The organism is Ferrimicrobium acidiphilum DSM 19497 (assembly GCF_000949255.1).
In the GTDB taxonomy this organism is placed as follows: domain Bacteria; phylum Actinomycetota; class Acidimicrobiia; order Acidimicrobiales; family Acidimicrobiaceae; genus Ferrimicrobium; species Ferrimicrobium acidiphilum.
Map to the genome: position 1 here is coordinate 1 of NZ_JXUW01000013.1, position 57,671 is coordinate 57,671.

Sequence of the window (57,671 nt, forward strand, 5' to 3'; positions counted from 1 at the left end):
CTATAGGAACCAGCCAGATCAAGGGTTCCCCACTTGATATCATCACGCCACTCCCTGGGCTGACTAGCTATCCACTTCTTTGGCTCCGCTCCTCCTTTACCAGGAACTACATCAAGAAGGGTTGCGCTCATAACGTCCACGATTGAAGTAGACCACTTCTGGGTCCGATAGCGACCCTCGCGATAGAACAGGGTCTCATCTAATCCAAGTGCACGAACCTTGTCAAAGCGATTTGGATCCTCAACGAGGGGAGTCCCATAGGCAATCACAGCATCATTGATTGTGTGCCAGTCACAATCAAGCTCTCTGGCTACCGATGACACCGATCGTCCGTCTCTACCAACCACTCGGGTTGCGAATCTAGCTGCCCTATCGGTGAGTTTTAGCCTTGGGGCTGCGATCCTAGTGTCCACATCACTCCATGACGCAGAAGAACAGTTCTCATCCTTACACTCCCACCTGCGTTTGTGCCAGATGAGCCTTACGGGACGGCCAAAGCTTTGTAGATCAATCAGCTCTACTAGTGAGCCTCCCTTGGAATAACTCATCCCATTACAGACTGGGCATTTTGGCCGCTCACCCAGACACTCGATATGGACCCGAAGGGGTGTCTTTGAATCTTCGTCACCCAGATCCTCGACACCAATCAAATTGACGTCCTTTAGACCGAGCAAGATCTCTGCAATGCGGATAGGATTTTGTTCCACAGGGGTCCTCCAGTGATGAGTTGTTACTAATCCCATTCTGGCAGAGCCCCTGTGACCCTCCCAAACTCACCCCTAGTGCGTGGCTATACCCGACTAATTTCCCCACTTAAATCCGAAGTCCCCTATTGCGTTGGCACACGTCTGTGACTCCATGGTTTTGGGGACGCTGTCATAGCCTTGAAGTACAGTGGCGTTGTTTGGGTTGTTCGAGGTCCGAGGTGGAGCCTTTGCCCGATAGAGGGCGGATGAGATTGTGACCCAGGTACCTCTGCGATCTGAAGGTAACGTTTGGCCCACCCTGGAGACCTATATATGGTCGAGCAGATGCCACCGTCAAGTGTCCTGTCGGATCTAGATAGATTACAGTCCTTGCGAGAGACTAGCTGAATAGAATGCCCTGACTTAGCCGTGGATTTATAATGTCGATCCAACCGGATCGGTCAAACACTGCTCAGCTTGGCAGTACTCCGTCACAACCACATAGACATCCCGGTGGAATATAGGTGAGGATGTTGCGGTCCCTGCTTGTTCTGCGAGGGATATCTTTCGGAATGAGCATCCTTTCAAGTCAGATATTGGCGGCTCCATCCACTGAGCATTGCAGTATGGTTAGACAACAGCCTGCCTGGCGTGGATCCAAGACCGTGAGCCGTTCGACCATGAGGCCGCCGAGACCCTCAGCGAGACCCTCAGCGAGACCGAGGTGTAGCTGGCACACAGTATCAGGATCAGATTCGGCAACATCGGCGAATGGACAGCGCTGAAGCACAAAGTCGATTCGCCGTCCCCTCTGGACCCGCTGTGGGCGAAATCCACGTCGGGTAATCTCCGCTTCGAGCAGTTCGACTCCTTCTGTGCTACCAACCAGTTCCGCTGCACGGCGGTTCCCGTCTTGACGACCTACCTCGCGTGGGCTTTGCCCACTGCGGATGGCGTCGCTCAGCAGGGTAGCTAGCCAGGAGTACGCCCCGGGGAGATTCCATTTCCCTGCAGCCTCTGGGTGAGCCCGATACAGCAAACCGGGGCGGCCCGGGCGGGAACGTTTCTCGATCTCCTCAGCAATCAGTCCGGCCTCCTTTAGAACTGCGAGGTGCTGACGCACTGCATTGTGATTGAGGTGTACGAATTGCGTAAGCTCGGCGACGCCCACTGGGCCAGGTGCATCAACTATGTAACGAAATAAGCGGTGACGTGTTCGGTCACCGAGAGCCCTGGCCTCTTGCTGGAGCTCGTGGTTGACCATAGTGTCTTTTGCTTCATAAGACTTGCTCACGATTACCTGCATGCTTCTGAAGTTCACCTGCTACTAGCTAAAGTCTAGTTTCACTATCGCTTACGTGCGGACAGAAGCCGACTCCTGCATAGCTGTCAAGCTGAGCGAACATCTCTGTTGCACTCCATGGAGAAGCCAGGTCATGGTGAGCTTGGTTCACGACTGGAAGAAAAAGCACCTCGGCAAATCCTCGCAGGCAAGCGCCTCAGAAAGCAAACTCGTGCGCTTTCACGGAGGGCCACAGAGAACGAGGTTCTCTTTGTGTACCATCCACTCGATGGTGGCCAATGCGTTCGCAACACGAGTTGACGCGATGGACACCGAATGCTCAAAGCCTGCGGGCCAGAAAGGTTAACCGCGCTGCGGTGCAGCGCTAGTGTCGCTGCATTCCTTCCTATGCTCTCGGTGGCAAGGAGTACTCGACGGAGTTAATAGGATCCCATCGTTTAGCCTTGGCCGTTAGTGTAGGCTAAAAGACGTTACCCTCAAAGGTGGGGTGACCAGACCTGCTCGGCGATCTCCTCGACCCGAGGGTTGGTAGTCGTCTTCCACGTGATCCCGGACCTTCGCCATCTTCACAACACGTTCAAGGCTGGCTTTTAGGGCCCTTGATGAGTCCCGCGAGTAAACATGGCAATATCCTTTACCTGATGGACAAGGGTCCAAGCGGCACCACTCCGCGACAAATCTAGCCCAGTAGAACAGCGCCGGTAGCGCAGACTAGCTGAGATTGAGGGCAGCGTACTTTACGTCCAGGTACTCCTGAATACCCTCGAAGCCGCCTTCCCTGCCGAATCCGGAGTGCTTGACGCCGCCGAACGGGGCGGCCGCATTGGATACCAGACCCTGATTGACTCCCACCATACCCGACTGAAGTGCGTCGATGGCCAGATGTACCCGTTTGAATGACTCCGTGAATATATAGGACACAAGCCCATAGTTGGTGTCATTGGCTAACGCATACGCCTCATCATCATCGTCAAAGGTATAGATCGGAGCAACGGGACCGAAGATCTCCTCCCGGAATATCCTCGCACCCCTAGGGACTCCCGTTATAACCGTTGGCGCATAAAAATAACCCTTGTCACCAACTCGATCACCACCGGTAAGAAGACGCCCGCCAGCTGCGGTCGCCTCTTCTAACAAACCGGAGACTTTCGTCAGCGCATCTTGATCTATAAGCGGTCCGACCTGCGCCCCAGCAACCGTTCCGCGAGCAACCTTCATCTTCGACAGCTCTTCAGCAAGACGCTCCGAGAACGAGTCTGCGAGGTCTTTGTGCACCAAGATACGGTTCGCGCTCGTGCAAGCCTCTCCACCATTACGCATCTTCGCGAATATCGCCCCTGGAATCGCCTTATCGAGGTCTGCATCAGAAAAGACGATCAATGGCGCATTGCCACCAAGCTCCATGGAGAGTCGAAGGAGATTGGTAGACGCATTACGCATCAACGTCTTGCCAACCTCGGTGGAGCCAGTAAACGAAAGTTTCCTTAGTCGAGTATCGCCAATTAAGCGATCTGTAATGACGTCAGGTTCAGAGGTATTGACAATGTTGAGCACACCAGCTGGTAGTCCAGCCTCAAGCAGGATCGATCCCAGGGCCAGCGAACACAAAGGGGTCTGCTCAGCAGGCTTGAGAATGACCGTGCACCCCGCAGCAAGTGCTGGTCCAATCTTTCTGGTGCCCATGGCAAGCGGGAAGTTCCAAGGAGTAATCAGATAGCACGGCCCGACCGGTGACCGAGTGGTCAGCACCTTAGTTATGCCATCAGGCGAACGGTAGTACTCCCCCTTCATCCGAACGGCTTCCTCAGAGAACCAGCGAAAGAACTCGGCAGCATATGCAACCTCACCCTTGGACTCCGCTACCGGCTTTCCCATCTCCAGAGTCATCAAAAGCGCAAGATCATCCTGTCTAGCCATAATCAACTCGAAGGCAGCACGGAGAATCTCCGCGCGAAAACGTGGCGCAGTCGCAGCCCAACTCGCTTGTGCTCGAGATGCTGCCTCTAGGGCATCGATCGCATCCTCCGGACCTCCGTCAGCGACCATGGCTATGGAGTCGCCAGTCGCGGGATCCTCGACTCTCAACTCGTTACCGGAACGAGCGTGACGCCATTCGCCACCAATCAGAAGACCCATTGGTACGCTAGCAACGACTCTCTCTTCTTCCACACTCATCGCCATCTTCACTCCTTCTCACAACACGTCATCGAACCACAGACCCAAAGCGACGTCCTGCCTGCCACCTTACTCTAAATCGAAACCGTTCTAGCTGCGCAGTTTGCCAACAGCACAAAGCAAGGTCAAGCTCCAAGAGATAACGAGCCCTACCTACTCTCCGCAGCGACATCCAGGGCCTCTACGAACTATACACCGTCGCAATAAGCCGAGCGTGTCGAGGTGCAACTGCTCACACGAGCCTCAGCTATACCACCATACCCCAAAGATCCGACCAAGATCGAATAGAGAATAAAACGTTCAGAAAACCGTGACGAATACCAGACCGAGCTATTAGCGCCATGATCGAACAGGCGCGCCTAGCTCAAATAGACTGGATAGCAGTTTGTCGCTCACGCTGCTGTATTTTTACGCTTAGACCGACCTCTCCGAATCAGACTTACAACAACGCCAACGATGATGCCGACAATGACGATCGTCGAGATCATTGAGATCAGCTTTAGGACAAAGGAGATCAAGGCGAAGGCGATGATCAACCCTAAGATTCCCAACACTACCTTGATGATGTTGCTCATAGCAACCTCCTCTCAAGAAGCCATTCTAGCGCGCCATGGACCGCAGACCAAAGGAAGGCGCTTCGCAAAGTCCCATCTAAGTCAACAGGCAGCTGCTAGCTAGTAATATCGCGTTGCGAGAAGTTAAATACTGCAAGTAGATAGAACACAGCCATCCACCCCAGCTGTTCAAGGAGATCTTTATAGATGGGACCAGCAATAATCGGAGACCGAAAAATGTTGATGAATGACGACCAGTAGTTCGAAAGCAGGATAGGTCGAATCTTCTCGAGCTGTGGAATAGCGTCAAGCACCTCCGACGCAATCGCTACCGTCACCGCTATCGAAGTCGCCGCCAACGAGGAGGAGGTAAAGGTGGAGACGGCGATGCCAACCATGGTGACCGAGAAGATCGAGGCACCCACAACAAGGGCGGCGAGCATCGCCTCGCTGACTCCGTGCAGGAAAGATATCGGTACCCCTGAAAGGGTAATCACCTGATGATGAGGGAACAAAATAGAACCGGCAACCAAACCTATAACAGCTATTGTGAGGCTCAATGCAAGCGTGTACACCAAAGACGCCACGATCTTGGCATGAATAATTCTTGCTCTCGGCACGCGACGTACCAAAAGATAGCGCAAAGAACCATTAGCAGCATCGCCTGCGACCGAATCGCCTGCAATGATGGAGGCGGCGAGTGGGAGAATCAAGGTCTCCATCGACGCAAGCGCAGCGAGCGGGAGAAAGACCGCATTCTGGGTGATCTCAGCAAAGAACGCGGGGCCACCCCCATGGGGTCCACCATGACTGGCAAAACGAACGACTATCCCTAGAAGAATCGGAACTAGCGAAATTAACCCGAGGATGATCAGGTTCCGTGGCCTTCGAAAAACCCGCTTCAGCTCCTCAACGAACATCGAAACCCTCACCAACTTCAGCGATAAAAATCTCTTCCAGACTTGGAGTAAGCCAGGTAAACTCAGCGATCTCAATACCGTCGACAATCATCGCCTGCAATAGACGCGGTCCATCCTTCGGACTCAGATCCGCCATCACCGCCGGCCCATCTAACCTCGCTTGAGGACCAATCAGCTCCATGATGCGACCAACCGGGGTTCCTAGAATCTTCAGTTGTTGGGGGTAATCGCTTCGCAGTTCGTCGAGAGCTCCAGACTTCACCAAACGACCTTGTGACATGAAGGCAACGTGCGAACAGATCTGTTCTGCCTCTGCGAGAAGGTGGGTAGAGATAAACACGGTTTTGCCTCTTGCAGCCAACTCCCCGATCAGACGACGAACCTCACGCATACCACTCGGATCGAGTCCATTAGTTGGTTCGTCAAGAATATAGAGATCTCGCTCGCCCAGAAGTGCCTGTGCGAGTCCGAGCCTCTGACGCATTCCCAATGAGTAGCGACCAACCGGCCTGTCCACCACCATCTCAAGGCCGACCGCCTCTAACGCATCTGCAATCAACTTGGGACGCCCTGATCGCCGGATCCCCTCAGCAGCCAAGAACCGATCCAAGTTCTGGCGTGCGCTTAGATACGGCACGTATCCGGGACCCTCTATAAAGGCACCGACCCTTGGGAGAACCCGATGGAGTCGAGAGCTCTTCTGTTCGCCCAGCAGAGAAAAGCCACCAGCATCGGCGAAAATGAGCCCAAGAACGATGCGTATAGTGGTGGTCTTGCCAGCCCCATTGGGGCCTAGAAACCCAAAGACAGCACCTTCGTTGACCGAGAAGGTCACCTCGTCAACCGCTGTTTGGCCACCGAAACGCTTGGTGAGGCCATCAGCCTCTATGATGGCGACACTCACCTAGCAGACAGACTAGAACCCAAGCGCCCCAGCGTCGCTCTCTAACACGGAGCTGCGCACAGCACCGGCAAGAATCGACCCATTGGGCAAGACCAACATATTTACTAGTTCGGTGTGGATCAAGCTCGCCGTACCACCATTTGCGAGCGTGACAGGAGTTTCGAGATCGCTGAGGGCTGTAGAGCCGAGTGCACTCGACAGCTTGCTCAAACTACCCTTTGGGAGCTCGACAACCGTCTGCCAGCTTGTTCCTAGCGTCACTGGCTTCGTAGTAGAGGTAAACGGCGAGAACATAGACTTAAGTTGACTCGCGGTGACCGTATTTACCGTGGTACCCGCAGGCGGGGTAAAACTGAAGTTGGTCGCGCTTGGGCTAGCGAAACTGATCGACTGGTAGTCCATCTGCAGCACCGGCGTGGAGGAGTGGACCGAATACACCGAGACCCCTAGCACATGATAGTTCTTTGCATCCACGGAGAGCCGAATAGACGAGATCGACGATCCACTCTGGAGCGGTGCCAACGACAGCGTATAGGCAGCATGTCCAGCCACGTAAACATTGGATCCAAGCTTGACTTGTGACGTTGGAGCCAGCCGATTCACGAGGTTATCGGCCGCAACCGTCGGGTTAGTCCCCTGGCTAAGCGCAGTGGACTGCGTCGTAGAGCTAGCTTGAAAGTGGGAGGCCTTAGATCCAGCTGAACTCCAGAGCCATGCCCCACTGCTGTTTACGTATAGATCCCTCTCCGATTGGGCATTGATCTCTTGCACCCTGAGGTTCGGGCCGGCCCCTCGATAGACCATCAGCTGCGAAGTACCTTCAGGCAACGCCACACTCTGCCCTAAGCTCGATAGCAGGGAGGCATCGGAACCGAGCATATTCGATGTTATCTGGAGCTGGCCGGAGTATTGCACTGGGGCTGCACCCATGACGGCAGCTATGAGTTGGGAGGGTGACATCGGCTGCAACAGAGGGTGCTGTGCATTGGTGAGGGCCGGTGTAAGCGAAGCTGCTCCCAGGGCTACTGCCGCACCAATCAATGGGATTCCGAACCTATACTTCCAGCGAGTCATTACCGCCTCCTTACAATTGTCAAGAAATCACCTTCTTCTAAACATCCACCGAACGCTGCGCCAAGCCGACATCGTGACCACTCCGACGAGGATGCCAAACACGGTGAATATCTGCCATTGGAGCTGACTCAGGCTTTATTCTCTGCGTTCAGCCTAACCGGGGTAGCTGAAAATTGTCATAACAAACCCTGAATGCGCAGCAGTACGTCATCAACACAGAATCTAGATCCGCCAAGCCGACCTAGCCCACCCTCCGATGGACTATATCCGGCGAGCCAAAAGTCACGGTGGCTTCGGCAAATGACCCGACTATACTGATCGTCCGAGGATGTCAGTTTCACCGCTCAACTCCCAGCATCGTAGGTGCCGATAAGGCTTTATGCCAATTTTTCATTACGACATTGAACATCTGGCGAAATTTTGATACGATAGTCTTGTGATGTGCGTCTTCATAGGTTTCACACACGAACGCTAATCGTCGGGTGCACACAGGAGTTTATAAGCGCAAATATGAATGAGAAGAGATAGTGATGGCTAACAAGCAAGCTACAACAGCAACCAGTGAGGCACGAGGTCGTCGTCGTTCCGCGCAAGCCGAGGTCGATACGGCTTTGGCCGCGGCTGGCCTCGGTGCCGATTCGATTCGCCTTTTCCTCGATGATCTCGCAAAGCATCCGCTCCCTTCCTCTGCTGAGCAGGTTGAGTTGGCTAAGCGAGTGCGTGACGGCGATGAGGAGGCCAAGGTAGAGATGGTCGCGGCGAACTTGCGGCTGGTCGTCCACTGGGCGCGCCGGTACCAAGATCGTGGAGTGGAACTATCTGACCTGATCCAGGAGGGCACCTTCGGTCTCATTCGCGCGGTTGAGAAATTTGATTGGCGCCGTGGTTTCAAGTTCTCGACCTACGCGACCTGGTGGGTACGCCAATCTTTGCAGAGGGCCGTACACAACCATGGTCAGGCAATTCGGCTCCCAATGGAGGCGGCTGAGCGGTCGCGTCGCGTCGACAATGTGTCACGCGAGCTTGCAGCCGACCTCGGTCGGCCACCTACCGAAGATGAGATCGCCGTTGCATCGAACCTCTCGCATTCACAGTTAGCCGACGTTCGCCATGCAGCACGTGTAGTGGCGAGTCTTGACCAAGCAGTTGGTCCAGAAGGTGAGACGAGTCTCGGAGATCTTGTCGTAGGACCGGATACGTCGTTCGAAGACGACATCGACGACTCGATCTCGCGCGAGATGCTCCGCAAAGCAGTCGAGGAGCTCGACCAACTTGAGCGCGACGTCGTGACCTTGCGCTTCGGCTTGAATGGAGATCGTCCGGCCTCACTTGAGGCGACGGCTCGCATGTTGGGTATTGGTCCTCGACGAGCACGTCGCCTAGAGGCTTCTGCGCTAAGTCGATTGGCGGATCACCCTGCACTTAAGACCTCTGCTGCTTAGCACGCCAAGGTTGTCGCTGCGCCCGGAGCTCATCTAAGCCCCGAGTTCAGCTAAACAAGCCCGGCTCTCAATTAGAGCCGGGCTTGTTTGATATTTTGGAGCCATGATCATATGGCACCAAAGGTAAGTGGGTACTACAGATCGACGTCAACATAGATAAGCTCAGAGATGAATTCGCGAACACTCCATAAACCCAGGAGCACCTCCAACCTTTGCTAAGCATGCTCGAACGATCAGCAGCAGCCACAGCGTCCCGGGGCCATCGAAGTCCCAACGCCGACCCGAGGGGTGAATCTCCAAGACCGTCTATCGAATCTCGCACCGGCTAGAACTCAGAAGCCAAGAGGTGCAGGTATCGCCTCGAGATACGAACCCTTGATCCAGCCACCGAACGCGTCTCTGGTGAGCAGCGACATGAAGTCAGTTGTGTCTAGCTGCAGCCGACCATGCCCCTACTGTATGGAGTCAACCTCGTCTAACACTCCCGGGCATCTAGCCATTAGTAAACTGGCCAAAGATGTAGCTAAATCCTGTATGCGTTGGAGGACGAAGCCCTCCAACGCTTCCTGGCACCTTGCTTACGACTCCGGCGGCAAACTCTCGAGAGCTGATCGATCACGTGATAGTCGCAAGCCATCTAAGATCTCGATCAGCTCGACGGGGAGAGGCGATCGGACCTCGAGAGGGCGCCCATTGATCGGATGGACGAGACTTAGCAGGTAAGAGTGTAAAAAGACTCGTTCTCTCAACAACGCACTAGATCCACCGTAGGTAGGGTCTCCCACCAACGGATGGCCAATCGCACTCATGTGGACCCGAATCTGGTGAGTGCGTCCGGTCTCAAGACTCAGCTCGACATAGGTGTAGGCTCCGAACCGCTCGATGACTTGAAAACGGGTCACCGCGCGTCGACCTTCGGCGATCACCGCTATTCGCGTTCGACTCCTCTGATCGCGACCAAGAGGAGCGTCGATGACCCCCTCCTCCTCTTCGAGGTCACCCTCGACGAGGGCCCGGTATCGTCGTCTCATGAGGTGCGCTCCGACCTGCTCCTTCAGAGCATGAAAGGCGATTTGAGTTCGAGCTACTCCCATAACCCCAGACGTCGACTTATCAAGCCGCTGATAGATACCTGGTCGCAACGCTGGCTCATCGCCAACTAACGCAACCGCCGGGTCCAAAGCCACCACCGCACCTGCAAGAGTAGGGATGGTGTCGGTAAGTGTCGTCGAATGTACGATCAATCCAGCTGGCTTGTCAACCACAAACATGGCTTCGTCAAAGTAGAGGAGTGGCAAAGCAATTGCCGCCTGTGGTCCACGTCCCACACGAGTGAGATCGATCACTAGCTGGTCAGCAAGCAGCAGACGATGCGACTTTGCAGTAAGTACTCGATCATTGACCTTGACTAGCCTCTGATCAATCATCCGGCCAGCGATAGAGCGAGAGACGTCGGCGACCACGGAAACCGCCCGATCCAGGCGCTCCCCTGCTAGCGTATCGCCTACTTCAATGCTGAGAACGTTCATGCCGTCCATCAAGTACTCCAGCGATCAAGAGAAGAACAACTCCCACCGTGATCGCAGAATCAGCGAGGTTGAAGATAGGCCAATGTGGGAAGTGAATAAAATCTATGACCGCTCCGTGGTTATGCCTAAAGACCCTGTCTGCCAAGTTGCCGAGTGCCCCACCCACGACAAGCGAGGCGGCCACACGCTTCAGAAGTGACGGCGTCATAACGGCGTAGGCACCGACACCAACCGCAATCACGATCGCTGCTATGGTTATGATCAACGGATGCCCCTGACCGATGGAGAACGAAAACCCTGAGTTGTAGGTGAGCTCCAACTTCACGGGTCCAACAAGATCAATCGGCCCATTTCGTAGAGCATTCTCGGCCCAAGTCTTAGTTGCCTGGTCTAGCAAGACCACTAGAACCACTACCGAGCAAACGGCTGCAGCGTGTGACCATAACCTCGTCATCGACTGCGCGGCAAACCACCTTCTTTGCAGCGAACGCACAGTCGAGCAAAAGGCAATGCGCGAAGTCGCGCTCGTGGAATGGACTGCTTGCAGCTCTCGCAAAGTCCGTAGACCCCACGGTCCATCTTCCTGAGAGCCAGATCAACCTCCTCGATTGCTGCCAGAGCTGACCCTGCCAAGGCGAGATCACGCTCCCGATCAATGGCAGTCGTGCCTCCCTCGCCAGACTCCTCATCGAACTGAACTTCAGCAGGTTCATTATTCTGCACCATACTGTCAGCCTCTGCGCGTAACTGCGCTGCCTGTTCGGTGTAGTGCACGCGCTCTGTCTCAAGCAGCAGACGCTGTTGTGCGAGAAAATCGCCGTCACTGAGCCCGTCTAAGACATCATCGTCTAGATTCAGATACGCCTCGACCGGATCAACTGGGTTGGTGGGTTCCTGAGTCGCTTTCGCCATCTCTATTCCAATCTACTTTCAAGCACCATCGCGCGACCATTTATACCGCGCATTTGAATCGCTCTACTCTAGCCGACATCGAAGCACAAACTGCAGACAACGGTGGGTCGTATGTCCAGATTCTAGAGAACTCACTCCCCCGCTAGTCGCTAACAGATCACCTGATGACGTCGACTAGCGTAAATGCATGAGCGACCACGAGGAAAAGAACTCTTACCCACATCAGCCTGGTTCCCTTGACCTGCCGAAGCTCGAGCATGAGATTCTCGCCTTCTGGGAGCAGGACGACACCTTCCGGGCCTCGATTGCCCAGCGCCGCAAGGACGGTGGGAAGGCGTTCGTCTTCTACGACGGACCCCCTTTTGCGAATGGATCGCCTCACTACGGCCACCTTCTCACAGGCTTTGTCAAAGATGCGATCCCACGGTATCAGACGATGCAGGGCAAGGTCGTTGAACGCCGTTTTGGCTGGGACTGTCATGGGCTACCGGCAGAGATGGCCGCTGAGAAGGAGCTCGGGGTCAGCGGTCGTGAAGAGGTCGAGCAGCTTGGGATAGATCGATTCAATGACCATTGCAGAGCATTAGTACAGCGCACTACTGACGACTGGTATCGCTACGTTACACGACAAGCACGCTGGGTTGACTTCGTTGACTCCTACAAGACCATGGACACCAGCTTCATGGAGTCGGTGATCTGGGCTTTCAAGCGACTCCATGATAAGGGTCTTGTCTACGAACACTACCGCGTGCTCCCCTACTGTTGGGAGTGCGAGACACCGTTGTCCAATTTCGAGACTCGTCAAGACGACTCCTATCGCCCTCGAATTGACCCAGCCATCACCGTCGCCTTCCAATTACCCGCTCGCCAAGACGGAGCACAGCAAGGGTTTGAAGCGATCGTTGATGGGGAGCTACACCTCTTGGCATGGACGACAACTCCGTGGACGTTACCTTCGAACCTGGCGCTCGCAGTAAACCCGGAGTTCGAATACGTGCTCTTCCGCAACGGCGACGACCCGCGTGTCTTCGTGATGGCATCCGACCGGCTTGGCTCCTATCAGGACCGGTTTGAGGCTCCCCAGATTCTTGGCACGGTGCCCGGGGTGCGCCTATTGGGGCGCGAATTTGTGCCCTTATTTCCATTCTTCTCAGGTACACCAAACGCGTTTAGAGTCATAGAGGGCAGCTTCGTCACTATCGATGAAGGAACCGGCATCGTCCAGATGGCACCGGGCTTTGGCGAAGAGGACCAGCAGGCGTGCGAAGCCGCCTCCATCAAAGTTGTCTGTCCGGTTGACGAAAAGGGTCATTACACCCACGAGGTCAGTTGGTACGAAGGCACCCAGGTCTTCGAGGCCAATGAGGCGATCAAAACCTACCTAGAAGAACACAATCTACTTATCGAAGCCAAGCCGTATGAACACAGCTACCCGCATTGTTGGCGCACAGACACCCCGCTGATCTATAAGGCTGTAAGTTCTTGGTTCGTCAACGTAACCGCCATCAAGGAGCGTCTACTCGAGCTCAATCAAGATATTGCATGGGTTCCAGAACACGTCAAGAACGGCGCCTTCGGCAAATGGTTGGAGGGCGCGCGCGATTGGTCGATCACCCGCAATCGCTACTGGGGTTCGCCGATTCCGGTATGGAAGAGCGATGACCCGAGGTATCCAAGAGTTGACGTATACGGGTCCCTTGACGAGATCGAAGCCGACTTTGGGGTGCGTCCCGACGATCTACATCGGCCGAGGATTGATGAGCTTGTGAGACCAAACCCTGACGACCCAACTGGTAACGCAATGATGCGTCGGGTGCCCGACGTCTTGGACTGTTGGTTCGAATCAGGTTCGATGCCCTTTGCTCAGCAGCACTACCCGTTCGAACACCGCGAGACCTTCGAAGCTAACTTCCCTGCAGACTTCATCGTCGAGTTCATCGGGCAAACTCGCGGATGGTTTTATACCCTGCATGTGCTCTCAGTCGGGCTATTCGACTCTCCTCCCTTCAAGCACTGCATGGCCCACGGCATCCTCCTCGGCAACGACGGGCGCAAGCTGTCTAAACGGCTGAAAAACTTCCCCGACCCTTGGGAGGTGTTTGAGGAGATCGGCGCCGATGCTATGCGATGGTTTCTCCTCTCCTCCTCGGTCCTAAGGGGGCAAGAGATGCTGTTGGAGCGTCAAGCTATGGTGGACACAGTCAAGCGGGTAATCAACCCAATCTGGAACGCATTCTCCTTCTTGACGCTATACGCAGAGGCCGACGGCATAAGAGGTCGCTTTGACGCCAACTCCGAACATCTCCTCGATCGTTATATCCTCGCAAAGAGCCATCAGCTGACTCAAGAGGTCACCGAAGCCCTCGATAACTTCGACTTGTCGCGAGCCACAGGTCGCATCGAGGACTTCCTCGACGCACTCAACAACTGGTATATTCGGCGCAGCCGCGATCGCTTCTGGGCTGCCAAGGGCAGCGCGGAGGACATCGACCTCTCCAAACAGCTCGCCTACGACACCTTGCACACCGTGCTGGAGAACCTCTCAACGCTGACCGCACCCCTTTTGCCAATGTTGAGTGAATATCTCTACCGCACCTTAACTGGAGAACGCAGCGTGCATCTCGCTGACTGGCCCTCCCCTGATCGACTTGGAGCGAAGGACTCCAAGCTCGTCGAGGAGATGGAACTGGTACGCGAGATCTGCTCACAAGTTCATAGCATCAGAAAAGCAACCGGTAATCGTGCACGGCTACCGCTACGCTCAGTTACGGTAGCAAGTTTGACACCACTCGACCTTACGCCATATCTTGACCTAATCGAAGCCGAGACCAACGTTAAAACGGTGCTCATCACCGATGACTTCGATCGCTTTGCCCATCAACGACTCTCGGTCAACCCAGCGACTCTCGGTCCACGCATCGGAGCAGCTACCCAGCAGGTGATTCGTGCGATCAGAGAGGGTGAATACACTATGGAGGATGGCCAGCCGGTCGTGGCTGGAGTTCGCCTGGAGGTCGACGAATACTCGCTCACCCTTGAGGCTGTAGACCCCAGATCCATGCGCGTGCTCAGCGATCGCTCCACCGTAGTGGCACTCGATCTAACGACGGACGAGGCTCTTGAGCTCGAAGGACTTGCTCGTGATCTAATACGCGCGATTCAACAGCATCGCAAAGGCTCAGGCTATGACGTAACCGACCGCATCGATCTAGTACTTGTGCTCACCGATCCTAACCATAGACTCGGCAAGGCCATAGGCGAACATGCCGCTGACATCACAGCCCAAACCTTGGCGACCACACTTGAGCTAGTGCGAGATCCTGACGGTCTTTCTCAACCGACAGAGGTAGACCTCGATGGGATCTCGATCACCATCTCGACTACGTTAGCATCAACATAGGCGACTATTCGGCCAGCGACTAGGATGGGAAGTCTTTGGGGCCAACCTGCGTTGGGTAATAAAGTGCAAGATCCCAACAACCACTGAGAGGAGGACGGATGACGCTTCCATCAGCAGTTTCAGTCCAACCAACAACATCTAATGTCCTGCGAAGAGCACGCTGGGCTGACAAGGTGCAGGTAGTAGAAACCCCAGGAGCGCCGCTCTCATCAGATCGCACCATCATAGCGGTCACCTCTGATGCAGTTACTCCAGGACTGCTCAGCGCTGTACACGATGGCGCAAAGGTTATAGTAATTCTGGCGGCTGAGAGCGGATCCGAGCTACTGAACGCTTTGCCAGGATACAGTGCGATAGATCGGTCGCCCACCGGTGAATGGATGCTCACCACTAATCGCGAGATCCCGGTCCTGGCGCGCACACCCGGTGAGTTTGCAACCCGCACCTCGCTGACGACATTTACGCCGCCCGAAGACGCAGCCACCCTCATGACGGTAAATATAGCCCTCAAGAACTATGTCGTAGCAAGCCAACAACCATTGGGTCATGGACTCCTGACGGTGATCGGACTCGACCTGGTAACCCTCACCACTCCTCGCTCGTGGCCGGAGAGGATCATGGAGCTCCTAATAGCTCAAACCAGAGGTGAATCCACCGAGACGCTAGGCGTGGGAATCGTCGGTTACGGCCCCTATGGAGGCATGGGCCTCTATCACGGTACGGCCGCCGAGCAGACACCTGGCCTCCGCCTAGTAAGCGCGGTGGATGCCAACCCTGCACGCATCTCACAGGCCCAACAAGACTTCCCTGGCCTCGTCGGCTATCGCACTGCAGACGAACTCTTTGGCGACTCGGTAACCGATATCGCGATAATAGCCACCCCACCCAACACCCATTTCCAACTCGCTCTTGCAGCTCTCGAAGCCGGTAAGCATGTGGTCGTCGAAAAACCATTGTGCCTCACCGTCGATGAAGCAGACAAATTGATTGACGTCGCCGAGAGTAACCAGAGGGTCTTAACCGTTCATCACAACCGACGTTGGGATCAGGACTACCGCACATTGGTGTCACTTGTCGAAGCTGGAATGATCGGAGAGGTCTTCAACATAGAGACCTCGGTCGGAGGTTTCGATCATCCTTGCAGGGCTTGGCACTCCGATACCGACGTGTCGGGGGGGCTCGCCTACGACTGGGGTGCACATCACATCGACTGGATTCACCAACTTTACGGCACTGCACCAGAGCGTGTTTTTGCCTTTGGCCATAAACGTCGCTGGCACGAAATGACAAATCTTGACCAGTTGCGCATCCATCTTCAGTTCAGTGGTGGACGCGAAGCGACCTTCTTCCAAAGCGAACTCGATGGCTTTCGCCGCCCCAAATTCTATGTACAGGGCACCGAGGGGACCATCGTCGGTAACTATGCACCCTTTGAACAGCCACGGGTTGAACCGGTAACCGGCTATCGGGTAGACCGCTACCACTATGCCGAGGCACCCGTAAACCTTCAGGTGGCGCTCTACGAGGGACCTGGTCGGCTCGGACTATATCAGCCCGAGTTGGTGTCACTAGACACTTTCGGATTCCACCGTGACCTAGCCGATAACCTACTCGTTGGTACACCACTCGCCGTGCAAGCGACGCAGATACGCGAGGTGGTAGGTGTGCTTGAGCTCGCACATCGCTCGAGCGATCTAGGTACACTTCAGACGCTGACACCACGGTGAGGGTTGCAGTCTGTGGCTTAGGTAGCCACGTTGCCCAAGTCGGCGTCATCCCTGCCCTCAGGAGATCGTCATGGACTCAGTTCTTAGGCGGCACTACAAGGTCGGTCGAGACTGCTCGGAAGGTGCTTGCCGACAACGAACGCCGCTATCCAGATTATGAGGCTATCCTCAACGACCCCTCGGTCGAGGCCGTCTATCTCCCACTACCCAACGATCTTCATCTCGACTATCTCGCCAAAGCGCTGGCGGCTAACAAGCATGTGCTCTGCGAGAAACCGCTTTTGACCTCAGAGGCTGACTATGTAAAGCTTGAGCGCTTGGTCGCCACCTCTAGCTGCCTGGTCGCCGAAGCCTTCATGAGCTCCTATCACCCAAGACTACGCTCGATCCTGGACCTGGTAGCCTCCGGTGCTTTGGGTGAGATCATTAGCGTACAAACCTCATTTACCGGCGCCCTCAGCCCACTCGACGGCTATAGGATCGATTCCACGCGAGGCGGGGGCTCGCTATTGGACGTAGGCATCTATGCCCTCCATCCAATCGTCGCACTCCTAGGAAACGCGCCATCCGCAATCTCGGCGACGGTGATGCCAAGCGAAACAAGCCCACCCATCGACCTCACTACGCATTGCCTGCTCTCCTACCCACACGGGGTGAGTGCGGCGTTCATAACATCCTTTATCAGCGGAGAATCCCAGAACGTTCGCATCCTTACCCGCCGGGCCACCATAGAGGTCAGCCGCGCATGCACTCCTAGTGATGAAGATACTACGTGGACGATCACTACTGCAGACGGAACAACTATCCACGATTCTCGCGGATACGACCCCTATCAGGCGATGGTCGATGAGGTATTTGAGGCATTCACTGACGGACGCGAGCCCTCCTGGAACCTCTCCCGCGCGCACCAACTCGCCACGCTCCTCTTTCGGATCAACGAAACCTGGCGAAGTGGATCTTAGGAGTTCAAACATCGCGCACGCTCCTACCAAAGAACACAACTATAGGCAATCGCCACCAATCAAACAGCCAGAGAAGTGACGTTACATCTCCTCCATCTTTACAGATGAGAATCACGCTTGCTCGACTGCCTCATGTTTTGAAGGCCCGCTGCTTGTAGCCTGCGATCCCCCTCTTCACCCTTCAAGCATGGATCTGCTGCGAGTTAGCTATTCCCATCTTGGCCATGCATCTCCCGAGCCCTGGTGGTGTAATTACATCACAAGTCACCTAGTGTCTTCGGTCGATTGGGTCATGTGTTGACCTTTGAGGTCATCGATCGCATAGTCTTGGCAGTGATCATCTCGATCCAGTCCTATGTTCGGTCTATTCCGATACAATGAGCTCACCTTCCACCTATCTCAGGAACATCAGAACTTGGTACCAGTAGTTCGCAATCCACGTGCGGATAGCTGCCGAACGACTTAGATCTGGGCACTCGAATGTCGCGATGAGATCTGGAACTAGACACGCCAAGGGAGGTGGTGCCCTCGGGCTCGACTGAAATTAGATACCCGTCGCCTAGTGGAGAGGTCCTATTCACTTCCGGATCCACGCCAACTTGTTAGTCCGGTCCAGACCCCTTTGCCTGCTCATGGAGACAAGCGCTTAGGTCCCGCAACCCTTGTAACTAACTGCAAAGGATCGACTGTGAGTCCCCCAGCACGGCTCCACCAATTGGCGGAACTAGGAGTAGCCAACACTCCTCTTGAGAGCGGGCTAATACGAACCTACTTAACATGATCCCGCCTAACAGGAAATTGGTAAGCAAGAAACCAACCCCTTGGAGCGGATGAGTGACAGCGGTGGAGGTTCATAAGCCGAAAACGCTCTCCTAACGAACAAGCGTAGTCAGCAAAATCAGTTTTCGACTAATCATCTTGGCGCCATAGCATGAAGGGTTCATCATCGGTGGACTCAGCACTGATATCATGGCCAAAAACAAACTCCTGAACTGGCCGTGGCTCGCCACTCACTCCTCCATCACCACGTGGGTCGGACTCGCCACGCAAGTCGGACTCGCCACTCAGTGCATACCCCTCGCTTGCGTCGGCCGAATCCGCCTCCGTGCCGCGGGTGAACTCCCGATCGTCGCCGACGGCTTCTTCTACACCAACACTCGAATCCAGAGCGGTGGACGTCTGGGCAAGGAGTGCCTCAGTGGTTGGTGCATCAGCAGCCCGAACCAACGACAACAACCCACCTATCTCGTCGGTAATTTTCTGCCTGACAGCCCTATCACGGGTGACGATATTCGCCAACTGCTCTTGGCGACGATTGAACTCTCCCTCAAGCTGGGCCAGCTCCTGCAACAAGTTCTTCCGTCGATCCTCCTCAATCAGCCTGGAGGTGGTTCGCGCCTCGCCTAGGATGCGTTCTGCCTGTCGCTGTGCCTCAGCTCGAATCTCTCGAGCTTCGCTTTCGGCATCACTTCTGAGTTGATCTGCAGCCTTTTGTGCCACAATCAACGTTCGCTGTATCACATCATCGCTAAAATCGTTCGATTTGGTTGAAACTGCTACTGTAGGGTTCGCCTTAAGCCGTGCTAACTCCTCGCGCGCCTGTGTCAACTGTGTTTCGAGAACCTCAACACCTTTTGCCACTTGCTCGAGGAATTCATCAACATCCTCTTGGTGATATCCCCTCATTCGCTCGCGGAACTCAACCTCGCGAATTTTCTGAGCGTCGACTGCGTTTTCCTCCACGGCGTCCCTCCCTTATGTGAGCGCATAACGCACCCAACTATCGGAATCTCCTAGCATAAGATGCCACGAAACCAGCACCGGATCTAGATCCTGCTTACTATCGGAATGAGAATCAACTCGATCACCAATATAACTATCAACGGCGCAAAGTCGAAACGTATCGAGCTTCCACCAACCGACGGAATTAGCCTACGAATTGGATTCAAAACAGGCTCCGAGAGCCGTGTCAGAAAAAACCTTAACCGATCCATAGGCCCGCCAGGATTCGTAACCGGGAACCACGTCATCACCACGTAGAGCACAATGACGATAACGTAGAGCTCCAGCAGTTCGACGATGATTCCGTTAAGACCCATGCAGGCCGACTCCCTTCGCTACTGTACGCTGGCGCATCCGAAACATCTCTTCATCAGCCACTTCAACTCGAGCTGGCGAGAGGAGATAGACACTCGTACTTATCTCCTTCACCTTACCACCTAGTGCGTAGGTAAGACCTGAAGAGAAATCGATGATTCGGCGCCTCAAGTCCCGATCGACACCCTCGAGGTTGATAATAACCGGCTGATCAGACTTCATACGATCACCGATCTCCTGCACGTCTGCGTACTTCGTCGGTAAGACAAGGTGGATCTTAGCCCGCTCCGGCTGTGGATTGAAAGGACGAAGGACAGCAGCACGATGCTCCTGAGGGTCCTCTCGCAACTGCTCAGCCACGCTGGATCCTCCACCTGAAACCACCTGAACACGCGGCGACTGCTCGCGTCGCTCATATGAGGGTGGAGCAGTCGACTCAAGATCGGTGACCTCTCCATCCATCTCGTCGTCCTCAGTAATCCCTAGCCATGCAAGTGCACGCTTCAATCCCGGCATTCGTCCTCCTACCCCACTCGTTATCGCTCTATCGTAGCACGCTATTGACCACGTGCACCGAATAAAACACTACCTAACCGCACCATAGTAGCACCCTGAGCGACCGCCACCTGGTAATCGGCCGACATTCCCATAGAATATTCCCGAAGTCCCAAAGTCGTTCCAAGCCCAAAGACCGTCTCGAAATAATCTCGAATGCTCTCGATCGAGCCGGGCATTGCCATGCCCATTAAACCGACCACGTTCAGCCCCAGATCTCGGCTCAGCGCAAGCAGACCTGCAATCTCACTAGCGTCGGCACCATTACGTCCCTCTGGATGTCCAGGGGGGGCCACCTGGATTAGCAGCTCACCACCGTAACCGAAATCGGCCATCATCTCAAGCTCTCGCGGCCTGGAGACGGTCTCAATGACTGCCGCGTGTTCGCATATCGACCGAAGTCTGCGACTCTGAATCGCCCCTATGTAGTGCCAACGAACCTGAAGTCCAAGACGGTCAGCCTGAACGGCCTTGTCTGCCAGCTCGTCTGCATAGTTCTCGCCGACATCGACCAAGCCCGCCTCGGCCGCCGCAACTACCGCCTCGATTGGATGCGTCTTGGTCACCGCCACGATACGTATAGAGTCCGACCCACCACTCTTGCGTATCTCAGCCCATACATGGTCAAGACGTGCCTTGAGGTCGTCGTAGGGCGGCATCAGGAGCGACCTGCACCCACTAGCGTCAGCTGGCGCTTGTGGGTACCATCTCGGCGATATGAATAGTAAGCGTCGTTACAGAAGGTGCACTGTCCAACCGAGATAACGTCGCGCACTTGCTGTCGTGCAAGCAGACCTGATAGTGCAGACTCGAGCGATAGATTTTCGCCAACAAAGCTCTCATCACCGAAGTGTCGAGCCACTACATATCGTTCAGGTCCGAGAAATTGATAACAACACGATCTGATATGCGGACCGATAACAGCTACGAGCCCATCACCGCCAAGACGTGCCAGCCCAGCGTCGACTACACCGGCTGTAAGTCCTCTCCAGCCTACGTGTAGGGCAACTGCATCGCCGTTACGGTTGGCAATAACGAGAGGCAGACAATCAGCAGTCGCGATACTAGCGATCTCCGAACGTCCGGCTGGTAGGTATATCCCGTCGGCCTCTACGGGTTCGGGCCCATATTTACCCTCGTCGATAGATACAACCGTTGCACTGTGCACCTGCTTGACCGCCACCACCGGCTCCCCGCTTTTCACGATCTCTGCAGCTTGGGAGGTCTCGTCTAGCCGATCGGTGAAAACCACCCTCACGCCACTATCACGGAGCGAGAGCGCGATCATCAGCGGAGAAAGAAGGGTACGTCGCCATCATCTGGATCCTCTGGATCCGGATCGACCTCAGCGACTCTAGGTTCAGACTGCACGCCCGGAACACCAAAATCAAGGTCATCATTAGCCGGTTGTGAGACAGCTGGAGGCGTTACCCTGAGGTTGGGCGTGCCCTCACCCCAAACATCAAAGCCTGCCGCGATGACGGTCACCTTGACCTCATCCTCCATAGCCTCGTCGATGACACTTCCCACGATAATAAGTGCATCGCTGGAAGCAGCATTTTGAATGATATTTGCCGCCTCATTGAGTTCGAAGATACCAAGATCGGTACCACCGGCAACATTGAGCAGAATGCCCTGGGCTCCATCAATAGAGGTCTCAAACAACGGCGAGGTGATCGCGTTCCGAGCGGCAGTGGTTGCTCGGTTTTCGCCACTAGCGATCCCAATACCCATGATGGCTGTACCCGCCGAGGCCATGATCGCTCGCACATCTGCGAAGTCAGTGTTTATGACACCCGGCGTGGTTATGAGATCAGTGATACCCTTTACGCCAGAGAGTAAAATGTCATCAGCCATACGAAAAGCAGCAATCATAGATGTCTTCTCGTTGGCGATTGTGAGCAACCTATCATTTGGAATGACGATCAAGGTGTCGACATGCTCGCGCAAGCGCTCGATACCCTCATCCGCCTGTGTAGCGCGGCGCTTGCCTTCGAACCCAAATGGGCGTGTGACCACACCAATGGTAAGAGCACCGATTCCTCTAGCGATCTCCGCGACGACCGGCGCTCCGCCCGTCCCAGTTCCCCCACCTTCGCCAGCGGTTATAAAAACCATATCCGCACCGGTAAGCGCTTCTTGAATCTCATCCTTGTGCTCTTGGGCGGCTGAACGGCCAATATCGGGGTTAGAACCCGCACCAAGACCGCGGGTGAGCTGGCGCCCAATATCTAGACGAATGTCGGCATCACTCATCAGTAAAGCCTGAGCATCGGTGTTGATGGCGATAAACTCAACGCCCTTCAGACCAGCCTCGATCATTCGATTAACTGCGTTGCCACCACCACCGCCGACACCAACGACCTTGATAACGGCGATGTAATTCTGCGCGTCGTTCACTTCGCCTCCCACCTCTGTTGCATCTTGGCTGGCATCACCACAAAGCCTCCACTTACCTAAATCTCAATCACTCTCAACCTAGAGCCAAGAGGTACCTTTGAATCTGACTAGCCTACACGATCGTTGAGGAGAACCGCTGGACTATTTGGGTTTATCACGTCGAGAACTGCTCTAGGCGTAGAAAATCCTAGACAGGAGCGTATCTGGGCTCGAGGCTGGCTCGCAGTCCCAAGGACACACTCCCTAGAGTCTGAGAGACGAAGAACAACGCCAATCTTGCGTACGTCATACACTGAGATCGGTGACCCCTGCTGCTCTGCTTGCTGGAGTGCAGATAGAACCGCAACAAGCGGAGCAGGGAGCCTCTCTCCTATATGTGGATGCCACTGGCATCTAAGCGATGAGGTGCTCGTCGTTATCGGGCAGACCGAAAATTTGGATCCGACATTCGGCGAATTAGAGGCAGCTACAAACCCAGCCTGTGTAAGTGCATAGCCTTGCTGCAATCGGCCCACCAAAGGCACTCGAGACAACTCGACCACCACCGAAGATGGCCAATCAATATGCAGCGCTTGCAGACGAACCTCGCCTCGGAGCTGTGGCAGATTCGCAAATGCGACTTGCACCCGACTGGCATTGATCGACCAGACATGACGGTGTAACAACATTTCGGTAAGCCGGTCATTAGCGCTCGCCCGCTGCGTCATGCTGCCACCTAGAACGAGGATCGAACGGACACGAAAAACAGGACCAACATAACACCAAACGGCTCCGGTCAATATCACCACCACCGCGAAGGCCACGACCACAACACGGCGACGGCCGACGCTAACTTGACGACCTGAGCGAGACCCGACCTTCCGGGCGCTACGCGGCTTAGATGAGCGCTTGGACCCTGATTTTGTCGTATTCATCGTCGGAATAACACGCCGGTGTGGTTCCTTGCGTAACTCCTTGGTCATGTTGGGCTCCTCACAACCTAGTAACTAACTAAACCCCACTAATCTCACCTCCGACGTGAGTTCCATTCCCGTCTGGTGCTCTACACGCTCTCGCACGGTTTGCATCAGGGCGTAGACATCATCGGCCGAACCTCCCGGATCAGCCTGAATGAAATTTGCATGCTTGTCCGACACCGAAGCACTTCGGTATCGTACTCCTTTGAGTCCACACTCCTCGATCAAACGTGCTGCTGGTACGCTGACCGGATTCACGAACACCGAACCTGCGTTTTGACCACCAGGCTGATGTGCCCGTCGCCAGGCGACGATCTCATTGACCTTCATGAGCTCCACCTCTGGATCACCTGGGCCTAGCTCAAGTCGCGCCGCAAGTACCACCTGATTAGCTTGAATCGAAGACGAACGGTAATCGAGCTGCAGCGTCTTGGCCTCGCGCCAACTGGGTGATCCCTCAGAGGCCAGATCGATGACCAGCGCCGCCTCCAAAGTCTCAGCCAGCACATGACCATGTCCACCCGCGTTCATGCGCACGGCTCCACCAACACTGCCGGGCACACCAACCGCCCAGCTGAACCCGGTGAGTCCTAACTTTGCAATTCGACGTGCCATCACCGGCAGCGGAGAGGCAGCACCAAGCTCAACCCGGTTCCCATCCTGGCTTAACCATGAGAACCCAGCACCCAAACTGATGAGCAAACCAGAGAACCCTCGATCGGACACCAGAACGTTGGATCCACGACCAAGCACGAACATCGACAAAGTCTCCTCGCAATCTGCGAGTACAGATCCAAGCCGCTCTAGCTCCTCGACAGATGCAAGCTCCACTCCAGCTGCCGCCACACCACCAACACGATAGGTAGTCCTTGCTCCGAACGGGGCATCTTCCATGACGAAAAAGCCGACCGCCCGCAATCTATCGATCGTAGCCTGGAGGTTATGTGACACTTAATCACCACGCATCCGCTAACTCCGTGTCGAGCATGGTGATATCACCAGCTCCAAGGGTTAGACAGACATCATCGTCCTCTAGGAGCGCACGCACCATCTGAGCTAACTCATGACGCGAGGCACAGTAATACGCACGATCACCGAGAACACGCCGCGCTGCAGCGTAGACCGCCTCTCCACTTACGCCAGGGATAGGCTCCTCGCCCGCGGCATAGACATCGGTGATAATCGCAACGTCCGCCCCGGTGAGCGCCTCACCAAGCTCCTCTGCAATCGCGAGCGTCCTCGAGTATCGGTGGGGTTGGAAGACTGCCACCACCCGACGAGCACCAAGCTGTCGGGCAGCAGCGATAGTCGATACCAGCTCGCTCGGTAGATGGGCATAGTCATCGATGATCCTCACCGAATCAAGAATCCTCCTATGTTGGAACCGACGCGCAACCCCCAAATAACGGCTAAGCGATGGCGCGATCTCGTCGAGAGAGACACCAAAAGCACCAATAGCAGCGATTGCTGCGGTGGCGTTCAAAATGTTGTGCAGGCCGAGCACGGAGAGTTCAACACTTCCAAGTCTCTTTCGGTGCTCGAACAACTCAAACCCAGAACCCATAGGAGACATCGAGACATTCTTGATTTGAAACATAGCAGACTCTGAAAATCCATAGCTTCGGCACTCCATCTGAGTCGCAAGTCGAGCCAAAAATGGATCCTCTATACAGAGCACCGGAGGAAGACGCGAGCCCAGAGCGAACTGGGCGAAAGCCTGTTGAAGGTGATCGAAATCGCCATAGAAATCTAGGTGATCAGGCTCGACATTGGTGAGAACGCTTAGGGCGGGTTTGAGCTTCAAGAAGGTGCCATCGCTCTCGTCGGCCTCGACCACCATGAGCTCAGACGCCCCGTAGTGACCTGACGCTCCAGCCTCATTCAACTCAGCACCTATGACGTAACTTGGGTTGTAGCCGGCTTGAGCGAGTGAAAGACCGATCATCGACGTGGTCGTGGTCTTCCCATGAGTCCCAGAGATAGCGATGACCTCACGCCCATCGGTAAGCGCCACCAAAAGCTCCGCTCTCGACACAGTGGGAACGCCATGGGAACGACTAGCGACGAGCTCTACGTTGGTCGGAGCTATCGCGCTTGAGTAAGCGACCAGCTGAGCCCCTTGGATATGGGCCCCATCATGGCCCAGGAACACATCGGCACCGAGGAGGCGAAGACGCTCCATTACTGCCGACTCCTTCAAGTCAGAGCCGGTAACCCGATAGCCAGCCTCTAGCAGTAATGAGGCGAGCGCACTCATGCCAGCACCACCGATTCCAACGACATGCACCTGGTCGACGTGCTCGAGCAAACTCATGCTTGTACCATCTCTTCCCAGATCAGTCTCGCTGCATCAGGGTGGGCCAGCCGCTTGGCCGCCAACCCCATACGAACTCGACGCGTCTCGTCTGCTATGAGCTCACCGAGGGCTGTCGCAAGCACCTGGCCCGTCAAGTTGTCATCGTCAATGACGACCGATGCGCCAGCACGTACAAAGATATCAGCATTGCGGTTTTGGTGATCATTAGGCGAAAGTGGCAACGGTATCAAGATCGATGGCACGCCAAAAAGGGCGATCTCTGTGAGCGTGCTCGCCCCTGCCCGAGCGACGACGAGATCGGCCGCCATCAGATATCGATAGAGTCCGGAGTCGTAACCGAGTGAGTGGTAATGCTTGTTCGCCATACCCGTCCCTGTCTGCGACCGTGGCTCACCGAGCGCATTTTTTGAACCCATGCTGTGGACTATCCTAACGTGATCGTCGGATGCCAGGAGCTCAGCAGCCTCCAAGGTAGCAACATTGACGCTGCGCGCCCCCAGTGAACCCGAGGTCACCACGACAAGGATATCATCGGCGTCAAACCCCAAAGATGCGCGCACCGCCTGTCGGTCGGTTAGTTTGAGCAACTCTCGTCTTGGAGGATTTCCAACAACAGCCGCTCGTCTCAACCACGACTTAGGCAGTGAGACCGGCCATGCCAGGAAAATCCGTGATGACCATAGACCAACTAGGCGATTCGAACGGGTCAGGGCGGCGTTCTGTTCAAGTAGATAAGAACGTGCACCGCGCACTCGTGCTAACAACGACACCAGCGGAGTATGGAAACCGCCAAAGCTAATCACTAGATCCGGTCGTGCCAACGATCGCAACTGGGCCAAATTGTGCGAGATAGCCACTACATTCGTCACCACGGCTGCAAAGATACCGCGCGCGCCGTGCGGCAACCCAGCGCCACGCACCCGGATGACCTCCAGGTTCAGGCCCTCAGTCACCTCATAGTCGACCTCGCGGTCGGTGGTAATGAGTATTGGATGCACGTCGTCATCGAAAGCCTCTATCACCGACAGACCGGCATGTATGTGACCAGCGGTGCCGCCAGCCACAACCCAAACAACGCGGCTCATGTCAACCTCCTTCTTCGGAGGATCCCACTCACCAACCCGAGTGCAGCCAAGGTAACCACGGTCGAAGAGCCCCCGGCGGAGATCAAAGGCAACGGGACGCCCGTGACCGGCAACAGCCCGATCACCGCCCCTATGTTGAGCGTCATCTGAACCAGCAGCCACACCGCTATCAAGAACGTCAGAGCACGTTCGCTAGGTTGAGTCAGCTGTTCAGAAACTCGGAAAACAGCGATCGCCAAGGATACAAGCAGTAAGAGGACCACGACCGAACCAAGAAGCCCAAAATCCTGTCCCACCACAGCAAAGATGAAATCGGTCTGAGCATTGGGCACGTACCCCCAGTTCGCCAAACCTGTGCCTAGTCCGGTCCCAAGAAAGTGACCCGAGGCGAAGGAGTTCAACGCCTGAACCTCCTGATAGGAGTAGCTCATTCGATATTTCCATGGGTTCAGAAACGAGAGCAACCGCAATCGACGATAGTTGCTGGAGAACGCGCCTATGATTCCAGCGAGTATGGAGCCACCGGTCACGACGGCCAATGCTCGACCTCGAACATCACCGACATAGAGTGCCGCCATCCCAAGCGAGAAGACTATCATCGCGGTCCCCATATCAGGCTCGAGGAAGATGACACCAGCCATCAGAGCGGTTACGACAATTACTGGTCCCACCAGCTGGGTCGGACGACGTTTAGCGACAAGGTTGGCCAGGAACAGCACGAGTGCGAGCTTGGCAAACTCTGAAGGCTGCACCTGAATCGGGCCAAGTTGAAACCAACGATGGGCCCCACCCACGCTGCGACCGATACCAGGAACCATAACGGCGAGTAACATGGCAGCCGCTAACAGCAAGAAAATTGGCGACAGCTTGAGCCATACTCTCAACGGCACCGCTTGCATGATGGCGAATGCAAGCCCCCCGATTACCAGCCAGAGAAGTTCGTGCCCGATCAACGAAGTTATTGAGCTATGAGTGGCTATGGTGGCGACATAGGCTGCAGCGACCTCGAGTATGGCTCCTACCGCGACCAAAATCACCAGCAACCAGTAGAAGGTAGAGCGGAGTCGAATCTTGTCTACCGCGTTGCGGACATAGGTTGTCATTGCCCTTCCCTTCGCCGCCTCGATCGCTGCTCTCGTCCAGTGTCACTCTCATGATCTTGGGCAGACGATACATCTGTCGATCCCTCTCGAGTCTGGTGGGCCGCCCCAGCGAGACGTTCACGCACCAATGCTTTAAAGTCCGACCCACGATGGGCATAGCTGCGATACCAATCAAATGAGGCAGCACCAGGACCGAGCAAGACCACATCACCAGAGCGAGCCTCGGCTGAGGCCAGCGCCACCGCCTCGCGCATAGAATTAGCCAGCTTGACGGGGACGTTATGGCTACGAAAGAGCGCCGCTACTTCTGGACCACATTCGCCTATGGCCACCACACAACGCACCCGATTCGCAACCGCAGCCATCGGTTCAAACGATAGTCCCTTGCCACGTCCCCCAGCTATCAAGATGACATGATCGAAGGACATGATCCCCGCTGCTGCGGCTACTGGTGTAGTCGCCTTGGAGTCATTGACATAGACAATCCCGTTGATCTCACCGACCTGTTCCTGACGATGTTCGAGCCCGGTGAACTCCACAAGTGTGGCTCGAACCCGGTCAAGCTCTACCCCGGCAACGTCAGCCGTCGCCCATGCAGCCAGAGCATTGGCGACCGCGATGGGACCTGAACGTCCAAGGCTAGCCACCGGCATCAGTTCGACCTCGCAGGGTCCCAGCAAGCTGCCGTTTCGCAGCATATAGTCCGCCTCACCCTCGATGGAGAAGGTCACACGTCTTACCCCCTCGGGAAGAGGGGTCGACAAGACAACTGGATCATCCGCATTGAGGATAGCGGTACTACCAGGGGCAAGCTGGGCAAAAAGCTTAGCCTTTGCCCGCCTATACTCCCCCAAACTCCCGTGCCAATCAAGGTGGTCTGGGGTGAAGTTAGTCCAGGTTGCGGATGCAGGGGAAAAAGTCGGTGCCCAGGTAAGCTGAAAGGAACTCGCCTCGACTACGTATCGTGATGCAGATGACTGGGCTACCGCCGCGAAAGAGACACCGGCGTTGCCACAGAGCACCGCGGTCTCTCCAAGCATCAACGAGGTCAAGGTAGCAACCGTAGTCTTGCCATTGGTGCCAGTGATCGCACTAACCGGTGCATCTGCAAGGAGCCATCCCAGCTCGAGTTCGCCAATCACGCTGCCAGCCTGGGGCTCTCGTCCAAGTCGCAGTGGCGAAATACCTGGGGATACCACCACAAGGTCCCAGGGTGAATCGATGAGTTCGGCAATAGTTCCGGTTGATTCAAAATACGCGCTCTGGATCGCCTCTAGGCGCAGTTCTTCGACATCCTCAGCAAGCGAAAGGCGAACTCCACAGCTCCTGAGCGCCTCTGCCACTCCATGTCCACTCACACCCATGCCGACGATCAGGACCCGAGCCCCGAAAAGATTCATCGCCCAAAACTCCCGAGCGAGAGGAAGTCGGCATAGAAGGCACCTACGGCAATCGCCGTGGCTACACCTGCAAAGATCCACAAGCGAATCAAAACCGTCGTCTCTGGCCAACCATAGAGTTCAAAATGATGGTGGATAGGCGCCATCTTGAGGACACGCCGATGAAAGACTCGGAAGGAGAACACCTGCGCAATAACGCTGAGTGTCTCGACCACGAAAAGCCCGCCGAGCAACAGCAACAGAAGATCGACCCTCAGCACAAGCGCGAAGGCTCCAAGCCCACTCCCGATCGCCAGCGAACCGGCATCACCCATGAAGATCTTAGCTGGAGGTGCATTCCACCAGAGGAAGCCGAGAATCGCTCCGACGAAACAGACGGCCAACGCAGCCAGATCAAGAGCATCGTGGACCTTATAGGCTGCGACGTGTCGGAACATCCAATAGGAGATCAGAGCCATGGCAGCGAAGGCGAAGATCGCGGCTCCTGAGGCAAGACCATCAAGACCATCGGTCAAGTTAACTGCATTGGAGGTGCCGACGACTACAAGAACAGCGAAGATACACCATCCCACCGTTCCGAGACCAATACTCAAGCTCCCAAGCCGAACGAATGAAATCGCAGTCGGGACGTGGGCCCAAAAGTGGGCCAACAAAGCAAACAGAGTAGCCACAAGCACTTGGCTTCCAAACTTGGCCAACTTCGTAAGTCCAAGGCTACGTCGATTACGAACCTTGAGAAGATCGTCGATCAAGCCAATGATGCCAGAGAACACCGTGACGCCGACGACCAGAATCCCAGAACGTGAAAAACTCACACCCAAGTGAATATGGACCAGCATATAACTGAGCACGATGGCGATCAGGATGGCGATCCCACCCATAGTCGGTGTGCCCGCCTTCACAAGGTGCCTGCTGGGCCCATCCTCACGGATCTGTTGGCCGACGCCACGCGAACGTTGCCGATCTATAAGGATCGGCGTCACAAAGATCGCGACGATCAGAGCGAGACCACTGCCGGTCAAAATGGCGATCAACGCTTACCGTCCTTGAGTTCTAGTACAGCGCGCAACGCCTCATCGTAGTCGTCGAAGTCATAGCTCGCTGTCCCGATTCGCTGGCTCCTCTCGTGTCCCTTCCCAGCGATCACCAACACATCCTCATCGCCAAGCTCCTCAACTGCGGTACGGATAGCCACTCGACGATCGAGTAAGATCCGTGGCTTAGTCCCATTAACGCAACCCGCCGCCACGTCGTCGGCGATCGCTTGAGGATCCTCGGAGCGCGGGTTATCGCTGGTGATAATCACTACGTCAGCTAGACGCTCGGCGGTCGCACCCATGAGAGGGCGCTTTCCATGATCGCGCTCCCCGCCAGCACCGAATACGATCAGCAGCTTTCCGTTTCGACCTAGAGACAGCCGCGCCGCCACCAGAACTTGCTCCAGGGCGCCAGGTGAATGCGCATAATCTATAAAGATAGAACCATATCGGCTGGGCACACGCTCCAAGCGACCGCGCGGCGCCTGCACCTCTCTCGCCACCTCCACCAGGTCTGCTAGTTCGAAACCGAGCGCCTCCATCGCCATCAAGGCCATGTGAAGGTTGACCAAGTTGTGATGGCCAATAAGTGGGGCAGCAAAACGATGGCCACGGAGATCAAAACTCAACCCATAAGGACCCAACGTTACCTGACTAAGCTCGGCGTCGGAGACGCCGACTACCGGGACTCCTGCAACCTTCAACAGGCGCTGGCCCCAAGTGTCATCGGCATTGATCACTCCGAGTGAGGCATAACTTGGCTGGAAAAGCGAGGCCTTGGCCTCAAAGTACTCCTCCATCGACGGGTGGAAGTCCAGATGATCCTGGGATAGATTCGTGAACATCGCCACATCGACGTGAAGATACTTCACTCGGTCCATCGATAGTGCAATGGAGGAGATCTCCATGGCAGCGTAATTTCGGCCTTGGTCAACGAAGTGTGCGAGTCGGCGTGCAATCTCCGGAGCCTCGGGCGTGGTGAGTCGTCCCCACAGCGTTCCCATGGTTCCGACCCCACACCCCAAGAGTCCAAGCATCTCCGAGACCAGGGAGACGGTGGTGGTCTTACCGTTGGTACCGGTCACTCCAACGACCTTCAACTTTTTCGAAGGTTCCCCGTAGACGAGATGGCTCGCCATGGCGACACGATCTCGCAGCTGCCTGGGATCGACGACCAGCTGAGGAAGGGACGTCGTCAGTGGATGTGCAACCAGCAGCGCCACTGCGCCCTTGCGAACCGCCTCTTCAACAAAGATGCTCGAATCCACATGCGAGCCAGGGACGACCGCGAAGACGTCACCCTCATTCAGCAGTCGGTGATCCATGGCGAGACCCAGCGCCGTCAGGTTTTCAAACCCCTCACCAACCACCTGCGCATCAAGTAGACGAGCCAATTCGCCCAACGTCATCGCGGCATGCCTCGTCTCTCCCACTTCTCCGCCCAAACCCGGACCACAACCATAACTATGGTATAGGGATAAGGTGGCCGTGATAGTCACTCGCGCGACCTTCGGGAGGATGATTTAGCCGTGTGGGGTAACAACGAAGTATCAATCGTGCCTGTCGGTGTGACACCATACCGAGCAAGCGCATACCGCATGATCTGGGAAAACACCGGAGCTGCCGTCATTCCACCATATATAGGTACTGGCTGGTCCAACATCACCACCGCACTCAATACCGGGTGTTGAGCTGGCACCATTCCGACGAAGGTGCCCCAATAGGCACCCATCTGATAACCAGCTTGCGTGTGTAAAGGCTTCTGTGAGGTACCAGTCTTGCCCGCAACAACATAACCCGGGATAGTCGCATCCGGGGCGGTAGCATTGGCTCCGGTAACGCCAGAGAGAAGATGCACCATCTCCTTATCGATGCTGGCCGGCACGACTCGATGGGGGGCAGGCGAACTCAGTGGGCTAAGTTTCCCATTGGAGCCAACCGTACCGAGGACAAGTTTTGGAGCCACCATCACTCCGCCATTGGCGATCGCATTATAGGAGTCGAGAATCTGCAGTGGAGTCACGAGCTGGTCCTGTCCGATTGGAGTGGATCCGATGGCGGTAGCTGACCATTGGCTGATCGGCTTGAGATATCCTTGAGTCTCACCAGGAAACGCTAGACCCGTCGGTTCGCCCCAACCGAAGCGTTGGAATGAGGCGAGCAGCCTTGCAGGGCCCAGCCGTCGCGCAATCTCGATGGTGCCGACATTAGAGCTCTGGGCCAAAATCTGACCCATGGAGAGAACCTCAGTTGGGTGCGGTTCAGCGTCGTGAAAGATAGAACCACCTATGTTGAGATGGCCAGGGACAACCTCAGTCGATGTCGGTGTGATAAGGTGGTCCTGGAGCGCAGCCGTGAAGGTCGCAATCTTGGCGACCGATCCGGGTTCGTAGCTGTACGCTACCGCTTGGTTAATCCAACTCTGAGTCGGCAGTGCTCGCTTCACATCCACCGGCTGACCTCCGTTAGCCAGCGGCTTTGCCCCAGGGAGTGGCGGCGCACTAAGCGAGACCATAGCCAGGATCTGTCCTGTCGCCACATCCATCACTACCGCAGTGCCGCCGATCGCGTTAGTCTTCTGCATCTCACCGGCAACCGCCTGTTCGGCATACGCCTGCAGGTATGGATCGATCGTGAGCTTGAGACTCCTGCCCTGAACTGGTGCTTGCTTTTTCACGATCGAATTTGGCAGGGGAAGATTGCCGGTTGCCGTCTGCTCTACCGCATAGCCATTCTTGCCTGCAAGCAGCTTTTGATACTGATACTCGAGTCCAAAGAGACCATTGTCATTAGCCCCAACACGCCCTAACACTGGCTCAGCCAGTGACCCCGCCGGATAATAGCGAGCTTGTCCAGGTTCGACATTGATTCCGGGCAGCACTCCGTTTAGCGCCATCGTCTCGATCTTCGAGCCGATTGACTGCGTCACCAGCTGGGCAACGACAGAGTATCCGCCCTTAACAGTCAGTGCATGTTCAACCTGTGCCGTTGGCAGCGAAAGCAGTTTGGCTAGTGTCGCCGCCTCCGGAAGCGGATTTTTAATGAGGAGCGGGTCAGCCAGGATGGTGTCCCGCAGTTCGGACATCGCGAGTACTTGCCCGTTCCTGGCCAGAATCGAGCCGCGCAATCCTGGAAGAGTCACCGTTGTCTCCGGTTCTTGGGTCGCGAGATTGGTATAGCTCGGAGATGCCAACACCGTAACCCGTAATAACTGAACGATTAACGCCAAGGTCACCACGCCACATGCCAGCAGGGTGAGACGAGTTCGTCGACTGCGTCGCTTAGCCACCACCGACCACCTCCCCAGCTGGGAGAGGAAGCGACGGCGCGGTCGCCGCAGACTGGGGCAAGGGAACCGCATTCTTTGTGTGCGACCCTGCCACAACATCGACTGAACTTGGGAGCGTGAGATGTAGATGTTGACTCGCGTAGCTCATGATCCGTTGCGGCGACGAGAGCTGAGCTACCTCCAGTTTTAGATCCCCCTGAACGCGTTGTGCCTGCGTGATCTCAGCGCTAAGCTGCCCAATACTCGACTCCTCTAACTCGATCGCTATGCGCGTCACGACCACCATTCCGAGCAGAGCGACCACAGTGATGAACACCAGGACTTTGCGAACGCTCCGGGTGCGTGCAGCCCGGGCTGGGGACTTGACCAATACCAGTTCGGGTTGCCGACGATGCGGGCGTTCCCTCGTGGGACTTTGTGGAAGCGCGACTACCCGTGCCATGTGGGAACCTGCTGCCAATAGCGTTCGAGAACGTCAGCGACATCGTTAGCGGTACGTCGCAGCGCGCGCATACGCGCGCTCCTAGAGCGAGGATTTGCAGCCAGCTCATCATCGGAGGGGATAATCGCGTGTCGAGTCGTGCGCTCCCCTGCCGGCTCAGCTCCGCAGGTGCAGCCGAGTCTAGGTGGGCAGATGCAGCCACCGGTCTCCACAAGCCGGATGAAGCGCTTGACGAGTCTGTCTTCGCCTGAATGGTAACTAATGACCTGCATGACACCCCCTCGATCGAGCAATCCAAGTGCTGCAGGTAAAAAGTGAATGAGCTCGGAAGCTTCGTAGTTGACACTGACTCGTAGAGCCTGAAAGACCTTTGTTGCCGGGTGTGTGCGCCCGCCACGCAACCTCGCCGGGGTCGCTGAGACGATGATCTCAGCCAGTTCGCCAGTGGTGGCTACCGGAAGCTGACTCTTCAGTGCGTTGGCATATCTGATTGAGAGAGTTCCGACACCGTTCTCTCGAAAGATCCGGATCAGATCCTTCGTGGACACCGCTAGCAGAAACCCAGCAACATCTGCATCCTCACCATCTGGGTCCATTCGCATATCAAGCGGGGCATCAAAGCGAAACGAGAACCCACGACCGGGATCATCCAGTTGCATCGACGAGACACCAAGATCAGCGAGCACACCGGCCACCGCAGCCACAGGTGCCACCGCATCCGAAATCTCTCCGAACCTTGCATGCACCAAACGTGCCCGACCGCCGTAGCGACTCAACCGATCCTGCGCCTGCTCCAGTGCCCGACGGTCGCGATCGATTCCGATCACCTCCGCCCAGTCGAGTTCATCCAAGATACGCTGGGAGTGACCAGCGAGCCCGACGGTCGCGTCGACAATGACGGTCGACGGGGTACGACGGTCGCGAAAACCCTGCACTACCTCTGCTGCGAGAACCGGGGCGTGTGTGAACTGACCCGGCTGCCGCTCATCGGTCGAACCCGCTGGAGAGTGGAGACCTCCCTGGCTTGGTGTCTTCTCGAAATCACCGTCGCTGCGCTGGCTATTCATGGGCACCATCTTGATAGTCGGCCCAACGAACAGGATCCCAGAGCTCGATGGTACCAAATGCTCCATTGACAAGTACCTCGCGCTCCAGGCCGACCAGTGTTCGCAGCGGTTGAGGTAGTCCAACGCGACCAAGGCGGTCGATCTCCAGCTCAAAAGCCTGACGCCCCCAGTCCCTCAATCGACGACGCTCGATCGACTCGTCCCAGCTGAGTGGCGGTACCGCATTGACGAAGGTGGCAAAGTCTTCGACCGTCCAAATCACGATGCATGGATCGCCGTACTGCGACGGGGTGGCGTAACAGCGATCAGAGAAGCTGGAACGGAAGCGCGCGGGGAGTGTGAGTCGACCTTTGAGGTCGAGGGAATGGGTATACCCTCCAAAGAACTTCGCCTTTACCTCACCTGTCTGCCACACCGACTCGACTGCCCTCTCCACTACCAACCAATGGGCCCCACTTTACCCCACAATTCCCCACCAGCACACGTAATTTCGGCATGAAGAGGGTAAAACATGACAATTTGTTTGCCCGACGGGGGCTAGTTCGTACAGATGTTCTGCTATAGAGCGGTGATCGCCTTGACGACTCTATTCTGCACGTCTTGACGTGAAAGATCGACGAGCGGTGCTATGCCCGCCACTCGCAGTGATTCTCCTTCGGGTGGATCGACGACCAAAAGCTCACGCAGATGGCTCTGTCGCTCCTCCCACAGGAGTGAGAGCTGGAAACAGGCTTGGCCTCGAGAACGCCGCTGGGCAAGACCAAGTACCTTGGCGCCATCAACTGAAACCTCTCCATACCCGAGGTCCGCAAAACAGATCAAGCTTCCAAGAGCAGTACGAGGTTGCCGACTCTCGACCATCGTGGCGTTGAGTCTAAGTTCCCGGAGGAGCCCGAGCACGGCAGCTCCCAACCACAAGAAGGAGCGGCCCAGGTCCCATGGGACTAGTGGATCATCAAGTCCTAGATACAGCATCAGCCAGATCTGCGCGCCTGGTTCGACTAAAACAGCCCCACCGCCGCTGTTACGCCGAACGACCGCTAATCCTTGACGCCGAGCTCGATCGAGATCGAACTCGCTCTGTCTGGTGGATGATCCGAGGACCAAGGCACGATCGGTGGGCTGAACGATTCGACACAATCGCTGCCCAGCCTGTAGCTTGGGCCAGGCGTCGTGCAAGCCAGCCGTGCTCAACGAGACAGCCTCTAACTGCCATTGGGTTTGGTGGCCGACACTCACTCGAGAAACAATTCAGCCATGAACGGTCGCCGACCACCGGTGAAGGGGCAATGGCGGCAGCCGAGACTACAACAGAACCCGCGCTCCATCAAGGCACGCGAACAGAGCACGAAATCGCCGGTGACCGGATCACAATACGCCTCGGCACCCACCGCTAGCGCATCGCGATGCAGAGTCAACCTCACCATCGCCATCGGGTGATCATAATCAAAACGGCGCTCAGACGGAAAATAGAGAACCGTCTGATCCCAGTTATCTTTGAAATCCGATGACACCCCTAACCGACCACTAGTCCTTGACCTGCCGACCGCCAACTCCCATGCATCCTCAGATACTCCCCTTCTCTTGGCTAGCGAGTCGCGTTGTTGCCCTCCGTTCCTTCGATTTAGCGCGGGCAGCTATGGCTCCAGATCCCAAAACATAATAGATCGACCCATCTTGCTAGCTACGTCTGGCATTGTCAGCACGACAGCACCGAGTTCACTTGAGCGCCATCGGCAATCTGAACAGCCACAATCTGAAAAGGCCAAAGTTGTAGATGATCGCCACGCTTTCTACTCCGACTACGGTAGTCTAGTCGCAGGGGTCAGAACAGGCAAGGAGAAGTGTGGAGGCCTACGTCCTAATCCAGACAGAGATCGGAGAGGTAAGCAAGGTGCTGCCTGCTATCCGCTCGTTGCCTATGGTAGTTCGCGCCGACGACGTTACCGGGCCCTATGACATTATTGTGCTGTTGCGTGCGGAGACACTTTCTGAGATTGGTAGCCAGGTCGTAGAGGGCATCCAGGTCATTGAAGGCGTTACGCGCACGCTTACATGCCCAGTCGGACATCTTCAGCTCGACATGCTTCTGCCCCATTCCCCATAGCCAGATAACACCAATTAACTTGGGTAAGATTGGGCAACGCCACTACAAGTTGGGCACATAGCGAACGGCTTGAAACTGCAGATGTGTGAGTCTCTATGCTCCGTTTCGTCAGTGATCGCAGGAGAGGCCCGACTCCTAGTTTAAATTTTGCGCTATAGAGTCGAGCACGGCGTGGATGCCCAGATCGGTTGCGAGCGAACCGAACATAGCATGAGATCGGAGCGGAGCCGTGGTTGTCAGCTAGAAGCCGCGGATACCTACGTTGGCATCGGCAGTTGGATCGGAAATCGGACTCGCTAGAGCGATCCAATAACGGTCTCGGAGGATTTACCAGAGGCACTCCGGTTGGCATACACCGGACTTTTAATATAAAGAGTCGATGGGGTCGCAATCACAGTAGCGGTCGTCACCTGCCTAGCTGACGGGAGCATTATGGCCGCCAAAACTCCAGAAGGGCGGTAGCGCCCAACGATTAACCGAGACAATCCGTCGGTAGTCTGGCATGATGCCGCCACGATTGCTGTCGCGCCCTCATTGGCCTCCAGGAAACCGACCTTGATGTGCCCAACTACTCCAGTCCAGGGTCCAACGGTATTACACAGGTGATTGGCGGCCGGTTTGATCCAAGCACCGGTTCCGAAAAGACGCACCGCTACCCTGCCATTCGGGCCATAATCAACGACCGGTGTACTGCCTAACTGGAGTTCGTTCGCTCTAAGGATGACTTCCTTGGTGCTAAGTGCTGTAGAGGCTGCGTACTCGTGAAACTCGAATGGGATAGAGATCACCAGCAACGCCCCAAAGCCAATCATTCCCCGCTTGACCCATTTCCCACGGTTAAGCTGACGTTGTTCAAAACGGTCCTCGCCCGATCGCCGCCAATAAGAAACCGGCCGATTGCTAGCCAACAGCACTCCCTAGATGAATATAAATAGACGGTCGCTATGGACGAACTCAACCGGACGAGCTGTGCGGCCCAAAGATCCTCGCCTCTACGTTCTACCACACTGTAGCCGAACTTGCACAATGTTGTTTCAAGCATGAGCACTCAGCCCTTATTGATTTTTACTCGCCAACTTGCGCACTAGACTAGACTTGATGGTAGAGAAGTTGACGCATGACAGCGAGGACGCCGACGCCAATGGCTGGCTCCTTCTCTCTCGGCACCTTGACGATTTCTTAGGCGTCTGGCCACCAGCGAGACCGATCCAATTAGTACCAACTCTTCGACGCCAACAGCCCGGCTGGGACAGCACGACACGGCGATTCCTAGGCGTCTTCTCGCCAACCGATGGGACTACTCTCTCCGTCGACCCTATTCTGGCTCCACTCTTTAAGACTCTTGACACAGATGACGAGCCTCGAGCCTCGAGCCAGATCAATCCGCTCCAACAACCCGCTGAGCAACAACTCGTCCAAGCACACCATTCAACACCACGCGACACCGATACACACCTAGCGTACGCTTCCGCCACTAGATCAGAGTTGTCATCAGTTGCCAGACTTATCGAAGACGTAATCGGGCTTGGTTCTGGCTCCTGTTTCATCGCATATTTTCGCTTCGCCTTCAAAGTCCCGGACCTAGGTAGCCCAGGTACTTGGTTACCAGCGAACGACCCCAATCTGCCCCAATGGCTCAAACCCTTTGGGGGCGATGTCTTGGTCGCCCTCGACAGACACGACCGTGTGCTAGCCGGAGTCGGGCTGAAGCGCCACGACCGCTACGTTAGGGAGTTGGCGGTGGTCACTGAACCGGAGGCTCGTGGGCGTGGATTAGCCAAAGCGCTCGTCGCTCAGGCTGCCGAACGTGTGCTCCAGGAGGGAATGCTCCCTACCTACCTTCATGCACCCAACAATACGGCTTCCGCACGAGTGGCGCAAGCAACGGGTTTCATAGATCGCGGATGGCGTCTTATCGGACTCAGCCAGGCCGGCGAAGCATTGCTTGATCAACGTCTATAACGGCAACTGAGCACCATACCTCAGAAGGGCCGCGAACTCAAAGATTCGAAAACAACCACGAAGCGCCGCCACCGCTAGCATCTTTACCATGGATAGCTTGCGAGGACAAACGGTAATGGTAACAGGGGCGTCTAGTGGCATCGGAGCCGCCATGGCTGCAGCTTTGCTCAAACAAGGAGCGCGCGTAGCGGTCTGCGCGCGAGCCGGAACCCGTCTTACCTCCACCGTACGCCACTTCACTTCATCGGGACTTGATGCGCTCGCCATCGAGATGGATGTTCTCGACGCCAACGCTGTCGAGCGCGCCGTCGATGAGGTCTATGATCACTTCGGCGAACTCGACGTGCTCGTCAACAACGCTGGGATCGGGATGAGGACGGTTAACCCTCGCTTCTTTGAGGATCCATTACCCTTCTGGAAGGTCCCAGTCGATGGTTTTCGGGTAGTAATCGCGACAAACCTCACTGGATACTTTCTAGTAGCGCGTGCAGTCGCTCCGCGCATGGTCACTCGCGGCTCTGGCAAGATCGTCATGATATCCATGAATCACGAGACGATGGTGCGCAAAGGGTTCGTCCCTTATGGACCCTCTCGCGCTGGATCCGAGGCGCTCGCCGCGATTATGGCGAAGGATCTTGAGGGCACTGGCGTAACCGTCAATACTTTGCTTCCCGGGGGAGTCACCGTGACGGGCATGATCCCAGAGGACTCACCTCCAGAACTCCGCAATCATGCACTCCCACCCGAGATCATGGGTCCAGCAATAGTCTTTCTCGCCTCCAACGCCTCGCACGGAATCAACGGCGAACGAATCATCGCCACTGAGTTCGACGAATGGAGATCCGCCATCCAGGCAACCGAGGATCGAAACCCGGAGTAGCATCCAGTCGAAAGCCCGAAGCAGGTATGCGACCCGACAATCCCAAGTCGCCACAACCTAGTAATGTCGGCCAAAATGCGCCCGTCTCGCGACGGTGTCCATCAATGCCGCTTGTAAGCGACCCTAAGCACTCAACATAGTGAACCCTCGGCAAACATTGTCTAAACTCCTGTCATCGGGAGCACTTTGTTACATTGAGGGAGGTCGCGTGCCTGAAATAGTCAAGTTGAATCGACAGTATTACCGTGATGTCAATCATTTCGCGGTCTCGACCCCGTGGGCACATGGATTCATGGCCTTCTACTCGCATCTAAGCGGCATTGGAGTCCTGGCGATTTTGCTCCTAATTGCGTGGTGGCGTGCTCGCTCGCGGCCCAAGCCTGATCGGCAAGTCGCGAGGGTACTTTGGGCGGCAGGGGGAACGGCGATCGCCGAGGGGATATCCCATTACATACTCAAGCCATTGATCGCTGAGCGGCGCCCGTACCTTACACTTGCGCACGTCGAGGTGCTCCTCACCCGAACCCATGGCTTCAGCTTTCCAAGCGGGCATGCCACCATAGCCGGAGCAACCATCGTTGGCCTCTGGCTGAGTCGAGATAGGCTGATGACCATCCTTGCTGCAATCGCTGGGGTTTTTCTCGCCTTTGGCAGAGTCTACGTAGGCATGCACTACCCCGGCGATGTCGTTGCCGGCCTCATCTTTGGGGGTCTCTTTGTCCTGATCTTAAGTCCCGCTGTCGTTGGGCCACTGACCCGGTTTACCAGGGCGATACAGAGGTCTTCATCCATCGGCTGGCTCGTAGAGAGCCGCAGGGGGACGGGCGCACACGCCTCCTCGCGGGCGTAGCTCCAAGGTATCTACTCCCAACGATTCGACAGATGCGAAACCGCCTGTTCACATCCGAGATTCCGAGAGACTAGGCGATCTCAACCCAGACTCTTCTCGAGTCCATAGTGAATGCGAACTAGCTCGCTGATGTAACTCATATCAGTTCCAGGCGTTCCTCACTTGGTTGCGATCTAGAGCCTCCTGCCCACCATGTAGAGCCCCAACATACGAGTGTGTTCGCTGCGTTGTGACTGTCAATCACCTCCAGTGGTTAGGGCTCCTAAGTTCCGGGATTGCAGACGACATAACCGAGAGATTCCAGAAATTGGCCCTGACTCGCCCAAGAAAGAGGAGTGGGAGGTTTTTGGAGATATAAGAGAATCGACACCACTTGTCAACCAAAGCGCTAACAGGATGGACTCAGTCGAGTAACCGTCAGCAATCTGTCTAAACATTCCGCTCACGGTTATGGTGGCCGAGATAGAATGGAAATACCCTTATAGGTATACAGAGATGGCAAAGGAGTATTGTGTGAGCCTCGAGATTTCGATCGATGAATTTGAAACTATCTACGGCGAAGAGATCGAACTGATCGACGTGCGTGAGAGGTGGGAGTACGCGGCTGGCCATGTCCCTGGTGCAATCAACATTCCTCTCTCCGAGTTGGCTAACCACCTCGACGCCATTCCCAGCTCTCGCCACTACGTGATCTGTGCCTCTGGCGGCAGAAGCTTGCACGCAGTCGAGGCGCTTAGAAGCGCCAGCTATGACTCGATCTCGGTGGCGGGTGGGACGCTCGCCTGGGTCGATAGAGGCAACGAGATAGTCGTCGAGGAGTAGCTGGCCCTCACTAGTAGATGAGTTGCGCCTCAGGGGTTGTCGGCGCGCTCAATCCGCGATAGATTGGCTCTTGTCTGCAATGGGTCGTACAAAGGGGGAGTTATGACTACTGCAAGCGAGAGCCTACCCGATCTGCCGCCTATGGTTCGTGAGAGCCATTTGGTGGCGCCGAGCCTTCCGCCATCCTCGCGCATTCCAGTTCGTAGTGAGGCTGAGTTTCGAGCCCTCTACCAGCGATCCTTGACGGACTTAGGTGGCTACTGGCAAGAGGTAGCCAACACCTTTGAGTGGATGGATGGGTGGCCAGCTAGTGTTGCACTTGGTGGTGACTTCTCAACCGGATACCGTTTCTTCGATGGTGCCACAATGAATGTCAGCGTCAACTGTATCGATCGCCATGCGCGAACCAGTCCATCCAAAATTGCTCTCTACTGGATTGGAGAGGACGGCTCCGAGCGTTCGTGGACCTACGAAGAGCTCCTGGATACCACCGCCAGGCTCGCTCAGGCTCTTGCCAATCTAGGCGTCACCAAGGGTGATCGCGTAGCAATATTTCTCCCGAATCTCCTGGAGACATTTGCCGCCGTCCACGCCTGTTTCCGTATCGGCGCGATCTACAACATCATCTTCTCAGGTTTTTCTGCAAACGCACTTGCAGAGCGCATCGTCGACACCACCGCGAAGGTAGTTATCACAGCTGACGAATCGATGCGCCGTGGCCGACCGGTGGCACTCAAAGCCACACTCGACTCCGTCCTCGACAGGCTGCCTAGCATCGAGCACGTCGTTGTCGTGCGTCGCACCGGTGCGGCCGTAGCGATGAAGGCCGGCAGGGATCACTACTTCGACGAACTCCTGGCTGCAACCCCGGACCGAGCAGATCCAGTAGCCATCGAGGCGAACGAACCCGCCTTCATTATCTATACCAGTGGGACTACAGCCAAGCCTAAAGGTCTGGTTCACACCGGTACCGGTTTCCTGGTCGGCACCTACCACGACGTCCTCTGGTCGCTAGATCTCGGGCCGGAAGATATCTATTGGTGCACAGCTGACACCGGCTGGCTAACATTCCCCATTTTTGAATTGGTCGGCGGGCTGGCGCACGGCGCTACCATGGTCGCCTATGAAGGTGCTCTCGACTACCCCACACCCGATCGAGCCTACGAGCTGATAGAGAAGCTCAAGATCACGAAGATCTTCACCGCTCCCACCTTCCTTCGAATGCTGGCTCGCAACGGTGATGCGTTGGCAAAGACTCACGATCTGTCGTCGTTGAAACTGATAGGCCTCGTTGGGGAACCTCTTGATGCCAAAACGTGGAACTGGGTACACGACAACGTCGGTGCCCCAAACATGGAGATCAATAACACCTACGGTCAGTCGGAGACCGGCAGCGCTTGGACCTCATCCGCGGTTGGCATAACTAGTTCAAAACCAGGCTCTTGCGGTCTGGCTCTTCCCGGTCATGCTTGGGAGATCGTCGACGAATCCGGGGAACCTGTCAGTGTAGGCAAGGTCGGCTATCTCCTCATCACCCAACCGTTCCCAACTATGTTTCGAACCATCTGGAACGACCCTGAACGTTATCGAGCACAGTACTTTACTCGCTTCGGCGCTGATCGTTACGACACGGCCGATGCTGCGCTCGTGGATGGCGATGGCCATATCTGGGTCGTAGGCAGAGTCGATGGAGTCATCAACGTAGCCGGCCACCGACTCTCCACGATGGAGATGGAGAGCGCACTCCTTAGCGTTCCAGGTGTGGCCGAGGCAGCCGTTGTTGGTGTAGACGACGAGACCAAGGGTCAGGTGCCGGTGGCCTTTGTCTCGCTATCTGCTTCAGCGTCCGACGTTACCGTCGACGCGCTCAAAGCCAAGATTACCGAAGAGATCGGTGCAATAGCACGTCCAAAACAGGTATATCTCCTCTCGACAATGCCCCGCACTCGATCAGGCAAGATCGTTCGTCGTCTACTTAAAGAGCTAGTAGTAGATGGCCACACGAGTGGAGACACTACAGGTCTCGAAGATCCGGAGGTCTTGGCTAAGCTCGAGGCGGAGCTCGGCTAAGCAACGGCACAACCGGTCGGTAACAGCCAAATACCACTGGAGAGCTGCGGAATACATCTCAATCTGAGCACGCTCTCTAGCGTGGATCAACGTCGGCAACATCGCAGTTTCATCCGGTGAGGCTAGCCTCTTCCCGGCGCTTCCACCAAATAGCGTAGACTCTTTGGATACGACAGATCGAAAGGAGCAATCCACGCATGAAAGCCGTCTACTATCAACGATTCGGCGCGCTCGATGTCCTAGAGTTCGGCGAACTTGACCGACCCGAGCTCGGCCCGGACACCGTCTTGGTACAGGTGGCGGCGGCATCGGTGAATCCGGTGGACTGGAAACTCATGTCCGGTGGCCTCAGCAAGAGCATGACCTCAGTCTTCCCAGTGGTCCCTGGTTGGGACCTCGCTGGTATCGTTAGAGAGATAGGTCCGTCTGTGACCGCCGTACGCGTCGGCGATGAAGTGTGGGGGTATGCGCGAATGGACTTTGTTCATCACGGCACCTTCGCCGAGTTCGCCGCAGTACCCGAACGCGTGTTGGCACGTCGCCCACCAACACTATCCTTTGGCGAAGCTGCTGCAGTGCCACTCGCGGGCCTTACCGCCTACCAGGCTCTAGTTCACCGTCTTCATCTGGACGCATCAGATCGACTGCTCGTCATAGGCGGCGCAGGAGGTGTTGGAAGTTTCGCGATCCAGATAGCAAAAGCACTCGGTGCCACGGTATACGCGACCGGATCGACAAAGAATCAAGAGTACCTCGCATCGCTCGGAGCAAACCCAATCGATCACAGTGTCGATCATCAGGAGGCGCTAGCCAAAGCCCGGCCGACCGCAGTTTTCGACCTCTATGGGGGTGAATCACTCAACGCCGGCATGCGACTACTTGGTGGATCCAGCCGAGCGGCCACGATTGCAGATCCGAGCATCGTAGCCCATGGAGGACACTACGTGTTTGTGCGTCCATCGCCAAGCGACCTGGACGCACTCTCCGAGCTAATTGAGCACGGCAAACTTCGTATTGAGATCCAGGAACGCTTCGCGCTCGCCAATACCAAGGATGCCTTCTCCACCTCCATGGATGGTCACGTTCGTGGGAAGCTCGTAATCGACGTAGCAGATCTCTAGAAAGATGGCTGTCGCACTCATAGACGATGCCATGGTCTCGGCTCACCTCGACGCAAAACTGGCTAATGCTGCCATAGAACATGCCCTCCGGGAGTACAACACAGGAACACTTCTTGCTCCAGCCCGACTCCAAAGCCCGCTGGGAGAGGGTTCGTTGGTTTTTACTAGCGGGTCATTTAGCCGAGGTTACGGCTTCCGCGCCTATGGCACTTTTCCAACCCAAAGTGACGATCAGCTGACGGTCGTCTGGGATCGCGATGGTAATTTAGAGGGCATAGTGGTCGGACCAGAGCTCGGTCGGCGGCGGACCGGCGCTCTTGGTGCTGCTGCCGCCGTACGGCTGACCTCAGCAGGCCAGAAGTTGGTCGTAGGGGTGCTTGGAGCAGGTGCGCAGGCATTTGCACAGCTATGGGCGATCTCAGCCGTGCGTTCCATCGAAGAGATTCGCTCGTATCGGCGAGACCCAGTAGCAAATGCCGACTTTGCCGAGCGCGTGCAGACCGAACTCGGACTCGCTGCCCACCCAGTGAAGAGTCCAGAGGCTGCATGCAAAGACGTCGATCTCCTCATCATCGCCACAGGAGCATCGAAACCAGTGATAGATGATGCATGGATACGCGAAACCTGCACGATCTTCACTCTCGGCCCCAAGCGACGCGACGCCTCTGAATTGCCCGAGGTACTCTACCAGCGAGCCAAGTTGATCACCTCTGACTCTATAGCACAGCTGGCTGTCGAGGGTAGCGATTCGATTGTCGACCCAGCCCGAGTTGTTCCGCTCTCAGACCTACAGCCACACTCTGGTTGGACCGCCTACGAGCCCGAAAAAGAGACCCCCATGAGCGGCATACAGCTCTACCTTTCGACAGGTCTTGCCGGTACAGAGCTCTTCGTCGTCCAAGCGCTGCTAGCGCGAATCACGAAGAACGAGTAATCACAAGAACACTGGCAACTGCTGCCACTATCAGACCGCCGATGAGTAATCGTGTTAATGTTAGAAAAGAGCCGACCAAGGCGTCCCCCAAACACCCCAGTCGACTCGGTATGAAATGTATCATAGCCCAAAGTGACGACAGACACAAATTCAGCCATAAAGCAGGGTGGGCACAGCCAAGACTCAGCATCGGAGATCGCAAACTCACCTGTTCTGGCGTGCTGGCGCTAGAGCCGCAGTTCACATCGCCGCGACGGATGAGCTACGTCTCACTCACGGCGTGATAGTCGATTACTACCGCACCGGCTGAGATCCAGTCACTGGCAGGGTTAATGTCGTAATCGAGCGAAACAAACTGTCGATGCCCCCCTCGGCGGCTAGCCTGAATGCGTGAGCAACGAAGAAAGCCAACCGGCTCCCCGGTGGGTCACCGATCACGAAAGCGGACATTCGGAGTGGTACGTTCAACGCTTCCGGAGCCTTGCCGCCCAAGGTGCAGATCTCGAAGGGGAGGCACGATTTCTCGATGCGCTCCTTCCGAGACATGCGCGCGTTCTAGACGCAGGGTGCGGACCAGGTCGCGTCGGTGCCGCTCTGCATAGTCGCGGTCATAGCGTGGTGGGTGTCGACATCGACCCGATTCTCCTCGCAGCCGCGAAGGAGGATCATCCTGGTCCCGTCTGGTTGCAGGCTGACCTCGCCACCATGGATCTGTCCGCACTTGGCGAGTCCGACCCCTTTGATGCGGCCATAGTCGCGGGGAACGTTATGACCTTCATTGCGATCGGTACCGGGTCTCAGGTCTTACGGCGAATCGCAGCGCATTTGAAGTCGGGGGCAGCAATCGCCGTAGGGTTTGGCCGCGATCGCGGCTACGACATCTCCACCTTCGATATTGACACTCAAGAAGCTAATCTCACGCTCGAACATCGGTTTGCAACCTGGGACCTACGCCCCTGGACTATAGCATCTGACTTCGCCGTCTCGGTGCTGCGAACGCCTTGATGTCCATGACGATACAACCAATACGCAGCTAGAGTGCTAGGGTAAAACCATGGCAGGAGATCGTTATAGCGGCAGGGGTTCACGTTCGGGAGCTGGACAACCCGGATCTGGGGCGGTCCCGCTGATACTCGGCATCGTCGCGGCTATTTGGATAGTCGGCGGCGTAGCTCTTGGCCTTTACGTTCACGGATCTTGGCGATACATACCTGCAATCTTTGCCTGCGGGATAGGCGTTCTTTTTCTGCGTTCAGCAGCCGGCGCCTATGTTCAAAGGCTCAAATCCTAGCTGCTCATAAGAACTTCTATCATATAGATCCCTAACTAACTACGATGGTTCATCCGACCTCGCAATTGGGTAACTCTCCAGCGGTAGTTGTGCCGGTTTGGGCATGGTCACGCTAAAACCCAGGCAGCTCTTCACTTGCCAAACTCGCAAGGTAACGATTGCACACAATCACGATGGTAGAGTTATAGCTCGATGGATAGACTGCGTTATCTTGCCATTGCACGCAATCCAGATACCTCTTCTGCATTAGGTTACCTAATGATGATCCCAGTCGATGGTGGGATAGTCGTCAAGACCTCGGATACCTGGCCGCGCACCAAGGCGCTCTACTGTCATCCAGCCTCAATGGCTGATTGGCCCGAGAACCCAGAACTAGTGGTAGAGATTGCGCTCCTCTCGTGCGCCCGCAGGGGAGCTGCGATCGACATCGTGGTCGATAGAGCTAGAGAAAATCGCTCCCAACTCGTCTTCACAGTCGCGCGTGGGCGCGACATGATCTTCTGGCAGTCACCGAGGACGCAACGCCAGGCTAGACCAAAGGGTTCGATCCCTCAGGCAAGAGCGCGTGGAGTCACCGAGGTGCCGATTACCGTCGACACTCGAGAGCACTATCCGTACCAATTTCGCAATCGATCGGTCATAACCACGCGCGGAGCCTTGTCCTGTGGCGACTATGGCATCTACCGTGAGGATGAGCTCTATGCCGCCGTAGAGCGAAAGACCCTCGATGACCTCATTGGCAGTCTGTCAAACAGCCGCCTTCGATATGCAATCGGCCAGCTCGCTACTCTTGCGCACGCCGCCGTAGTCGTGGAGGCGCGCTACTCCGCGATTCTCCAATCAACCTTCATGCGCCCGGCCCTCATTTTTGATGCTATCGCCGACTACGCGTTACGCTGGCCCGAGGTGCCCGTCGTCTTCTGCGAGAATAGAAAGCTCGCCGAAGAGTGGACCTACCGCTACTTGGCCGGTGCCTACCACCTCGCTCTCGAACCACCGACTACTCTAGAAACCGCATCGGTCCAACCAAAGCCCACACCAGCAGCGATCCGCCAATGGGCTAGCGCACACGACATCGACATACCAGCGAAGGGACGCATCCCACTAGCCATCCGTGAACGTTACCTGCGTGCTCACGGGCAGGCGGTCATCAACTAATCCAAGCCAGCCTTACATCTCGCAGTTGGTTGAGGATTTGGTAAGTGACCAGGACTATCTGATCACGTCACTAGCTCTACCCCACTTGTTAGAGCCAACAAAAGGTGATCAGATGCCGGTCTCTTGAATGACGCCAAGTAAAGTGGAACCAGTGACGCAGGGTGCTCGACGACGTCGAGCTGAGAAAGACCTGTTGAACCTGATCTAGTTAGTACTAGCGGAGGGACGTCAACCATGACCGACATGTCAATTCCATCGGCAACACCTATGCAATGCTCGAATCCTCGGAGTTTTGCTCCCAATCGGAGATTGCGGCAACGCAAAGCGCATATGTCTCGGCTTCAAAGGCCGAAGGGTTTCGGTGGGGTTATCGCCCTCTTAGTGGCTGCGCTCCTCCTCGCAAGTTGCGCTAACTCGTCGCCATCTAAGACGTCACACTCCGTCGCCTCCGGTGGAGTCGCCTCGTATGCCTTGGGTGCTGGCGATCAATTCAGCTGGATACTCCCGCTCGAAAACGAGGCTAACTACGAAAACTACAATTCGAACGTATCAAACGGCCTCTACAGACCCTTGTATTACGTCGGAGGCGCCGGAACCACCGGCATCAACTATCCACTTTCGATCGGAACTGCGCCTATCTACTCCAACGGCGACAAGACAGTTACCATAAAGCTTCGTCACAACTACACCTGGTCCGACGGTCAACCGGTAACCACCAAAGATATCAAGTTCTTCTTTCAACTCGAGGCTGCTGGTGCCAAAAATGGTGACTATGCCCCGTATCTCCCTGGTCGCATGCCCACAGATATCACCAGCGTCAGCTATCAAGGGTCGTACCAGTTCACACTCCACCTCAACCATGCATACAACCCGGTATGGTTCACTGGCAATCAACTCACCTGGATCTATCCGCTACCAGTCCAGAGCTGGGATAAGACTTGCCTTACCTGTAGAGTCGGCAATGTCGCCTCGACACCAAGTGGTGCAACCAAGGTGATCGACTTCCTCTATAAGGAGTCAGGCCAACTTAGCACCTATGCAACCAACCCTCTATGGAAGAACGTAGATGGGCCGTGGGAGCTTACCGGTTACAATCCGACCACTTATCATGCCGTGTTTCGAGCCAATCCGCACTACACGGGAGCCGGCAAACCCAAGCTCGCTGGCTATCAGATCTACTCCTTCACCTCTGCGACAGCTGAACTTGATGCTCTACGTTCAGGAGTGGTCGACTTCGGGTACTTGCCGACCTCCGACCTCCAACTGTCAAACTACTTCAAGACCCACGGCTACTCGATTAAGCCATGGAAGGTCTTCTATGACAACATTGCCGAACTCGGCTACACGGGCCCCTATCGTCAGCTCGTCGATCAGTTATACCTACGCCAAGCTCTCCAACACCTCGTTAACGAGCCGCTCTATTTGAAGACGACACTCCATGGGTTTGGCATGCTCGACTACGGATCAGCTCCGATTTATGCGGGATCGAACTACGTAAGCCCACAACTGCATCACGATCCCTATCCATACTCTGTTGCTGCAGCGCGGAAGTTGCTGACGAGCCATGGCTGGAGACTCTCCGCCTCGGGACCATCCACCTGCGTCAACCCTGGAACTGGCTCCAATCAATGCGGTGCTGGCATCAAAAAGGGCGCACCACTCACCATCTCTATGATGTATGCAACACCAAGTGCGAGTCTCGCTGCCCAGGCACAGGCGTTTGCTACCGCAGCTCACGCAGCCGGGATCACAATCAAACTCAACCCACAACTGCAGAGCACGATGTATTCGACAGCAGGCGTATGTCCTCCTGGCCCGTGCAATTGGGGCATCGCTCTCTATGGAGCCCAAGAGGACTTTGGTCAATACGTACTCGTCCCAACAGCCGGTGTAGAGTTTGCCAAGGGCAACTACTGGGGCGGCGGATACTATAACCCCACGGAACAACATCTACTGAACGCCGCCTACGATCTACCTGGTTTGTCCCGGCTCTACCAGGTCGAGAACTATCAAAGCAAACAGGTGGCAGGCCTTTGGTGGACGGTAGGCGACTACGCGATCGCGGTAGTAAACAAGCACCTCACCGGGTGGAATCCTCTCAACCCTTATGCAAACTACATGCCATCACGCTGGAGTCTTAACGGTTAACGCGAATCTACTCACAAAACAGAACGCGGTTCCTGCTCGCCACCTTGACAGTTGATGGACAGATGCCGAACCGCAGTCACTCTCCCCGAGTGCGCAACCATTACCCTAGTTGGAACCACCTAAATCGACCGATCGGCCGAATCCACGGCCGATCGGTCGGCCAGTTCGGTCCACTAATCAGGTCCGAGCGAGCCATGCGCATTATCTAACGTCAATGACTCGCAACTACAAGTCATCGCTCTGCCAGGATGATCCACATATTAAATCATCAAAACAACCGATCCGTACTGTTCAATGAGTGCACCAAGCTCTTGAAAGCTACTGACTAGCTCAAGGATCTGTCGATAGAGGACTGTCGACGCAACTAGATCACTGGGGAACGGAGGTGGTGGCCCGACCTCTTCAGGATCAGACATTGAGCCAAACGACATTAGCCGATCGGCCTGATAACAGGCAAGCTGCTCGATTGCATTACCAAGCTCGATCATGCCACTAAAGAACTGGTGCTCAGTTAAGAGCTCCGCATTGAGTGCTAGCGCGAGCAACGCGCAAAAGTTCACCTGTGAAAGAATGGCACCAGCAGTCGCGACTGCCGCTTGCTGTGTCCCTGGTTCAGTCGACATGCCCTCGAGCAGGGTGGCAGCTAGCTGTCTCGAGGAACGGGCACTCACCGAAAGCACTCGGAGCTCCTCGACATCTAAAACTCCGTCGTCATCGGCATGAGTAGTGTCAAAACAACTAAGCACGGCCTTCGCGTACGCACCTTGAGTCCTCACCATCGCAGCGAGCGATTTTGGCAAAAGACGTCGCCGCCAGGTGGGCCACAAGATAAAAACAGCGATAGCCACCGCCCCTCCGAGGGCTGTTGCTATCGCCCGCTCCTCAGAGGTAGAACCTACCGGAGATCCTATAATCGCGAACATCGCGACCACATCAGAGGTCAGAAATATGCTGTAGAGAAAATAATTGGCACGATAGGTGGCGTAGGTACACCATGTAAGCACAACGATCGATACGATCAGGACGCCGTGACTCGGCACCACCAATGCTGCCAGCTCCGTCACAGCCACCGCCCCTATGAGCGTCCCGCCAAGTCTGGCCAACCCTCGCTGTACCGTGCCACTGAAATCGCCTTGAAGCACCACGGCCGCCGTCATTGGAACCCAATAACCATTGGCCAACCCGAAGGCGTGCGCCAAATATGTACCAGCAACCAGCACTAATACGAGTCGGCCGGCGTGAAACAACAACTCGGAATCGGCGGCGAGCACCTTGCCTAGGCCGCGTAGTCGTCGCCTCAAGGTTTCGTCCAACGATCCTTGATTACCGATATTCAGCCCTGGCAGCACAACGCGCGAACCCGCTGTAGCTACCTCATTCGTCAGATGAAGCGCACGATCAAGCTGACGAGCCAGCAGACCGAGAATGGGTCTAGACGCATCCGCTTCTGGCGCAACCAGGTCCAAAGATCTCACAAAGAGCCTGCGATGTCGACGACTCCACAGTCGCACCTTAGCCTTTAGAGAGGTAGACAAACTGAGCTGATCTCCAATGGCGCCGAGTAACACCGCCGCCTGTTGCAGAAAGGAAATTGCCCATTGCGACTCGGTTTCGGCCTCATCAAACTCGCCCCGGGCCTCAAAAACCAGAGCACTCAACGAGAGTCGAATGTCCTGGGCGAGCTGAAACAACTCCTTCAAGGCCACAATGGCGGATGGGTCTCCGAGCGGATTGGGATCACCGAGCCAGTCGGCACCAGATGTGAGTTGATCGGCGGCCGGTGCCGTTCGGGGACTAGATCTCGCATAGTTCGACAAGCGTCGGTAGACCTCACCAACCGAAGCCATCTCCCCATCTAGTCGTCGGGTCGGCCAAGTGAGCACCAGGAGAATAATCTGCAGTAGCGCGCCGCCAAGCACCCAGAGGGACTGCACGACTGAGCCCTCAATACCCATACCAAGCGAGCTAAAGACTACCAACACCTCAACGGCCTGCATCGCGGCCATCGACATCCCTGGACCAAAAGCGCCGGCGATTCCTGCAAGAAATCCCCAAATAGCGAGCACAACAAGCAGTAGCAGAAGATGAGGGGCCGCAATCGCACCAACAAAGGCAGAGACCGTCACGCCAACGCTGGCCAACATCATATTGCGTAGTGTGCTCCGGTAACGACCCTCGAAGGAGACAAAGCCAACAACAAGTGCACCAACAGCGGCACTAACCCCGTCTCCGACATAGCCGGTCGCCACACCGATGATAAGCGGAGGTAACATCCCCAGAGCGCACCGCAGGCCGACGGAGACCGCCATACCAGAGCGTTCAACGCTAGCTACATCGTCAAGCAGGGCCCGCCATGGACCACTTTTACGAACCACTGCATGGCCCTGTCTCGATGCACTCTCGGCTAGTCATCGCAAGCTTTCCCTATCGCCTATCGTCGCGCGCGGACGAGTTCGAATAACCCTCTTCGCGTTAACAGCCTACCGCCCACGAATCGCTCATTATTGCGCCGACAACCGCTATCTCATCGCGCCATTCAGCCACCGGTTAGACTTACCAGAACAAGCTCGGCAGCCGGAATCGTAACCTCACTAAGTGATAGGCGACCGCGTCATAGTGACACGAAAAAGCTTGCGTGGAAGCTCACCTTCGTTAAAGGGGGTGACATCGTCTAGCTCAAACCCATCGGCGAGACGATCGACTAAGTCACGGTCGAAAAAATGCACGACAAAGCCACCGTTCTCGAACCGGTTATCACCGAAATCAGCTCCAACCCCATAGTGGGCGTCCCCGGTATGACGGGCAGTGTAGACCAACACTCCCCCAGGACGAAGGACTCTCCTTGTCTCTTGGGTCAAGCTGATAAGCTCCTCGGTCGAAAGCGCCATATTGAAAAGCATGTGCGAATAGCAAGCATCGAAGCTCTCATCTGGGAAAGGGAGCGGCTCATGAACATCGTGCTTGACGACGCCCAACTGATGCTCAAACCTTGTCGCGCGCAATCGAAGCTCACGCAGTCCTTCGTCGGAGTAATCAAGCGCAGTCACATCGAGACCGGCCTCCAGCATCGGCACGGTGTCCCGACCTTGCCCAGAGCCCAATTCAAGAACCGTCTTCAGTCCCAAGCGCGAGAACAGGTCTATCGCATATGCACCAGGTTCGCTGGCAGAAGACCCGTACATCGATGGATTCTCGTGATAAGTTCTCTCCCAGTGGAGTCGTTGATCCTCGCTTATCTTCTCTTTCACAGCCACCCCCTGCCGCTTGCAGTCTAGCCGTTGCATTCATTCACGATCTGGGCGCCCCAGCACGCGAATCCATGCGCCGAATTCAACGATCTATATCTCCTCATCAGTCGGCTCTAACCCTGAAGGGCACAGAACATGCCAGCATAGCTACCGGCGAAGGGTGGGATGGCAGTGACGATCGACGAGTCTTCCGATAGCGGCCTGCCTCCAGATTTCGACAACTACAATAGCAAACATCTCAATCTGGGGGGATGGAGCAAATGAGCTACGAGAACGACAACCTAGGGCAAACGCAGCCATCAGACGACAAGCCTGCGGCATCGTCTGGTCTGCCAAAATTTCAAGCATCGGCAGATGCGAACCGGACTGTGGAGGTGCCGTCTATAGCACTGGTAGCTGCATACCTCAGAATGTGGAGGCTCTTCACAAACTTCCGTATTCGGTCAACCAGAGGCGAGTATTGGAAGGCCTACCTGGGCAACGCCGTTGTCGGCATTATTTTCCTAATTGCACTCATCCTCTTGCATAACCTAGTTGTTATAGCAATCTACTTTCTTTATTCACTTGCGCTGATCACCCCATCGCTCGCCATCACCATCCGGCGGCTCCACGATACTGACCACAGTGGTGGATGGGTCTTCATCGGCCTCGTTCCCCTGGTGGGCGCCATAGTCCTCCTCGTATTCATGGTGCAACGCTCAACTCCCGGGAACAATCGCTACGGGCCGCCAGTTACCTCACTCCCCTAGCGGCGATCTAGCTTCCGGACCGCATTGCCAACTCGTCTATGGGTAGAGTTCTCTATCGAGACAACAAAGACTCGGCAGTCTCCAAACCGAGTTGATCCGATACCAATACGCTGACCGTTTCAGGCTCGGATATAAACATGGAGAGTTGGTGTCTACAACACTGGACTGGCAACTGCTTTCACCCACAGCGTTACTAGAGGCAAGCTATCCGGGATCTAGCCTAACAGGAGCGGACTCGCTCGCATTCAACACCGACGATTGGACCAGCTAGAGCGCCATCCGTATGATGTCGCCAATCGCCTTTACCTCAACCAAAAATCCGTCATGACCAATCTCTGAGTCAACCACGTAGAAACCCTCGCAGGTTGGCAAAGCATCCGCAATAGCCTGTTGTTGTGCAACCGGGAATAGACGATCAGAGGAGATCCCTATAACCGTTACCCTTGCCTTCACTCGACTGAGCGCGTCGCGATAACCACCTCGTCCTCGCCCAACGTCGTGGTGGTTCATAGCCTCCGAGAGCCGAATATAGGAGTTGGCATCGAAGCGCTGCACCAACTTCTTCCCATGATGAGATAGATAAGATTCAACTGCGAAAGAGTCATCCTCGGTGGCGGAGTGCAGTTCAGCCTCCGGATATGGTTCCGTTTGGCGACTACGTCCAAATCGGTCATCGAGCTCGCCTGGGCTGCGGTAGCTGAGGTGCGCGAGTTCTCTGGCCAGACGCAACCCGTGAGCTGGGACAACGCCATAGCGGTAGTAATCTCCACCACAAAAGTTCGGGTCACTCTTGATCATACGGATCTGCAACGATGAGAGTGCGATCTGCTCAGCACTGGCTGCAGCGCCAACGGCAAGCACAACCGCGCGCTCGGCAGCCTCCGGGTAGCTGACCAGCCATTCAAGGACCCGCATTCCTCCCATTGATCCGCCAACGATGGCTGCAAACCGCTCGATGCCAAGCCGTTGTGCTAGTGCGAACTCCACCGCCACCTGATCACGGACGGTGATAGCCGGAAAACGCGACCCATATACCTCTCCGTCCGGCGCTATCGAAGAAGGACCAGTCGTCCCCTGACAGCCACCGAGAACGTTAGGACAGAGCACGAAATACCTATTGGTATCGATCGCCAGTCCTGGTCCAATCAGCCCGTTCCACCAGCCTGGCGTGGGGTGTCCATCCTCCACATCCCCAACTGCGTGTGAATCCCCAGTCAGGGCATGCAGAATGAGCACGGCGTTGGATCGATCTGCGTTCAGTGTGCCCCAGGTCTCATAGGCGACGTCGATGGGCCCAATCGCAGAGCCCATCTCGGTCGTGAAGCTGTCGAAGACGCGCGCAAACTGACGGTGTCCAACAAATAGACCAGCACGCCAAGCTGCGGTGGTCACAGCCTCAACTCTCTTTTGCAGCACGGAAACCAGCCTCCAAGTCAGCCAAGATATCATCAATGGTCTCAAGCCCAATCGAGAGACGGACAAGGTCAGCGCTAACACCAGTAGCGAGACGCTCCGCCTCGGTCAACTGCGAATGGGTTGTCGATGCAGGATGGATAGCCAAACTACGGACATCACCGACGTTCGCAAGATGACTAAAGAGCTCGAGTCCCTCAATAAAGCGCTGACCAGCAGCCTCAGAACCCTTGATCCCAAAACCAATGATCGCTCCCGCTCCGCGAGGTAGGTAGCGCTGCTGACGCTCATGCCATGGGCTCGACTTTAAACCTGCATACGAAACCCAGGCAACCTCATCTCGACTCTCAAGCCACTCTGCCACCGCAAGCGCGTTTGATACATGGCGCTCCATTCTCAGGCTCAAGGTCTCTAGCCCCAAGAGAAACTGAAAGGCGTTGAATGGCGATACCGAGGCTCCTATATCACGCATGTACTGCAGACGTGCCTTGAGAATGTAGCGCGCCGGCCAAAGTGCCTCCGGAAGCTCAGAGTAGATCAGGCCATGGTAACTCTCGTCGGGTTCGGTAAAGTTAGTGAATCGACCCGAATTTTCGTAGTCGAAGGTGCCCCCGTCCACAATCACTCCGCCGAGAGACGTTCCGTGGCCGCCAATGAACTTGGTCGCAGAATGTACAACGATATCCGCGCCATAACGCAAGGGCTGCGCTAGGAACGGAGTTGCAAGGGTGTTATCTACAACCAGCGGAATCCCATGGTCATGAGCCACGCTTGAGATCCCGGCGAAGTCAATAATATCTCCCTTGGGATTGCCAATCGTCTCTGCATAGAAGGCACGAGTCTCAGGGCGAATTGCAGACTCCCACTCTCCCAGATCATCAGGATTGGCGATGAAGGTCGTTTGAATCCCGAGCTTGGCGAGCGTGTAGTGCAACAGGTTATAGCTGCCACCATATAGCGACGAGGAGGCAACGATATGCCCACCTCCTTCGGCTAGGTTCACCAACGCCAGCGTCTCGGCTGCCTGTCCACTTGCAGTGGCGAGCGCTCCTACCCCACCCTCGAGGGCGGCGATCCGGTCTTCAAAAACAGCCTGGGTTGGGTTCCCAAGACGTGTATAGATATTTCCAAGCTCCTCGAGTCCAAAGAGTGCAGCTGCGTGCTTCGTATCGCGAAAGACGTAGCTTGAGGTCTGGTAGATAGGAACGGCGCGCGCTCCCGTGGTAGGGTCGGCGACTGCACCGGCGTGAATCTGTTGTGTCTCAAATCCCCATTGGGACATGGCGGTAATCTCCTTTTAGCGAACAGATCGACCTTGCGATCCTGGTTTCTGTAACTTGACGACGAAAACGTCTAATGCATTGAAATATCGAGTGGTTCCGGCCTGGAGTCACCGCACCGGAACGCTGCAAACCGACAAGAGCTTCAACCCTGGCACTCAATCCTGACTTGCGAACCTCAGTCGGTGCAAGCCTCACAAGATCGAGGGTTATTCAGTATCGAAGCTAAGCTCGGACCATCGAGCACATATCTCCGGGTTCGCGGCGACCGCCTCGCATCTCACGACCACAGGTGCGCCTGG

52 protein-coding genes and 1 riboswitch are annotated in these 57,671 nt (G+C 55.8%); of the genes, 17 read left to right on the plus strand and 35 right to left on the minus strand.

Going from position 1 to position 57,671, the window contains the following annotated elements; all coding sequences use genetic code 11:
- The 7 genes from FEAC_RS07370 to FEAC_RS07405 form a co-directional block, all read right to left on the minus strand.
- A partial coding sequence (locus tag FEAC_RS07370) for a transposase family protein (RefSeq protein ID WP_160290351.1) occupies positions 1-743 on the minus strand: 743 nt, incomplete at its 3' end.
- A 532-nt stretch (positions 744-1,275) separates the two neighbouring features.
- Positions 1,276-1,980: a helix-turn-helix transcriptional regulator gene (locus FEAC_RS07375; protein ID WP_160290352.1), complete on the minus strand. Its 705-nt coding sequence runs from the start codon at positions 1,978-1,980 to the stop codon at positions 1,276-1,278.
- 720 nt (positions 1,981-2,700) lie between these two features.
- Positions 2,701-4,164 (minus strand): NAD-dependent succinate-semialdehyde dehydrogenase, encoded by a 1,464-nt coding sequence (locus FEAC_RS07385; RefSeq protein ID WP_035389652.1) that lies wholly within the window; start codon positions 4,162-4,164, stop codon positions 2,701-2,703.
- 392 nt (positions 4,165-4,556) lie between these two features.
- Positions 4,557-4,739, minus strand: a complete 183-nt coding sequence (locus tag FEAC_RS15180; protein WP_152623137.1) for a succinate dehydrogenase — start codon at positions 4,737-4,739, stop codon at positions 4,557-4,559.
- Positions 4,740-4,834: 95 nt separating this feature from the next.
- Positions 4,835-5,638: an ABC transporter permease gene (locus FEAC_RS07395; RefSeq protein WP_035389599.1), complete on the minus strand. Its 804-nt coding sequence runs from the start codon at positions 5,636-5,638 to the stop codon at positions 4,835-4,837.
- The gene (locus FEAC_RS07400; RefSeq protein ID WP_035389601.1) at positions 5,628-6,542 is read right to left on the minus strand and encodes an ABC transporter ATP-binding protein; all 915 of its coding nucleotides are present in this window, start codon (positions 6,540-6,542) and stop codon (positions 5,628-5,630) included. Before FEAC_RS07400 ends, FEAC_RS07395 begins: the two co-directional genes overlap by 11 nt.
- A gap of 12 nt (positions 6,543-6,554) precedes the next feature.
- On the minus strand, positions 6,555-7,616 hold the full coding sequence (locus tag FEAC_RS07405; RefSeq protein ID WP_035389603.1) for a LolA family protein: 1,062 nt from the start codon (positions 7,614-7,616) through the stop codon (positions 6,555-6,557).
- 530 nt (positions 7,617-8,146) lie between these two features.
- Between FEAC_RS07405 and FEAC_RS07410 the strand changes: the two genes are divergently transcribed.
- Positions 8,147-9,058, plus strand: a complete 912-nt coding sequence (locus tag FEAC_RS07410) for a sigma-70 family RNA polymerase sigma factor (protein ID WP_052565985.1) — start codon at positions 8,147-8,149, stop codon at positions 9,056-9,058.
- A 578-nt stretch (positions 9,059-9,636) separates the two neighbouring features.
- Here the strand turns inward: FEAC_RS07410 and FEAC_RS07415 are convergent.
- The 3 genes from FEAC_RS07415 to FEAC_RS07425 are packed head-to-tail and all read right to left on the minus strand — an operon-like array spanning position 9,637 to position 11,499.
- Positions 9,637-10,587, minus strand: a complete 951-nt coding sequence (locus FEAC_RS07415) for an RluA family pseudouridine synthase (RefSeq protein ID WP_160290353.1) — start codon at positions 10,585-10,587, stop codon at positions 9,637-9,639.
- On the minus strand, positions 10,568-10,990 hold the full coding sequence (lspA, locus tag FEAC_RS07420; protein ID WP_160290354.1) for a signal peptidase II: 423 nt from the start codon (positions 10,988-10,990) through the stop codon (positions 10,568-10,570). Before lspA ends, FEAC_RS07415 begins: the two co-directional genes overlap by 20 nt.
- 47 nt (positions 10,991-11,037) lie before the next feature.
- Entirely contained in the window at positions 11,038-11,499 is a 462-nt protein-coding gene (locus tag FEAC_RS07425) for a TraR/DksA family transcriptional regulator (protein WP_052565988.1), read from the minus strand.
- Between the two features lie 187 nt (positions 11,500-11,686).
- On the opposite strand from FEAC_RS07425, the gene ileS reads away from it, so the two are divergent.
- From ileS to FEAC_RS07440, 3 genes are all read left to right on the plus strand, one after another.
- Positions 11,687-14,899 (plus strand): isoleucine--tRNA ligase, encoded by a 3,213-nt coding sequence (gene ileS, locus FEAC_RS07430; protein ID WP_035389607.1) that lies wholly within the window; start codon positions 11,687-11,689, stop codon positions 14,897-14,899.
- 98 nt (positions 14,900-14,997) lie between these two features.
- Positions 14,998-16,626, plus strand: coding sequence for a Gfo/Idh/MocA family protein (locus FEAC_RS07435; protein WP_052565990.1), 1,629 nt, complete (start codon positions 14,998-15,000; stop codon positions 16,624-16,626).
- Entirely contained in the window at positions 16,623-17,588 is a 966-nt protein-coding gene (locus FEAC_RS07440; protein WP_035389608.1) for a Gfo/Idh/MocA family protein, read from the plus strand. Before FEAC_RS07435 ends, FEAC_RS07440 begins: the two co-directional genes overlap by 4 nt.
- Before the next feature lie 909 nt (positions 17,589-18,497).
- Here the strand turns inward: FEAC_RS07440 and FEAC_RS07445 are convergent.
- The 20 genes from FEAC_RS07445 to FEAC_RS15810 all read right to left on the minus strand — a co-directional run bounded on the left by FEAC_RS07445 (position 18,498) and on the right by FEAC_RS15810 (position 36,889).
- Positions 18,498-19,331, minus strand: a complete 834-nt coding sequence (locus FEAC_RS07445; protein ID WP_035389609.1) for a DivIVA domain-containing protein — start codon at positions 19,329-19,331, stop codon at positions 18,498-18,500.
- An 83-nt stretch (positions 19,332-19,414) separates the two neighbouring features.
- Positions 19,415-19,687: a YggT family protein gene (locus tag FEAC_RS07450; RefSeq protein WP_035389611.1), complete on the minus strand. Its 273-nt coding sequence runs from the start codon at positions 19,685-19,687 to the stop codon at positions 19,415-19,417.
- Entirely contained in the window at positions 19,677-20,201 is a 525-nt protein-coding gene (locus FEAC_RS07455) for a cell division protein SepF (protein WP_052565991.1), read from the minus strand. Before FEAC_RS07455 ends, FEAC_RS07450 begins: the two co-directional genes overlap by 11 nt.
- A 41-nt stretch (positions 20,202-20,242) precedes the next feature.
- A complete protein-coding gene (locus tag FEAC_RS07460) occupies positions 20,243-20,899 on the minus strand; it encodes an alanine racemase (RefSeq protein WP_052565992.1) in 657 nt (218 codons plus the stop codon).
- Positions 20,899-21,492 (minus strand): purine nucleoside phosphorylase YfiH/LACC1 family protein, encoded by a 594-nt coding sequence (locus tag FEAC_RS07465; RefSeq protein ID WP_160290355.1) that lies wholly within the window; start codon positions 21,490-21,492, stop codon positions 20,899-20,901. The genes FEAC_RS07460 and FEAC_RS07465 overlap by 1 nt, the downstream gene beginning before the upstream one ends.
- 35 nt (positions 21,493-21,527) lie before the next feature.
- The gene (gene ftsZ / locus FEAC_RS07470; RefSeq protein ID WP_236684621.1) at positions 21,528-22,652 is read right to left on the minus strand and encodes a cell division protein FtsZ; all 1,125 of its coding nucleotides are present in this window, start codon (positions 22,650-22,652) and stop codon (positions 21,528-21,530) included.
- A gap of 95 nt (positions 22,653-22,747) precedes the next feature.
- Positions 22,748-23,602, minus strand: coding sequence for a cell division protein FtsQ/DivIB (locus FEAC_RS07475; RefSeq protein ID WP_035389613.1), 855 nt, complete (start codon positions 23,600-23,602; stop codon positions 22,748-22,750).
- A gap of 24 nt (positions 23,603-23,626) precedes the next feature.
- On the minus strand, positions 23,627-24,547 hold the full coding sequence (gene murB, locus FEAC_RS07480; RefSeq protein ID WP_052565995.1) for a UDP-N-acetylmuramate dehydrogenase: 921 nt from the start codon (positions 24,545-24,547) through the stop codon (positions 23,627-23,629).
- Between the two features lie 4 nt (positions 24,548-24,551).
- Positions 24,552-25,910: a UDP-N-acetylmuramate--L-alanine ligase gene (gene murC / locus FEAC_RS07485; RefSeq protein ID WP_052565997.1), complete on the minus strand. Its 1,359-nt coding sequence runs from the start codon at positions 25,908-25,910 to the stop codon at positions 24,552-24,554.
- A complete protein-coding gene (locus FEAC_RS07490; protein WP_035389614.1) occupies positions 25,907-26,998 on the minus strand; it encodes a UDP-N-acetylglucosamine--N-acetylmuramyl-(pentapeptide) pyrophosphoryl-undecaprenol N-acetylglucosamine transferase in 1,092 nt (363 codons plus the stop codon). Before FEAC_RS07490 ends, murC begins: the two co-directional genes overlap by 4 nt.
- Complete coding sequence (locus FEAC_RS07495; protein WP_052565998.1) at positions 26,995-28,101, minus strand: FtsW/RodA/SpoVE family cell cycle protein; 1,107 nt, start codon at positions 28,099-28,101, stop codon at positions 26,995-26,997. The genes FEAC_RS07490 and FEAC_RS07495 overlap by 4 nt, the downstream gene beginning before the upstream one ends.
- Positions 28,098-29,501 carry a UDP-N-acetylmuramoyl-L-alanine--D-glutamate ligase gene (murD, locus tag FEAC_RS07500; RefSeq protein WP_052565999.1) on the minus strand — a complete coding sequence of 468 codons (1,404 nt, stop codon included), beginning with the start codon at positions 29,499-29,501 and terminating at the stop codon, positions 28,098-28,100. The genes FEAC_RS07495 and murD overlap by 4 nt, the downstream gene beginning before the upstream one ends.
- Entirely contained in the window at positions 29,498-30,535 is a 1,038-nt protein-coding gene (gene mraY, locus FEAC_RS07505) for a phospho-N-acetylmuramoyl-pentapeptide-transferase (RefSeq protein WP_035389616.1), read from the minus strand. The genes murD and mraY overlap by 4 nt, the downstream gene beginning before the upstream one ends.
- On the minus strand, positions 30,532-31,947 hold the full coding sequence (locus tag FEAC_RS07510) for a UDP-N-acetylmuramoyl-L-alanyl-D-glutamate--2,6-diaminopimelate ligase (RefSeq protein WP_035389618.1): 1,416 nt from the start codon (positions 31,945-31,947) through the stop codon (positions 30,532-30,534). The genes mraY and FEAC_RS07510 overlap by 4 nt, the downstream gene beginning before the upstream one ends.
- 86 nt (positions 31,948-32,033) lie before the next feature.
- Complete coding sequence (locus FEAC_RS07515; protein ID WP_035389620.1) at positions 32,034-33,827, minus strand: peptidoglycan D,D-transpeptidase FtsI family protein; 1,794 nt, start codon at positions 33,825-33,827, stop codon at positions 32,034-32,036.
- A complete protein-coding gene (gene ftsL, locus FEAC_RS15185; RefSeq protein WP_035389622.1) occupies positions 33,820-34,269 on the minus strand; it encodes a cell division protein FtsL in 450 nt (149 codons plus the stop codon). The genes FEAC_RS07515 and ftsL overlap by 8 nt, the downstream gene beginning before the upstream one ends.
- On the minus strand, positions 34,257-35,336 hold the full coding sequence (gene rsmH / locus FEAC_RS07525) for a 16S rRNA (cytosine(1402)-N(4))-methyltransferase RsmH (protein WP_052566001.1): 1,080 nt from the start codon (positions 35,334-35,336) through the stop codon (positions 34,257-34,259). The genes ftsL and rsmH overlap by 13 nt, the downstream gene beginning before the upstream one ends.
- Positions 35,329-35,772 (minus strand): division/cell wall cluster transcriptional repressor MraZ, encoded by a 444-nt coding sequence (locus FEAC_RS07530; RefSeq protein ID WP_052566002.1) that lies wholly within the window; start codon positions 35,770-35,772, stop codon positions 35,329-35,331. Before FEAC_RS07530 ends, rsmH begins: the two co-directional genes overlap by 8 nt.
- Positions 35,773-35,894: 122 nt before the next feature.
- Entirely contained in the window at positions 35,895-36,530 is a 636-nt protein-coding gene (locus FEAC_RS07535) for a lipoate--protein ligase family protein (RefSeq protein WP_160290356.1), read from the minus strand.
- Between the two features lie 41 nt (positions 36,531-36,571).
- Entirely contained in the window at positions 36,572-36,889 is a 318-nt protein-coding gene (locus FEAC_RS15810) for a DUF5522 domain-containing protein (RefSeq protein ID WP_035389625.1), read from the minus strand.
- A 293-nt stretch (positions 36,890-37,182) separates the two neighbouring features.
- Between FEAC_RS15810 and FEAC_RS07545 the strand changes: the two genes are divergently transcribed.
- A complete protein-coding gene (locus tag FEAC_RS07545) occupies positions 37,183-37,443 on the plus strand; it encodes an Lrp/AsnC family transcriptional regulator (protein WP_035389627.1) in 261 nt (86 codons plus the stop codon).
- 296 nt (positions 37,444-37,739) lie between these two features.
- Here FEAC_RS07545 and FEAC_RS07550 read toward each other — a convergent pair whose 3' ends face one another.
- The gene (locus FEAC_RS07550; protein WP_152623138.1) at positions 37,740-38,351 is read right to left on the minus strand and encodes a hypothetical protein; all 612 of its coding nucleotides are present in this window, start codon (positions 38,349-38,351) and stop codon (positions 37,740-37,742) included.
- A 190-nt stretch (positions 38,352-38,541) separates the two neighbouring features.
- Between FEAC_RS07550 and FEAC_RS07555 the strand changes: the two genes are divergently transcribed.
- From FEAC_RS07555 to FEAC_RS07605, 11 genes are all read left to right on the plus strand, one after another.
- Positions 38,542-39,405 (plus strand): GNAT family N-acetyltransferase, encoded by an 864-nt coding sequence (locus FEAC_RS07555; RefSeq protein ID WP_081901107.1) that lies wholly within the window; start codon positions 38,542-38,544, stop codon positions 39,403-39,405.
- A gap of 88 nt (positions 39,406-39,493) precedes the next feature.
- Positions 39,494-40,285 (plus strand): SDR family NAD(P)-dependent oxidoreductase, encoded by a 792-nt coding sequence (locus FEAC_RS07560; RefSeq protein WP_035389631.1) that lies wholly within the window; start codon positions 39,494-39,496, stop codon positions 40,283-40,285.
- A 208-nt stretch (positions 40,286-40,493) separates the two neighbouring features.
- Positions 40,494-41,135, plus strand: a complete 642-nt coding sequence (locus FEAC_RS07565; RefSeq protein ID WP_052566008.1) for a phosphatase PAP2 family protein — start codon at positions 40,494-40,496, stop codon at positions 41,133-41,135.
- Positions 41,136-41,648: 513 nt separating this feature from the next.
- Entirely contained in the window at positions 41,649-41,957 is a 309-nt protein-coding gene (locus FEAC_RS07570; protein WP_201773866.1) for a rhodanese-like domain-containing protein, read from the plus strand.
- A 102-nt stretch (positions 41,958-42,059) separates the two neighbouring features.
- Positions 42,060-44,027 carry an acetate--CoA ligase gene (locus FEAC_RS07575; protein ID WP_035389632.1) on the plus strand — a complete coding sequence of 656 codons (1,968 nt, stop codon included), beginning with the start codon at positions 42,060-42,062 and terminating at the stop codon, positions 44,025-44,027.
- Between the two features lie 197 nt (positions 44,028-44,224).
- Positions 44,225-45,148 carry an NADP-dependent oxidoreductase gene (locus FEAC_RS07580; RefSeq protein ID WP_035389634.1) on the plus strand — a complete coding sequence of 308 codons (924 nt, stop codon included), beginning with the start codon at positions 44,225-44,227 and terminating at the stop codon, positions 45,146-45,148.
- 4 nt (positions 45,149-45,152) lie between these two features.
- Entirely contained in the window at positions 45,153-46,082 is a 930-nt protein-coding gene (locus FEAC_RS07585; RefSeq protein ID WP_035389636.1) for a hypothetical protein, read from the plus strand.
- Between the two features lie 390 nt (positions 46,083-46,472).
- Complete coding sequence (locus FEAC_RS07590) at positions 46,473-47,087, plus strand: class I SAM-dependent methyltransferase (RefSeq protein WP_035389638.1); 615 nt, start codon at positions 46,473-46,475, stop codon at positions 47,085-47,087.
- A gap of 49 nt (positions 47,088-47,136) precedes the next feature.
- Positions 47,137-47,373, plus strand: coding sequence for a hypothetical protein (locus FEAC_RS15190; protein WP_152623139.1), 237 nt, complete (start codon positions 47,137-47,139; stop codon positions 47,371-47,373).
- A gap of 192 nt (positions 47,374-47,565) precedes the next feature.
- Entirely contained in the window at positions 47,566-48,531 is a 966-nt protein-coding gene (locus FEAC_RS07595; RefSeq protein ID WP_035389640.1) for an ERCC4 domain-containing protein, read from the plus strand.
- Between the two features lie 147 nt (positions 48,532-48,678).
- Positions 48,679-48,774, plus strand: a riboswitch (TPP riboswitch).
- A gap of 87 nt (positions 48,775-48,861) precedes the next feature.
- Entirely contained in the window at positions 48,862-50,679 is a 1,818-nt protein-coding gene (locus FEAC_RS07605; protein WP_052566012.1) for an ABC transporter substrate-binding protein, read from the plus strand.
- Between the two features lie 260 nt (positions 50,680-50,939).
- Here FEAC_RS07605 and FEAC_RS07610 read toward each other — a convergent pair whose 3' ends face one another.
- Both FEAC_RS07610 and FEAC_RS07615 read right to left on the minus strand, forming a co-directional pair.
- Complete coding sequence (locus FEAC_RS07610; protein ID WP_035389644.1) at positions 50,940-53,054, minus strand: FUSC family protein; 2,115 nt, start codon at positions 53,052-53,054, stop codon at positions 50,940-50,942.
- Positions 53,055-53,270: 216 nt separating this feature from the next.
- A complete protein-coding gene (locus tag FEAC_RS07615; RefSeq protein WP_035389685.1) occupies positions 53,271-53,933 on the minus strand; it encodes a class I SAM-dependent methyltransferase in 663 nt (220 codons plus the stop codon).
- A 254-nt stretch (positions 53,934-54,187) separates the two neighbouring features.
- Between FEAC_RS07615 and FEAC_RS07620 the strand changes: the two genes are divergently transcribed.
- Positions 54,188-54,676 carry a DUF805 domain-containing protein gene (locus FEAC_RS07620; protein WP_052566016.1) on the plus strand — a complete coding sequence of 163 codons (489 nt, stop codon included), beginning with the start codon at positions 54,188-54,190 and terminating at the stop codon, positions 54,674-54,676.
- Between the two features lie 267 nt (positions 54,677-54,943).
- Here the strand turns inward: FEAC_RS07620 and metX are convergent, their stop codons facing one another.
- Both metX and FEAC_RS07630 read right to left on the minus strand, forming a co-directional pair.
- On the minus strand, positions 54,944-56,092 hold the full coding sequence (gene metX / locus FEAC_RS07625) for a homoserine O-acetyltransferase MetX (protein WP_035389646.1): 1,149 nt from the start codon (positions 56,090-56,092) through the stop codon (positions 54,944-54,946).
- Positions 56,073-57,371, minus strand: coding sequence for a bifunctional o-acetylhomoserine/o-acetylserine sulfhydrylase (locus tag FEAC_RS07630; RefSeq protein ID WP_035389649.1), 1,299 nt, complete (start codon positions 57,369-57,371; stop codon positions 56,073-56,075). Before FEAC_RS07630 ends, metX begins: the two co-directional genes overlap by 20 nt.
- Positions 57,372-57,671: the final 300 nt, after the last annotated feature.

Excerpts from the sequence above, each read along its gene's own strand:
- FEAC_RS07575 (WP_035389632.1), top strand. The coding sequence starts at position 42,060 with ATGACTACTGCAAGCGAGAGCCTACCCGATCTGCCGCCTATGGTTCGT.
- murD (WP_052565999.1), bottom strand. The coding sequence starts at position 29,501 with ATGAATCTTTTCGGGGCTCGGGTCCTGATCGTCGGCATGGGTGTGAGT.
- FEAC_RS07595 (WP_035389640.1), top strand. The coding sequence starts at position 47,566 with ATGGATAGACTGCGTTATCTTGCCATTGCACGCAATCCAGATACCTCT.
- ileS (WP_035389607.1), top strand. The coding sequence starts at position 11,687 with ATGAGCGACCACGAGGAAAAGAACTCTTACCCACATCAGCCTGGTTCC.
- FEAC_RS07435 (WP_052565990.1), top strand. The coding sequence starts at position 14,998 with ATGACGCTTCCATCAGCAGTTTCAGTCCAACCAACAACATCTAATGTC.
- murC (WP_052565997.1), bottom strand. The coding sequence starts at position 25,910 with ATGAGTTTGCTCGAGCACGTCGACCAGGTGCATGTCGTTGGAATCGGT.
- FEAC_RS07560 (WP_035389631.1), top strand. The coding sequence starts at position 39,494 with ATGGATAGCTTGCGAGGACAAACGGTAATGGTAACAGGGGCGTCTAGT.
- FEAC_RS07450 (WP_035389611.1), bottom strand. The coding sequence starts at position 19,687 with ATGGGTCTTAACGGAATCATCGTCGAACTGCTGGAGCTCTACGTTATC.
- FEAC_RS07555 (WP_081901107.1), top strand. The coding sequence starts at position 38,542 with ATGGTAGAGAAGTTGACGCATGACAGCGAGGACGCCGACGCCAATGGC.
- FEAC_RS07490 (WP_035389614.1), bottom strand. The coding sequence starts at position 26,998 with ATGAGCCGCGTTGTTTGGGTTGTGGCTGGCGGCACCGCTGGTCACATA.
- FEAC_RS07620 (WP_052566016.1), top strand. The coding sequence starts at position 54,188 with ATGAGCTACGAGAACGACAACCTAGGGCAAACGCAGCCATCAGACGAC.
- FEAC_RS07475 (WP_035389613.1), bottom strand. The coding sequence starts at position 23,602 with ATGACCAAGGAGTTACGCAAGGAACCACACCGGCGTGTTATTCCGACG.
- FEAC_RS07585 (WP_035389636.1), top strand. The coding sequence starts at position 45,153 with ATGGCTGTCGCACTCATAGACGATGCCATGGTCTCGGCTCACCTCGAC.
- FEAC_RS07495 (WP_052565998.1), bottom strand. The coding sequence starts at position 28,101 with ATGACAACCTATGTCCGCAACGCGGTAGACAAGATTCGACTCCGCTCT.
- FEAC_RS07385 (WP_035389652.1), bottom strand. The coding sequence starts at position 4,164 with ATGAGTGTGGAAGAAGAGAGAGTCGTTGCTAGCGTACCAATGGGTCTT.
- FEAC_RS07510 (WP_035389618.1), bottom strand. The coding sequence starts at position 31,947 with ATGACGTTGGGCGAATTGGCTCGTCTACTTGATGCGCAGGTGGTTGGT.
- FEAC_RS07405 (WP_035389603.1), bottom strand. The coding sequence starts at position 7,616 with ATGACTCGCTGGAAGTATAGGTTCGGAATCCCATTGATTGGTGCGGCA.
- FEAC_RS07410 (WP_052565985.1), top strand. The coding sequence starts at position 8,147 with ATGGCTAACAAGCAAGCTACAACAGCAACCAGTGAGGCACGAGGTCGT.
- FEAC_RS07605 (WP_052566012.1), top strand. The coding sequence starts at position 48,862 with ATGTCTCGGCTTCAAAGGCCGAAGGGTTTCGGTGGGGTTATCGCCCTC.
- FEAC_RS07630 (WP_035389649.1), bottom strand. The coding sequence starts at position 57,371 with ATGTCCCAATGGGGATTTGAGACACAACAGATTCACGCCGGTGCAGTC.
- ftsL (WP_035389622.1), bottom strand. The coding sequence starts at position 34,269 with ATGGCACGGGTAGTCGCGCTTCCACAAAGTCCCACGAGGGAACGCCCG.
- FEAC_RS07460 (WP_052565992.1), bottom strand. The coding sequence starts at position 20,899 with ATGCCGCCCTACGACGACCTCAAGGCACGTCTTGACCATGTATGGGCT.
- rsmH (WP_052566001.1), bottom strand. The coding sequence starts at position 35,336 with ATGAATAGCCAGCGCAGCGACGGTGATTTCGAGAAGACACCAAGCCAG.
- FEAC_RS07395 (WP_035389599.1), bottom strand. The coding sequence starts at position 5,638 with ATGTTCGTTGAGGAGCTGAAGCGGGTTTTTCGAAGGCCACGGAACCTG.
- FEAC_RS07425 (WP_052565988.1), bottom strand. The coding sequence starts at position 11,499 with ATGGCGAAAGCGACTCAGGAACCCACCAACCCAGTTGATCCGGTCGAG.
- FEAC_RS15190 (WP_152623139.1), top strand. The coding sequence starts at position 47,137 with ATGGCAGGAGATCGTTATAGCGGCAGGGGTTCACGTTCGGGAGCTGGA.
- FEAC_RS07580 (WP_035389634.1), top strand. The coding sequence starts at position 44,225 with ATGAAAGCCGTCTACTATCAACGATTCGGCGCGCTCGATGTCCTAGAG.
- FEAC_RS07415 (WP_160290353.1), bottom strand. The coding sequence starts at position 10,587 with ATGAACGTTCTCAGCATTGAAGTAGGCGATACGCTAGCAGGGGAGCGC.
- FEAC_RS15180 (WP_152623137.1), bottom strand. The coding sequence starts at position 4,739 with ATGAGCAACATCATCAAGGTAGTGTTGGGAATCTTAGGGTTGATCATC.
- FEAC_RS07455 (WP_052565991.1), bottom strand. The coding sequence starts at position 20,201 with ATGCCGGGATTGAAGCGTGCACTTGCATGGCTAGGGATTACTGAGGAC.